Origin of the sequence: Gluconobacter sp. GP1, assembly GCF_032913585.1 — a bacterium.
Classification (GTDB): domain Bacteria; phylum Pseudomonadota; class Alphaproteobacteria; order Acetobacterales; family Acetobacteraceae; genus Gluconobacter; species Gluconobacter cerinus.
Map to the genome: position 1 here is coordinate 631721 of NZ_JASGXC010000001.1, position 57671 is coordinate 689391.

At 52.1% G+C, this 57671-nt stretch carries 44 protein-coding genes (2 of these 44 running past the window's edge); 26 read left to right on the forward strand and 18 right to left on the reverse strand.

The features are described 5' to 3' along the window. From R5H23_RS02920 to R5H23_RS02935, 4 genes are all read right to left on the reverse strand, one after another. Positions 1–1139: the 5' end (the start) of a TonB-dependent receptor plug domain-containing protein gene (locus tag R5H23_RS02920; RefSeq protein WP_317214281.1), read on the reverse strand. Its footprint begins 1228 nt before the window's first position; the window shows 1139 of its 2367 coding nt (coding positions 1–1139); it begins with the start codon at positions 1137–1139; the stop codon falls past the left edge of the window. Between the two features lie 410 nt (positions 1140–1549). Continuing rightward, entirely contained in the window at positions 1550–2164 is a 615-nt protein-coding gene (locus R5H23_RS02925) for a nitroreductase family protein (protein WP_317214282.1), read from the reverse strand. Between the two features lie 26 nt (positions 2165–2190). Then, positions 2191–2916 carry an ABC transporter ATP-binding protein gene (locus R5H23_RS02930; RefSeq protein WP_317214283.1) on the reverse strand — a complete coding sequence of 242 codons (726 nt, stop codon included), beginning with the start codon at positions 2914–2916 and terminating at the stop codon, positions 2191–2193. Then, entirely contained in the window at positions 2913–3752 is an 840-nt protein-coding gene (locus R5H23_RS02935) for an ABC transporter permease (protein ID WP_264649750.1), read from the reverse strand. Before R5H23_RS02935 ends, R5H23_RS02930 begins: the two co-directional genes overlap by 4 nt. Positions 3753–4014: 262 nt before the next feature. On the opposite strand from R5H23_RS02935, the gene R5H23_RS02940 reads away from it, so the two are divergent. After that, complete coding sequence (locus tag R5H23_RS02940) at positions 4015–5181, forward strand: acyl-CoA dehydrogenase family protein (protein WP_317214284.1); 1167 nt, start codon at positions 4015–4017, stop codon at positions 5179–5181. A gap of 25 nt (positions 5182–5206) precedes the next feature. Here the strand turns inward: R5H23_RS02940 and R5H23_RS02945 are convergent, their stop codons facing one another. Then, on the reverse strand, positions 5207–6022 hold the full coding sequence (locus R5H23_RS02945) for a class II aldolase/adducin family protein (RefSeq protein ID WP_317214285.1): 816 nt from the start codon (positions 6020–6022) through the stop codon (positions 5207–5209). Between the two features lie 24 nt (positions 6023–6046). After that, a complete protein-coding gene (locus R5H23_RS02950) occupies positions 6047–7153 on the reverse strand; it encodes an LLM class flavin-dependent oxidoreductase (protein WP_317214286.1) in 1107 nt (368 codons plus the stop codon). Positions 7154–7290: 137 nt separating this feature from the next. On the opposite strand from R5H23_RS02950, the gene R5H23_RS02955 reads away from it, so the two are divergent. The 7 genes from R5H23_RS02955 (at position 7291) to R5H23_RS02985 (ending at position 12881) form a co-directional block, all read left to right on the forward strand. Continuing rightward, positions 7291–8175: a LysR substrate-binding domain-containing protein gene (locus R5H23_RS02955; protein WP_052750087.1), complete on the forward strand. Its 885-nt coding sequence runs from the start codon at positions 7291–7293 to the stop codon at positions 8173–8175. After that, a complete protein-coding gene (locus tag R5H23_RS02960) occupies positions 8172–8297 on the forward strand; it encodes a hypothetical protein (RefSeq protein WP_317214287.1) in 126 nt (41 codons plus the stop codon). The genes R5H23_RS02955 and R5H23_RS02960 overlap by 4 nt, the downstream gene beginning before the upstream one ends. Beyond that, complete coding sequence (locus R5H23_RS02965) at positions 8287–8829, forward strand: flavin reductase (RefSeq protein ID WP_317214288.1); 543 nt, start codon at positions 8287–8289, stop codon at positions 8827–8829. Before R5H23_RS02960 ends, R5H23_RS02965 begins: the two co-directional genes overlap by 11 nt. A 564-nt stretch (positions 8830–9393) precedes the next feature. Beyond that, a complete protein-coding gene (locus tag R5H23_RS02970; RefSeq protein WP_099212967.1) occupies positions 9394–10116 on the forward strand; it encodes a response regulator in 723 nt (240 codons plus the stop codon). Beyond that, complete coding sequence (locus R5H23_RS02975; protein WP_317214289.1) at positions 10113–11522, forward strand: ATP-binding protein; 1410 nt, start codon at positions 10113–10115, stop codon at positions 11520–11522. Before R5H23_RS02970 ends, R5H23_RS02975 begins: the two co-directional genes overlap by 4 nt. A gap of 213 nt (positions 11523–11735) precedes the next feature. Continuing rightward, positions 11736–12098, forward strand: coding sequence for a hypothetical protein (locus R5H23_RS02980; RefSeq protein WP_317214290.1), 363 nt, complete (start codon positions 11736–11738; stop codon positions 12096–12098). Between the two features lie 72 nt (positions 12099–12170). After that, positions 12171–12881: a DUF3313 family protein gene (locus tag R5H23_RS02985; protein ID WP_317214291.1), complete on the forward strand. Its 711-nt coding sequence runs from the start codon at positions 12171–12173 to the stop codon at positions 12879–12881. Between the two features lie 73 nt (positions 12882–12954). Here R5H23_RS02985 and R5H23_RS02990 read toward each other — a convergent pair whose 3' ends face one another. The 6 genes from R5H23_RS02990 to R5H23_RS03015 form a co-directional block, all read right to left on the reverse strand. Further along, entirely contained in the window at positions 12955–13968 is a 1014-nt protein-coding gene (locus R5H23_RS02990; protein WP_317214292.1) for a LacI family DNA-binding transcriptional regulator, read from the reverse strand. Positions 13969–14106: 138 nt separating this feature from the next. Next, positions 14107–15726 carry an ABC transporter ATP-binding protein gene (locus tag R5H23_RS02995; RefSeq protein ID WP_317214293.1) on the reverse strand — a complete coding sequence of 540 codons (1620 nt, stop codon included), beginning with the start codon at positions 15724–15726 and terminating at the stop codon, positions 14107–14109. Positions 15727–15736: 10 nt separating this feature from the next. Continuing rightward, on the reverse strand, positions 15737–16576 hold the full coding sequence (locus R5H23_RS03000; protein ID WP_317214294.1) for an ABC transporter permease: 840 nt from the start codon (positions 16574–16576) through the stop codon (positions 15737–15739). After that, positions 16573–17535, reverse strand: a complete 963-nt coding sequence (locus R5H23_RS03005; RefSeq protein WP_317214295.1) for an ABC transporter permease — start codon at positions 17533–17535, stop codon at positions 16573–16575. The genes R5H23_RS03000 and R5H23_RS03005 overlap by 4 nt, the downstream gene beginning before the upstream one ends. After that, positions 17532–19196, reverse strand: coding sequence for an ABC transporter substrate-binding protein (locus R5H23_RS03010; protein WP_317214296.1), 1665 nt, complete (start codon positions 19194–19196; stop codon positions 17532–17534). Before R5H23_RS03010 ends, R5H23_RS03005 begins: the two co-directional genes overlap by 4 nt. 43 nt (positions 19197–19239) lie before the next feature. Further along, positions 19240–21498, reverse strand: coding sequence for a TonB-dependent receptor domain-containing protein (locus R5H23_RS03015; RefSeq protein ID WP_317214297.1), 2259 nt, complete (start codon positions 21496–21498; stop codon positions 19240–19242). A 311-nt stretch (positions 21499–21809) separates the two neighbouring features. Here R5H23_RS03015 and R5H23_RS03020 point away from each other — a divergent pair, with 311 nt between their 5' ends. The 12 genes from R5H23_RS03020 (at position 21810) to R5H23_RS03075 (ending at position 39707) form a co-directional block, all read left to right on the forward strand. Continuing rightward, positions 21810–23024 (forward strand): acyl-CoA dehydrogenase family protein, encoded by a 1215-nt coding sequence (locus R5H23_RS03020; protein WP_317214298.1) that lies wholly within the window; start codon positions 21810–21812, stop codon positions 23022–23024. Beyond that, positions 23021–24415, forward strand: coding sequence for an NtaA/DmoA family FMN-dependent monooxygenase (locus tag R5H23_RS03025; protein ID WP_317214299.1), 1395 nt, complete (start codon positions 23021–23023; stop codon positions 24413–24415). The genes R5H23_RS03020 and R5H23_RS03025 overlap by 4 nt, the downstream gene beginning before the upstream one ends. Further along, on the forward strand, positions 24412–25593 hold the full coding sequence (gene ssuD, locus R5H23_RS03030; RefSeq protein WP_317214300.1) for an FMNH2-dependent alkanesulfonate monooxygenase: 1182 nt from the start codon (positions 24412–24414) through the stop codon (positions 25591–25593). Before R5H23_RS03025 ends, ssuD begins: the two co-directional genes overlap by 4 nt. Beyond that, the gene (locus R5H23_RS03035) at positions 25590–27023 is read left to right on the forward strand and encodes an FAD/NAD(P)-binding protein (protein ID WP_317214301.1); all 1434 of its coding nucleotides are present in this window, start codon (positions 25590–25592) and stop codon (positions 27021–27023) included. The genes ssuD and R5H23_RS03035 overlap by 4 nt, the downstream gene beginning before the upstream one ends. After that, the gene (locus R5H23_RS03040; RefSeq protein ID WP_211496313.1) at positions 27020–28513 is read left to right on the forward strand and encodes an MFS transporter; all 1494 of its coding nucleotides are present in this window, start codon (positions 27020–27022) and stop codon (positions 28511–28513) included. The genes R5H23_RS03035 and R5H23_RS03040 overlap by 4 nt, the downstream gene beginning before the upstream one ends. A gap of 86 nt (positions 28514–28599) precedes the next feature. Beyond that, a complete protein-coding gene (locus R5H23_RS03045) occupies positions 28600–29913 on the forward strand; it encodes an LLM class flavin-dependent oxidoreductase (protein ID WP_408874329.1) in 1314 nt (437 codons plus the stop codon). Then, on the forward strand, positions 29910–30851 hold the full coding sequence (locus tag R5H23_RS03050) for an aliphatic sulfonate ABC transporter substrate-binding protein (RefSeq protein WP_317214303.1): 942 nt from the start codon (positions 29910–29912) through the stop codon (positions 30849–30851). Before R5H23_RS03045 ends, R5H23_RS03050 begins: the two co-directional genes overlap by 4 nt. Before the next feature lie 431 nt (positions 30852–31282). After that, a complete protein-coding gene (locus tag R5H23_RS03055; protein WP_317214304.1) occupies positions 31283–33559 on the forward strand; it encodes a TonB-dependent receptor domain-containing protein in 2277 nt (758 codons plus the stop codon). A gap of 347 nt (positions 33560–33906) precedes the next feature. Then, complete coding sequence (locus R5H23_RS03060) at positions 33907–34173, forward strand: metal-sensing transcriptional repressor (protein ID WP_064275554.1); 267 nt, start codon at positions 33907–33909, stop codon at positions 34171–34173. A gap of 12 nt (positions 34174–34185) precedes the next feature. Continuing rightward, positions 34186–35457, forward strand: a complete 1272-nt coding sequence (locus R5H23_RS03065) for a TolC family protein (protein WP_317214305.1) — start codon at positions 34186–34188, stop codon at positions 35455–35457. 89 nt (positions 35458–35546) lie between these two features. Beyond that, positions 35547–36611, forward strand: coding sequence for an efflux RND transporter periplasmic adaptor subunit (locus R5H23_RS03070; RefSeq protein WP_317214306.1), 1065 nt, complete (start codon positions 35547–35549; stop codon positions 36609–36611). Positions 36612–36614: 3 nt separating this feature from the next. Then, positions 36615–39707 carry a CusA/CzcA family heavy metal efflux RND transporter gene (locus R5H23_RS03075; RefSeq protein ID WP_317214307.1) on the forward strand — a complete coding sequence of 1031 codons (3093 nt, stop codon included), beginning with the start codon at positions 36615–36617 and terminating at the stop codon, positions 39705–39707. Positions 39708–39884: 177 nt separating this feature from the next. Here R5H23_RS03075 and R5H23_RS03080 read toward each other — a convergent pair whose 3' ends face one another. The 4 genes from R5H23_RS03080 to R5H23_RS03095 all read right to left on the reverse strand — a co-directional run bounded on the left by R5H23_RS03080 (position 39885) and on the right by R5H23_RS03095 (position 45110). Beyond that, positions 39885–41225, reverse strand: a complete 1341-nt coding sequence (locus R5H23_RS03080; protein ID WP_317214308.1) for a glycoside-pentoside-hexuronide (GPH):cation symporter — start codon at positions 41223–41225, stop codon at positions 39885–39887. A 52-nt stretch (positions 41226–41277) separates the two neighbouring features. Next, a complete protein-coding gene (locus R5H23_RS03085) occupies positions 41278–42945 on the reverse strand; it encodes a GMC family oxidoreductase (protein ID WP_317214309.1) in 1668 nt (555 codons plus the stop codon). Further along, positions 42942–43886 (reverse strand): sugar phosphate isomerase/epimerase, encoded by a 945-nt coding sequence (locus R5H23_RS03090; protein WP_317214310.1) that lies wholly within the window; start codon positions 43884–43886, stop codon positions 42942–42944. The genes R5H23_RS03085 and R5H23_RS03090 overlap by 4 nt, the downstream gene beginning before the upstream one ends. 315 nt (positions 43887–44201) lie before the next feature. Next, a complete protein-coding gene (locus R5H23_RS03095) occupies positions 44202–45110 on the reverse strand; it encodes an ROK family protein (RefSeq protein WP_317214311.1) in 909 nt (302 codons plus the stop codon). 216 nt (positions 45111–45326) lie between these two features. On the opposite strand from R5H23_RS03095, the gene R5H23_RS03100 reads away from it, so the two are divergent. The 4 genes from R5H23_RS03100 (at position 45327) to nagB (ending at position 51260) form a co-directional block, all read left to right on the forward strand. After that, on the forward strand, positions 45327–46466 hold the full coding sequence (locus R5H23_RS03100) for an ROK family transcriptional regulator (protein ID WP_046901815.1): 1140 nt from the start codon (positions 45327–45329) through the stop codon (positions 46464–46466). Positions 46467–46672: 206 nt separating this feature from the next. Next, complete coding sequence (locus R5H23_RS03105; protein ID WP_202207830.1) at positions 46673–49093, forward strand: TonB-dependent receptor; 2421 nt, start codon at positions 46673–46675, stop codon at positions 49091–49093. 122 nt (positions 49094–49215) lie between these two features. Further along, positions 49216–50466, forward strand: a complete 1251-nt coding sequence (gluP, locus tag R5H23_RS03110; protein WP_317214312.1) for a glucose/galactose MFS transporter — start codon at positions 49216–49218, stop codon at positions 50464–50466. Beyond that, positions 50463–51260, forward strand: a complete 798-nt coding sequence (gene nagB, locus R5H23_RS03115; RefSeq protein WP_317214313.1) for a glucosamine-6-phosphate deaminase — start codon at positions 50463–50465, stop codon at positions 51258–51260. The genes gluP and nagB overlap by 4 nt, the downstream gene beginning before the upstream one ends. Positions 51261–51385: 125 nt before the next feature. Here the strand turns inward: nagB and R5H23_RS03120 are convergent, their stop codons facing one another. Then, entirely contained in the window at positions 51386–53602 is a 2217-nt protein-coding gene (locus tag R5H23_RS03120; RefSeq protein WP_317214314.1) for a family 20 glycosylhydrolase, read from the reverse strand. 911 nt (positions 53603–54513) lie between these two features. Here R5H23_RS03120 and R5H23_RS03125 point away from each other — a divergent pair. Next, positions 54514–55806: an NAD(P)/FAD-dependent oxidoreductase gene (locus R5H23_RS03125; RefSeq protein WP_317214315.1), complete on the forward strand. Its 1293-nt coding sequence runs from the start codon at positions 54514–54516 to the stop codon at positions 55804–55806. Positions 55807–55815: 9 nt separating this feature from the next. Here R5H23_RS03125 and R5H23_RS03130 read toward each other — a convergent pair whose 3' ends face one another. Next, positions 55816–56757: a CDP-glycerol glycerophosphotransferase family protein gene (locus tag R5H23_RS03130; RefSeq protein WP_317214316.1), complete on the reverse strand. Its 942-nt coding sequence runs from the start codon at positions 56755–56757 to the stop codon at positions 55816–55818. 222 nt (positions 56758–56979) lie between these two features. Between R5H23_RS03130 and R5H23_RS03135 the strand changes: the two genes are divergently transcribed. Then, positions 56980–57671, forward strand: the 5' portion of a protein-coding gene (locus R5H23_RS03135; RefSeq protein ID WP_317214317.1) for an oligosaccharide flippase family protein. It continues 637 nt past the right edge of the window; only the first 692 of its 1329 coding nucleotides appear in the window; it begins with the start codon at positions 56980–56982; its stop codon lies off the right edge, out of view.

The following is a 57671-nucleotide window of genomic DNA, read 5'->3' on the forward strand; positions in this document are numbered from 1 at the left end:
ATCGAAACGGGGAAAGAACCGTTATAGGATGGGGATACGTTCAGGTTCCCGGCTGGAATGTTTCCGTAATAGCTGCCAGTATTGCTCAGACTGCTACCGACGTCTCCATACCCATCGGAATGCATGTAATAAGGATTCAGGTGAGCAGTTAGTTGATGTCCCAAGTCAAAATGCATCGGAGCGCCGATCGTAATGGCGTTTCGGACGTTCTGCTGGAAACGGTAATAATTGGCGCTGCCTGGGATATAGTCCTTTTCCCAGTTAAAATTGGTACCGTACTGCTTCCACTGAGTCAGTGTTGGGAAGCGCGGATAGAAACTGGTCGTGGTGTTGTATGAAACCAGTAGTTCCGCCCCGCTATGTCCCCACTCTTTTACGGTCTTGTTATCCATATGATAGCGGGTTGTGTAGCCTGGACCACGCCAGTCTTCGGCATGTGTATGGGAAAAAGACGCATAGGATCGGATGCCGGTATGTCCGATTTCTCCGGTATCTATCCGAAAAAATTCACGGTCCAGGCTGTAGGACCCGCCGCTGAAGTCTGCATAGCCACCAGCATGATCTGAAGGCGTTCGCAGAGTCTGTGTCAGTTCACCACCGACAGCATTATACAGGGGAGATGTAGGTGAAGCTGAACCTTGCGTCAGGTCTACGCGAGCCAGGTTTTCATTATCTACGTTCTGCGTTGTGTAAAGCTTGTAATTCGACGGGTCCGCAGCAGGAATTCCGTCCATCAGATAGCCAATTTCCGTTTGTGCCATCCCTCGAACCGTAAGATTGATGCGTTGATCATCAAGTCCGAGTGGATCATTTCGCCCAACGGCCACACCCGGCATGCTGGCAATCATGGATGCGGTATTCTGCGTCGGCGGCTGATGCGCAATAAAGTCTCGAGTAAAGGCACTCCGGGCCTTGGGTACAGTCTGAACAGGCATCATACCCGCTCCAGCCGAATGCCCGCTTGCTCCATCGGGAGCATTCTTCGCCGTGACCTTTACTTCTTCAGCGTCACCCGAAGCGGAAATGGATTTTTCCTTTTTATTTTCGGATACAGCCTGCGACGTAGATTTTGCCTCTACGGAAGCTGTTGCCCAAACGGCACACCCTACCCCCAGCATAAGAAACTTACGATAACGCATCGTTCTCTCTCCCAAGCCTCAGCCCGTCATAGGTAAACCATGAATAATACCTTTCTAATACCTATTAATTACGATTGTAAACCGATTCTGCCTTTGGCTCCTTGGTGCTGAATTTTTTTGACATAAGAGGGAATATATTTTCAGGAACACCTCGATAAAACAAATTTATGAAATTGATAAATTATTTTGAAGAGTAATTTTAATTAATTATTATTAGTTATATAAAATAAATACCATACGTAAATTTATATTATTATCTATATTTATTATATATGATAAATTATTATTTGTTTTATCTCTATGATTATGCCTTTCTAATCAATATAGAAAAGCATAATCGATTTTTAAGATATAAGAGACTGATGCGACTTACTAGAGAAATACCGCTCTCGAGAGGTAACCCAACGTGATCAGTCTTCAGATTTTTCCGACGCGTTGAAGCGCCCTTCAAACGCCAGTTCGTTAAGACTGGCCCGGCTGGAGGGCTGCTCACGTTTCCGCAGTTCCTCTGAGAGGTTCTCCCCCTTCGCCTGCTTTCCAATGACCAATGCTGCATGAAGCTCATAGTCTTCCGGCAATTCCAGGCCTGCATGGGCGAGATCATGATCAAAGCCACTGATAGGATGAACAGCCCACCCTGCTTGAGATGCTTGTAACTGAACAAGGACAGAAGCCGCGCCGGCATCAAATGCGTGCGTCGTCAGAGGAGATGGCTCGCCAGTTCGACTTGAAATGGTAATCGTTCTGGATGCGACAAACACGATCGCCGATGCGTTTTCTGCCCATGACCGGTTAAAAGGGATTAACCACGATAGAAAACGGTCCCATTCTGGGGTGTTGCGCCGAGTATAAATGAAACGCCACGGCTGACTATTATATGCTGAAGGTGCCCACCGTCCCGCGTCGAGAAATGCCAGAAGATCCTGAGGATCAATATCTACCGGACTAAAAGACCTTGGAGACCAGCGATTAAGGATGAGCGGTTCGACAGATGAATGAGCGGTGCGCTCAGGAGCGGTCGTCATATATATAGCCTTTTTAGAAGAAATGCTCATGCGCCATGAATGCCCAGCGCATTGAGCAAGGTTGTCCGGAGAGCCTCAAAACCACCATCAGAGTGTTTTCTCGGCCGTGAAAGAGGGATTGGAAGATCGACCCGGATCTGCCCTTGTTCGAGCACAACGGCTCGATCTGCAAGTAACAGCGCCTCATCGACATCATGCGTGACAAGAAGAACAGCGCAGCCATGTTTTTTCCAGAGGTCGGCGACTAATTGCTGCATTTTCAGACGTGTGAGTGCGTCAAGGGCCGCAAAGGGTTCGTCTAGCATGAGAAAGGCAGGTTCCCGCACGAGTGCCCTGGCCAAGGCAGCCCGCTGCGCTTCACCACCGGAAAGGGTCGCAGGCCATGCATTGCTTCGATGTGACAGCCCCACTTCTTCCAAAACGGCTTCTGCACGCTGTCTGGTACCCGCGTCTTCTTGGCCTAGAACAACATTTTTCCAGACCTTTTTCCAAGGTAGCAGCCGGGATTCCTGAAAAACGACTGAAACGCGTTGTGGTCTGGTCACAATGCCTTCTGTCACTGGATCAAGTCCTGCAAGTGTTCTCAGGAGAGTGGATTTTCCTGAGCCACTATGTCCGAGCAACGCTACGAATTCGCCTGGAGCTATGGCCAGATTGAGCCGGTCCAACACGGGAGGGCCGCCGTCGAAGCGTTTTGTCAGTTGTTCGATGCTAACTGCTGCCTCTTGTGGAGCAGTTTTTAAAGCAGTCATGTCTTGCGCTTCTTTTCATTGCTGGGGCGCCAGGCCAGGAATATGGCTTCCAGAAAGCGGATAATTTGATCTGACAGCAGACCGAGGACCCCGTAGACGAGAAGTCCGACCAGAATGATATCCGTGCGCATGAAATCCTGCGCATCCATCATCATATGGCCAATCCCGCTTTCGGCATTTACCTGCTCTGCAACTACAAGCATCATCCAGGAAACCCCTACGGCGTACCGCAAGCCTGTCAGGAAATCTGGTAGCGCTCCCGGTAAAAAAATGTCCCTGATTGTCTGCCAGCGTGACAGGCCTAGTGTGGACCCCATCTCCAGAAGTTTAGGGTCAATGGAGCGAATTCCACTGTGAAGATTCAGATAGATCGGAAATATGGCGCCTAGCGCGACGAGCAGAATTTTAGGTGTTTCACCAATTCCGAACCACAGGATGAATAATGGAACCAGCGCCAGCGCAGGAAGGGTACGTAATATCTGCAGGGGCGCATCGACAATGTCCTCACCTGCTTTGGACAGGCCTGAGATAAGAGCCAGCAAGACGCCTAAGGTGAGAGCTAGTCCTAACCCACTTGCAGCCCGCAGAAGGGAGACACCAAGATTATATGGCAACGTTCCGTCACGGGTGAGCGCCCATCCTGTGACAGCTATCTGAACAGGAGATGAGACAAGTCGCGTTGACAAGAAACCTGAGGAGCACGCTGCCTGCCAGCAACAGACCAAAAAAACGGGGGACGCGTATCTCCGCAAAGACGCAAGGCTTGCAAACGACAATGGCCCTTTTGGAACTTCGGTGGCGCTTTGCGTCTCGGTCAAGACGACGGTGTCTGACATTGGCTTGCTCCACAACCGAAAGAAGCAATGATTGTTTCAACTCTGCGCGGAGATGTCAGATGAATATTCTAAATGTGAAAGTTTTACAGGACTTGACGGTCGTCACGCGACCTTTCCTGTCCGACACACTGGCGTGTGCAGCTTTTGTAACGAGATAATCCAGAAAGAAGAGCGTGTGTTGTCCGGGATATTTTCAGCCCTCGGTTTCCGTGTCCCGTCAAAGATGTTGTAATCTCAGCCAGACTGAGATCGGAGACCCCCCATGGGTGACAAGCTATTTTTAGAGCACTGCCTCCCAGAGGGCATGGACGAGGTTCTCAAAAAGCTCATTCCATTGTTCGAAGAGCGGGCTGCGCGGTATGACCGGAGTGGCAACATTTCCCTCGAGAACCTTCAGGATCTTCAAGATGCGGGTTTTTTATCGCTTGCTCTTCCCAGAAGCGCAGGCGGCCGAGATATTTCACTGAGCGCGATAGTCAGGATTGTCGGACAGATCGCTCAAGGAGACCCTTCAACCGCGCTTATTCTGGCAATGCAGTATCTTCAAACCGCAGCTTTTGCTCATTCGTCCGAGTGGTCGGAAGAAGTCAAACAGGAGTTGTTCGAGAGCGTTCTTCAGGAGGGGGCGCTCATCAATGCTCTACGTGTTGAGCCGGAGTTAGGAACGCCTGCCAGAGGCGGTTTGCCAGCTACGACTGTCAGTCAGCGCGGACAAGCCTGGTGCATCAGCGGCCGCAAAATCTTCTCAACAGGCTCGACTGCCCTGCAATGGGGAATTGTCTGGGCCAAAACGGACGAGACTGACCCCAAGGTTGGTCCTGTCTTGGTCCCGCTGGACCTTCGAGGTGTCCGCATTGAGAAAAGCTGGCACCAGATGGGTATGCGCGCGACCGGAAGCCATACAATCATCTTTGATAATGTGGAAATTCCAGAGCGATACCTTGGTCTGCTTTCAGCGTCTGCGTCAAATGAGGGTCGCCCTACTGTAGCCATTGCCAGTTGGCATGCCATTGTTATTGCTTCGCTGTATAATGGTATTGCTGTGGCGGCCCGTAATTGGCTGATTAACTTCCTGCACCAGCGCATCCCGTCCAATCTAGGGGCGTCTCTAGCGACTTTGCCACGGTTCGAGGTTCTTCTTGGCGAAATTGACGCACTTCTCCTTTCTAATGCCGGGCTCATCGATCAAGCTCTTTACCTCCAAGAGCAAGGCACTGAAGTCACCATACTGGCGGGTTTAACCAAGCACTCGGTCACTGAGAACGCCATCCTTGCCGTGGGCAAGGCGGTGGCAGCCATTGGAAATCCTGGTCTAAGCCAAGATAATCCCTTGGAACGCCACTATCGGAACGTCCTGTGTGGGCGAATTCATACGCCTCAGGGAGATAGCGCTCTTCTGGCGGCTGGCCGCGAAGCACTGAAAAAATAAAACTAGGCTCGTTGGGATCGTCGGATCAGTCAAAAAAGTCAGGCTCAAGGGCCAAAATCCAGTCCCACAGGGGCTGAAACGAGTAATAGGCACCTTCTGCGCTCCCCACCTGCCCGGCAGTCAGTCGTGCAATGTCTGGTGCGATGAGTTTTAGAGGGCCAGCAGCCTGTGCCAGAAGCTGTGTGTGTGCAGCGTTATCCATGGCTAAAAACCACCAGGCCACAGCTTCCACAGTAGGTCCTGCGGTCAGAAGGCCGTGGTTTTGCAGTATGAGGGCTTTTTTGCCGCCCAGAGTTCGCGCAAGGCGATCGCCTTCCTTGTCATCCAGAACGACCCCGCTGAAGGGATTGAAGATTGCATGATCTTCATAAAACGAGCAGGCATCCTGAGTGATCGGAAGGAGTTCGGTTCCCAAGGCGGAAAAGGCCTTCCCGTATGTCGAGTGGGTGTGTGCAGCAGCAATGATGTCGGGTCTGGCACGATGAAGCGCAGAATGAATAGTGAATCCAGCCGTGTTGATAGGTCGCTGTCCAATCAGGATATTGCCGTCGTGGTCTACCAATTGAAGATCCGAAACCCGGATTTGCGAAAAATGGACAGCGAGGGGGTTTATCCAGTATCGATCCGGAAATTCCGGATCTCGCGCGGTAACATGGCCAGCCAGGCCTTGATCAAATCCATATCGACTGAATAATCGAAATGTTGCGGCCAACCGCTGTTTTCGATGAAGACGTTCTTCTTCAAAAGTTTGTGCGGGTATCCGAGGCTGCAAATAGAAAGGTCTTTTCCTGAAGCCATTTTCAGAGCTTCTAACATTTTGTGATTTGGTAGTCATGATCATTTTCCAATATTGAAATAATTTCGTCTATTTTCTTGAAATTTTCATCCCTTCTTTACCGTTGAGGCGATCTTCTTTTTCAATCAAGGCATGTACTCGGGGTAAAAGATCCCGGCCATATTCATAAGCATCCATGATTGGATCAAAACCCCGTATCAAAAATGTGGAGATTCCCAGGCGATAGTAATCAAGAAGCGCATCAGCAACCTGATCTGGCGTTCCGACAAGGGAGGTTGAATTTCCTTTTGCCCCTGTCAAAGCGGCGAGGCCGGTCCAGAGGCGCTTATCTAGCCGCACTCCTTGCTCAGCGGCGGCTAAGAGTCGACGGGACCCTTCATTTGGAATGCATGTGGCCCGGATGTAACCCGTCTCGTTCTGAAGAGACCGGGCTTTGGCAAGAATATGGTCCGCTTTGGCCCAAGCCTTCGCTTCCGTATCGGCCAGGATGGGACGCAACGACAGCGAGAAACGAATGGTCCGTCCAGCCTTATCCGCAATAGCGCTTACGCGAGCGATGGTTTCTCGTACTTGCTCGTACGTTTCTCCCCAAAGTGCATAGACATCTGCCTGCTGTCCGGCGACGGCGATGGCTTCGTCTGAAGAGCCGCCAAAATAGATTGGGATGGTGTGACCCTGATAAGGCAATACGCGTGATTGACCGCCATTCACGCGATAAAATTGGCCCTGATAATCAAAGGGGGAATGACTGGTCCATTCCTGTCGTAGGATTTCTATATATTCGTGCGTCCGGGCGTAACGCTCAGCTTTGGTCGTATGGTCTCCGTCAGCCTGGAGCTCAATATCGCTTCCACCCGTGATGATATGCACGGCAGCACGTCCACGGCTGATGTGATCAAGAGTTGCGAACTGTCGGGCTGCAAGCGTGGGAGTTGTGAAGCCAGGACGATGCGCGACCATGAGTCCAAGACGCTCTGTCGTGGCTGCAATGTGCTGTGAAAGCAGAATGCTGTCAGGAGAATTTGAATGGAAGGCAACCAGAACCCTATCGAAACCAGCAGCTTCATGTGTTTTTGCCGCAGCTTCAACGTGAGCAAGATCAATGACCGGGCCATGAGCCGGAATGATCTCTGAATGATTGCGACTGCCAACAAAGCCGATGAAGTCCACAGACACGTCACAGCCTCCTTAAAAAACGATATTATATTGTTGTATTGACAATATACACTTTTTTGTACGTCATGACTCAAGTGAAAAATATAAATACAACCACATAATATAGTTTTATGTCTTGTTCGCCTTGGAGTGCTGCTATGTCCACCCCTTCTCTGCCCCAGCGCATGGCACGCAATGTTCCGACTGAGCTTTTGCGTTCTTTTGTCGCAATTGTTGAAGCTGGTTCCATGGCTCAGGCGACCGAAACCATTTTCCTGACTCAGTCAGCTTTAAGCCTTCAGATGAAGCGTTTGGAAGACGTGCTTCAACAAAAGCTGTTCAGACGTGATGGACGAAAGCTGGTTCTGACGCCTGCGGGTGAAGAATTGGTGGCATATGCAAGGCAGCTTCTCACCTTAAATGACCGCATCATGCATAAACTTGGGCATGTTTCTGATCCTGAGCCGATAACCGTTGGGATGGTGCAGGACTTTGCCGACACGCTCCTACCAGATGTATTGGCCCGTTTTAGACTGGAACATCCCCGGTGCCGTCTGACAATCCGCGTAGGCGGATCAGTGGAGTTGCTGGAGATGTTTGACCGCTCCCGGCTGGATATTGTCCTGTGCCTTGGCCAACACGGCGATCGACCCAACTCAAGCTGGCGTATTGTCGGGCATGATAAAATGGTTTGGATAGGAGATCCCAGCACTTTGGATCAGCCTGAAATTCCTTTGGTTTTGCTGGAGCCGCCATGCCGTTTCAGGGACGCCGCACTCGGAACCCTTGCGAAGGCCCGCCGTGATTATCGCATAGTTCTCGAAACGCCACACCTTCCTGCCATGCGTGCCGGTGTCCGGAGCGGCTTGGGCGCCAGTTGCCGAACGCGTCGCTTTGCTGCTGCGGAGGGGCTTTCTACTCTTCCTGCCGGGTTACTTCCCGAAGTCCCCGAAATTGAGACGATTTTGATTCAAAGAAACGGCCTGCCCGATGCGGCTCAAGATCTGGCGGAGCTACTTGTGCAGGCAGCTTCTGACCAATGAGTAAAGCCGAAGCGCCACAGGAAGCAGGCTTTTTGGTGCTTCGTGAAGCCCTTACCAATTTCTTCGGCAGATATGCCGTCCTGAACCCTAAAGCTAGTAAAGGTAGTTTTTATGTCACATAACCCTGCCGCCACGTTGCTCCCCGAGCACAGTTCTTTTCAGGTTAGTCAGGAAGAGTTTCGCGAGGCAATGAGCCTACTTGGAGCACCAGTCGTTCTGGTCACGACAGACGGCCCGGGTGGACGCCAAGGACTTACAGTTTCAGCTATTAGTAGCGTCAGCGATACCCCACCAACAGTGCTTGTCTGCCTGAATCGCAGCAATCGATCGCACCAGTCTTTTTTGCAGAACGGTATCGTAGGAATTAGTGTGTTGTCGCCAAATCATAGCGACCTGGCACGCGTATTTGCGAGCCGGTCTCTTGATGCTCAAGAGAAATTTTCTCACGGCACGTGGGAAATTGGTGAAACTGGTGCTGCGCTTTTGTCAGACGCTCTTGTAACGCTTGATTGTGTGATACGAACAATACATAGCGCCGGAACACATGATGTGCTCTTTTGCGAAGTTCAGTCCATATATAATAACCCTGAAGCCGAACATGGCCTCACGTGGTTTTCCCGTGATTTTCATCACCTGCCCATTAAAAAGCAGTAAAAGCTAGGAAGGTCATTTCTAACGCGCTCCCGCACTTGCGACATGCCCATATTGCGGGGATGCGTTGGATAAAATCCCAAGTATAATATTAATTATTAACAGAGTAGATTTCTAAAACGTCTCTCTTAGATTGTTCAATGGTGCGGTAAAATTCAATAAAAAACTTTCCCATAATAGGCCCGATGACTGATATTTTTCCAAAATAAATATAAATATTAAATGGATTATTTATAACATCCATTATGCACAAAATTATGTATGTCATGTATCCAAAATTAAACTTAAAAATCGCAACTCGCCCCAGCATAATAGCACCTTTTTTCTACAAATTTTTCGGGCCCACCTGAAGGAAGGACTACCTTTAGCCGTTGTAGTAGCGATTTTTTTCGATGAGATGTCCGTAATATGTCAGCTTAGAAATGCTATACCTTTTAGATATCAAAACGGCACTTGATGGATTGAAAGGCAAAAGGAAATTGTGGATGAGAGGAATATGTCCGTGCTGAAATAATTTACTCACATAAGAGACATCATCAGGATGATCTCACATGCTATCAAGACCGGATGACTGTGATGCCTCATCTCCTTATCGTTGATGACGACAAGGACATTCTCGCCTTGTTGACAAACTTTCTCGGTAAACATTCCTATACCGTGTCCATAGCTGAGGATGGCGTAGCCATGTTCTCCGCAATATCGGCAGGAAATGTTGATCTGGTCATTCTAGATATCATGCTACGCAATGAAGATGGCTTTAGCCTCTGTCGTCGGCTGAGAACGTCTTCGAATGTACCAGTCATCATGCTCTCTGCTATGGCAGAACATACGGACCGGGTCGTCGGTTTGGAAATCGGAGCGGACGATTATCTGACAAAGCCGTTCGATCAGCGTGAGCTTCTTGCCAGAGTTAAAGCAGTTTTGCGGCGAACATCTGGCAAGCATGAAATTTCATCCGAGAATGAAGCCCGTCCCCTTTTGGCATTCGGGGGCTGGCGCTTGGATGTCGCGCGCCGTGAACTGCGATCCGAAGATAATGCCTTGGTTCTCTTATCAGGTGGAGAATTCGAGCTTTTGTTAGCTTTAGTAGAACACCCTCAGAGAGTTCTTACCAGAGATCAGCTTCTGGATTTCGCCCGGGGACGAAACCACACGGCCTACGACCGCAGCATCGATGTGCAGATCAGTCGTCTACGGCATAAACTTGAAGATGACCCTAAAAACCCGACCGTAATTCGTACTGTTCGGAATGGAGGGTATTTGTTCTCCCCTGCGGTCAAGCGTTTATGAAACGCCGCCTATGGTTTGAAGACACCATTACCCTTCGCCTCGTAACCACTGTTGCGCTTGCAGCCGCTACGACAATTGGTTTTCTCCAGTTATTCTTCATGTTTGGGGGGTATTGGGCAGCACCTAATATTGAACAAACCGGCCTCCTACAAGAAGTCGCTACAGTAAGTCGCGTAATCAGTGCTGCCCCACAGTTTGATCGCGTCAAGCTTTCTAGTGCTGCTTCAACTGAGAGGCTGACGTTTGAGTGGTTTGAAACGGGAAGCAATACCGCAAAGGCCCTTGAAACGGCCCATTACAAGCCGTCCGAAGTCCAGTCCGGGGAACAATTGATTTCGTCATTCATCGGAAATACAGCGCGGCGCCTTGATGCATTCTCGATAGAAAACCCTGTTTCCGCAGCGGAGGGTATTCGTGTTGATAAGCGCAAATACCCGAATGCGACTTTTCTGGCTCTACAACTCCAGGACGGTAGCTGGCTCCTTTGCTCCGCGCTTGTGCGTAGTTGGGGCTTTTACGCCCGCGAACGCCTTCTTTTAGAACTCACAATTCTCGTGTCATGGATCATCGCAGTATCGCTTATTGCCTCCCGTCAACTATCTCAACCAATTGAAAAACTTGCAAAAGATGTGGGACGTTACGGCGCTAAACCATATACTGCCCCCATTCCGGAGACCGGGCCCCGGCAGTTACGGTTGGTTGTAAGAACGATCAACGCCATGCAGGCGCAGATTCAGAAATTCATTGCCGACCGTACAACCATGCTTGCGGCGATTTCTCATGATCTGAGAACGCCCTTGACCCGTATCCGTCTTAGGGGAGAGTTTATCGAAGATCCCGAACAGCAGGCAAAGCTGTTTCGTGATGTTGATGAAATGCAGGCGATGATTGATGGCGCGCTCTCTTTCTTTCGTGACGATGCCATAAGTGAAAATATTACAGTATTTGATCTTCCCGGAATTTTGCATACGATTGTCAATGATTTTGCGGACCAGAATATTTCAATAAACTACATCGGCCCAGTCCGCGCGACATGCCAAGGTCGACCATTTGCTTTCAAGCGTGTTTTTACCAATCTGGTAGAAAATGCGATCAAATACGCTACTCCGCCGACGATAGAGTTAATATGCACCAAAGAGCGATACATCGTCTCCATTCGAGATAAAGGCCCTGGCATTCCTGAAAGTGCAATCGAACGAATATTTGAGCCCTATTTTAGGGTTGATAAATCCCGCAACCGAGAAACTGGTGGCGTGGGTCTGGGGCTTACATCGGCTTTGTCAATTGTTCAGGCTCATGGCGGCTCAATTGATGTTTGCAATCATGTCGAAGGCGGCCTTGAAGTACGTGTCAGTCTGCTTAATCAGAATTCTATTTTCTTATCCACATCAAATAATTTTAAATAAAAACTCTGCGGATATAATTTATTATTATTTTATAAAAATATTATCTTGTGTTTCAATTCTGAAATAATAGAGAGATATTTTAGAAATCCTTGTCTTGTAGATTAACGGCATAGAGGATCCTCGATATTACCTTTGAGGTGATCCTCTCTTGTAGTCTATATTCTGGTGAGGTTTATTCAATGGAATTATCTGTTTCATCCTTTCTTGGTAAAAATGGCTGAGCAGATGCGCTGTGAATTCGCCATGGCGGTCTACTTACGATTTCTCGGCTATCTGTTCTGCATCAACGCGATGAGTTTCGCTTTCACCGTACATGCTAAATCACCAGACAAATGCCCTGAAACAGTAGTTCAGAAATCAGGCTTTGCGTCCTTAGATGCAGATCATGATGGTCGGCTTTCTTGGCCAGAATTTAGAATTGCGCTTGAGACCATCATCCGTTGCAAAAACGGAATACACGCACGCGAATTCAAAGCACTTCCAGAGCCACAACAGGAATCTATTCTACTCTATTTCTTCTTTGCCATGGATCCGCAGCAAAAAGGCTTTGTAAGCGAGGCCAACTGGAAACCTTAAAGAGAAAACAACAATATTTTCTCTTTTTATAAATAGAAACGCAAAACCAAACTTAATAGAAGGAAAATATCCGTGTTAAGAGTAGTGAAAAATACTGTGCAATTAGGAACCTCCATACTCCTGTTTCTGGACATAACGGGTTGCGCTGGACAGAAAGTGACGCATTCAGGTTTTCTACCGGAAGAGACCTACACTGAAATGACACCACAAAAAGGGCATGTGGATGACCATATCTACGTAAAGCCGGGCTTGGAGGCCTCTAAATACAAAATTGCGGTGATTGATCCTGTTGCATGGCACCCGGTTGCCAACGCGCCTCACCTCAAGCCCGAAGTGGCCGCACGTATGACTGATGCGTTCACCACAGAAATTAGAAATCAGGTCGGAACGATCTATAACGTCGTCGATGCATCGACATGCGCACCTTGCACAGACGCAATACATATTCGCGCTGCAATTACAAATATTCGTCGTAGTAAATGGTACTACAACGCTATTCCTGTCGTTGCAGGATTTGCCGCAGGTGCTGCCGGAGGTGGCATGCCTCCCATTCCTCCGCCGTTCCCAGGCGGTGCTAGCGAAGAACTCATTGCGGTAGATGGTTCTAACAACGAAACACTTGTTGCTATCGCTACCTATAATAACGGCATGCCATGGAATATGATGGGGCAATGGCTACCATATGCCCACGCAAAACGTGCATTTCACCTTGCCTCGGCTCTGTTAGTTGAAGAGTTCAAAAAGAGTGGGGTAACGGTTATTCCTACAAAAAAAAGTAAATAACCTGTGGCATCATCAGGACCAATCTTGATGATGCCAACTTTACACAATGCTACGGCTTAATACGGATACCTTTTCAGGTAGACTGCCTCACCAGAAGAGATGGCGCTAACGCTGCAAGGGTAGGAGTCAGTATTTTTTTGTTCCAAATGTCACCTAACATTCGAACAGCAACGCATCCCATCTCAGAAGATGGCTGTGAGGATGTTGTGAGCGAAGGCGTTGTGAAGGCCGTATAATCAAGACCGTCGTAGCCTGCAATTGCTACGTCTGCAGGCACCTTCAGCCCGGCATTTTGGACCTCATGCAGGAAGCCGAAAGCCAATGAATCACTGCAGCAGATGACAGCCGTTGGCCGTGTCTTGAGTTTTAGAAATGCTTGTGCAGCGCTTTTCCCAGATTGTAGATCGAATGGCCCCCCTTCCAGTCTGACGAGGTCCGCTAGAAGGCCTAACGTCTTCAGGTGACTGGTAGTCGCTTGAAATCGTATTTGCTCATGGGTGGTCTCGCGTGGTCCAGAGACGAAAGCAAAATGACGATGACCGCGCGCAGCCAAATGATCCACGATTTCCGAGAATGCCTGCTTTTCCTCGGCTACGACGCTAACAAGGCCATAGGATGTCAAATCGTTCAATACACTGATAACAGGAAGGACGTGTTCTTTCGGTCTGAAAGCATGAGGCGATGTCCATTTCTCTGCTGCGAGAAGTAATACCCCGTCCACCGTTCCAGCTCTTAAAAATTTTGTGGCATCGTCAGACGAGATCGCCTGACTTAGATTTTGTTGCAGCATTACGCTCAATCCATGAGCTTCCGCCTCTTCGCAAATCCCTCGAAGAACTTCGGTAAAAACTGGCGAAATCGGTTGTCCTGGAAAGGTCGGGATCAGCACCATGATGGTGTCCGTTTTTCCAAGGATTAGATTGCGAGCTGCGGCATTGCCGACGTACCCCAGTTGCGCGGCTACCTCTTGAACAAGGTGCCGTGTCTCCTCACTCACGCGCTCCGGATTTGAGAGCGCGCGACTGATTGTGGAAACGTTCAGGCCGGTTTTCTTTGAAATATCAGAAAGCTTAACGCGCCCGTTCAATGCCTTGCCTCATGCCTGCGTCTACCGCGGGGGTTCATACCTTGCATGAGCTCTTATAATAATCCCGTTTAGATTGAAATTATTATTGCTAGAATCACCTTAAGGGCCCTCCAAAAAAAAGCAGAGATCGCCTTTTTACTATACATAATCAGGCAGTTTTGAATTGAGTAAAAGCCGCGTGAAGTTATGCTGTGGCGCTTCAAAGACCTGTTGTGTCGGTCCGGCTTCAACTACGCGACCATTCTGCATTACAAGGACGTCGTCACTGATCTGACGAATGACGCCCAAATCATGAGAAATGAACAAATAAGAGATATTGAGGCGTTCTTGTAGCTCTGTGAGCAGTTCCAGCACCTGTGTCTGCACTGAGACGTCAAGCGCTGAAACAGGTTCATCACAGACGATCAACTTGGGATTTCCCGCGATGGCACGTGCAATTGCGATGCGCTGGCGCTGCCCGCCTGAGAGCTGAAGAGGAAACCGGCGGGATATATCTGGTGTTAACCGCACTAATGTCAAAAGAGCCACAATGCGATCATTATGCTCGGCGCGTGGGATGGCACTGGCTTTTAGAGCATCAGCAAGAATACGCTGAACAGTCCAGCGCGGATCGAAGGAACTGAGTGGATCCTGATAAACGATACCCATTTCATGTCGAAACGGTCGGCGCTCATGTTCTTCAACGCTTCGATTGGTCTTCGCTTGAACTCCGCTCCATAATCTCCCGTCAAACCATACATTACCCCCATCAGGTTCCAGAAACCCGGCGATGATCCGTGCTGTTGTCGTCTTCCCTGAGCCAGATTCACCCAAAATGCCGAGTGTTTTGCCTCTTTGAAGGGTAAAACTGACATGATCTACTGCGAGCCTCGATGCTCCAGTCGTATTAGGATAACTTTTGACGAGATCATTCACGACGAGTAACGGGGTGTCGTCTTTCGCTTGCAGAGTTGAAGGGTCTAGGGACTTGCGGTTTTGCTTCGGAACCGAACTTAGTAGCAAGCGCGTATAATCCTGCGAAGGATGGCGCAAAATTTGCTCAGTCTTGCCCTGCTCTATCATTTCCCCGTTCTTGACGACGATGATCGAGTCAGCGACCTGAGACACCGCTTCGATGTCATGGCTGATCAACAATATTCCGTGACCTGCATTTTTCAGGTCACGAAACAGGCCGAGGACACGGGAGACCGCACTGGCATCCAGCGCAGTCGTTGGCTCATCAGCAATTACTATCCCTGGGTTCAGAGCTATTGCAGAGGCGATGAGCGCTCTTTGCCGAAGTCCTCCAGAGAGTTCATCGGCCCGTTGCCGTGCACGCATTTCAGGTTCTGGCACGGATGTGCTTTTCAAAAGCTCCACCACCTGCTTTCGACGCGCTGCACGATGACGCAAGCCGCGCCACTTACCATCTGCCGTCAGGGATTCTTCTATTTCCTGCCCGACTGTTCGTAACGGATCGAGTGATGTCAGTGCATCCTGAAGGACAAACCCTATCTTCCGCCCACGAATCACGCCCCAGCTGGCCTCATCCAGTCTAAGGAGATCATCATCACCAAGGCGAAGGCTCCCTGCTGTAACCTGAGCCCGGTCGCCCGCTAATCCGACGAGACTGCGCGCGGTTACGCTTTTGCCCGATCCGGATTCACCCACCATGGCTAGAATTTTGCCAGGCGTTATCTGAAAAGAGAGGTCGTGTACGACCTGCTTTCCACCAAATGATATGGAAAGCTTTTCAACCGTCAGGTCCTGCCCGGTCATAGTGAGTACCTCATGAGGGTCTGCCTTCGAGGCGACTTTGTAAAAAGCGCCCGACAATTGTTGTGGACAGCACAGTCAGCACGATGAAAAGGCCGGGAAAGAGAGTGAGCCACCAGGCATCAGCGATGAAGTCGCGACCCATGGACATCATGGTTCCCCATTCCGGAGTGGGTGGCGGTGCTCCGAGCCCCAGAAAAGATAATCCTGACGCCCAGACAATTGTCTGGCCTACGCCCATGGTGGCGGTCACAATGAGCGGGCGAAGTGCATTGGGGAGAATATGCCGCTGAACGATGGAGAACGGCGTGTGACCTAGGGCGCGAGCGGCCTCAACGTATCCGGAGTATCGGACCGATAAAACCTGACTGAAAACCATCTTGCCATAGCCGGGCGTCGCAGCGATCCCGATGGCCAAGGCTAGCGGCCCTGCTCCTGTCCCAAGACTTGCAGAGAAGAGAAGCGCCAGTATCAAGGCAGGAAACGAAAACAGCACATCTATGATGGCGCCAATACTTTTCTGGAGCCATCTAGGGCCAAGCCCGCCTGCCAATCCTAGGATAATCCCACCGGAAAAACTGATTGCGACAGCCCCTGCCCCCACAAGCAGAGATTGGCGTGTACCGTGGATGACACGTGTCAAAATATCCCGGCCAGACTGGTCTGTTCCGAAAGGGTGGCTCCAGTCTGGGGATAAGAAAGCGTGCCGTGGTGCGATGGCATAGGGATCAGTTGCGCTGATCGCATTGGGAATGATGGCTGACACCAAAAGGAACACCAGAAAGCCAGATGCAGGAAGGACCGTAATGGGAATCTGCTTCCATGCCATGAGCCTCTTTTCGGTTATGGTCATGGCGAGACTCTCCGCCCACGAGATGTAGCGAGCCGCGGATCAACCAGTTCATGGATGAGCTCGATACCCAGGCTGGCAAATATGTATGCGACCGTGACAAACAAAACGATGCCCGTTGTTAGAGGCATATCCTGCGCGGAAACGGCATAGACCAATGTGCGTCCAAGCCCCTTACGTGAAAATATGGCTTCAATGACCGCAGTCTCACCAAGAAGAGCGCCCAGAGCCCACGCTGAGAGCGCGATACCCGGAAGAAGCGCGTGACGCAGGGCATGACGACGCAAAACCTGCCCCAGACTGAGCCCTCGCATTCTTGCGCTGAGAATGAACGGCTGATCGAGGGCAATTTCCAAAGACTCACGCGTGACCTGTGCCAGAAATCCCCCCAAGGGAATGGCAAGAGAAAGTGCTGGCATGATGAGTGAGGCGAACGACGAGCTTCCAGCAGGTGGTAGCAGGTGTAATCTGAACGCGAATACCCAGAGCAGCACAATTCCAAGCCAGAATGGTGGAAGCGCCGCAGCGGAGATGTCGAAAGAGGCTCCAATGGTCGAGAGTACTCTTCCGCGCCGCACTGTGCAGAACACTGACAGCAGTGCGAGCGTCCATGCGAGGAGCAGCGAAATGGATGCCAGTGCCAGCGTGGGTAGCATCTGCTGGCGTAAAACTTCCGCAACACGCAGATGCTGGCTGAAGGAGACGCCCAAATCTCCATGCAGAAGACGCCATATATAGAAACCATATTGCACGATGAGGGGGCGATCGAGGCCGTACTCCTTTGTAATCGCTGCGACCGCACCCGGTGTGGGGTTGGCCAGCGCTCCGCCGAGAATGATCGTTGCCGGGTCACCCGGCATCATACGTACCGCGAGAAATGTCAGCGTGGCAGATGCGAACAGCATGCCGAGACTCAAACCAATCCGACCGATGAGGCGCTGGGAAGCCAAGTGTTTCATCATGGCGTCATCCAGGCATCATGAAAATTGATGACACGTAATGATGGCTCGATGCGTACACCGTGGACATTGCTGAACACCCCTAGACGCGTGGTCTGCGAATACGTCGTGATCTGAAGCTGTGCCTTGGCGACGATCTCTTGCGCATGTTGGTAGAACGCTTTTCGTTGCTGCTGGTCCTGCGTGGCCAATGCCTGTTCCACGACACCGTCGAAAAGCGGGTTGCTATAGCCTGAAGCATTTTGATGGATGCCGTGCCGGAAATGGTTGGTAAAAGCAGATCCGAAGACGATGCGAAGGACATCCGGGGTATTTGTATTCCAATACCCAATCCGCACGTCATAATCCCAGGCGTCACTCCGCGCGATATTCGCAGTCTCACTTAAGGGCTCTAGGCGGACATCAAAGCCTGTCTGGCGTGCTGTGGCCTGTACCTGCTCCCAAAGAGTGCGATCTGCAGGTGCAAGAACCGTGGAGATCGGGATATGTACGATCAGTCTCTTGCCGTCCCGGATCCGGTATCCATCGGGATCGCGCTTTTTCCAGCCCGCGTCATCCAGAAGTGTATTGGCGCGTCTCGGATCGTAGTTCTTGGTATGCTCGAAATCCGGACTATAATCTGGTGTGGAAGGACTTAGCGGCCCACCAGCCCGCGCATAATGATGGAAAAATATACTGGCTAACGCCCCATCAATATCTGCGGACCGAATAAACGCTTCACGGACACGAATATCGTTAAATGGCGGACGAAGCGTGTTCAAGGTCCCGTTAGTGGGATTTCCCGGTCGATCTGCCATCAGTAATGATACGTCCGGGTTAGCCTTTGCCGGCGTTTCGCCCTCAGGGGGTACGCTATCAATCACACCAACCTCACCTGCCTGAAGCATGGCAAAACGGACTGACGGTTCGGAAACGAAACGCCAGACGATACCCTCAAGCCACGCTGGTCCCTGATGGAGTGCGGTAGGAGGAGCCCATGCATAGGCTGGATTTCTCCTGAGAACGACCTCGCTCTGATGATCCCAGTGGCTGATAATGAAGGGACCAGACCCCACAGGATTTTGGCAGTTCACGTCCCGAGGCCGTGCCAACGCTGTGGGGGATTCAATTCCAAGAAAACCCTGCGCCAGAACGTTCAGGAACGCTGAGTATGGCGAAGACAGGTGTACCGCTGCCGTATAAGGATCGAGAATATCGGTTCGGGTGTATTGGCGGATGTATCCCCCCGCAGTCCCCGATTGGGTCGTGGGGTCCACCATATGGTCCAGATTACGCTTTACGGCCGCCGCATCGAACCTGGTCCCATCAGTGAAGGTCACGTCATGACGGAGGTGAAAGATGTATGTAAGTCCGTCGTCCGTAATCTCCCATGATGTTGCCAGCCACGGATGAATAGCGCCCTGTTCGTCCATTGAAACGAGCCGGTCCAGATACTGTTCGGCAATATAAACCTGCGGCATGTCCCCATAGACATGGGGATCAAGGCACAAAGGCTCGCGTTCCGTCGCAAAGACAAGCGTCCCACCTTTTTGAGGCACTGAACTCTGCTGCCGGCTCATATGTCGCGGTCTACTGTCTGTATCATGCCGATACAACAGGACAGCTAAAGACACCACGATCGGAGCGAGTATCAAAGCCCGTGGGCGGTTATGACGTTTGCTCATGTGTCTGACCAATGCGTCGCGTCAGGAAAGGACCGGCGCATCATCAGAGGTGCTTCCCCAGGTCACTGAGGTGGACGGTCACGCCGCCAAACACACTGAACCCGTCACCCGGGTAAAACATTGCGGAATCCGTATGGTTCAGGTTGTAGGCGGTATAAGCGGCTGTGGCGTAATGCTTGTTTCCGAGATTACGGAAATCAAGAAAAGTGCTCCAGATTTTGCTTTTCGCCTCGTAACCCAGCTTCAGACCAAAGATCCCGTATCTGGGCGCCTTTAATGTGTTGGCATAATCAACATAATAGCTTGAAGACGATCTGAAATCGAAGTTCGCATAGAACCCCAACGGATTATTATACTGAAGTGCAGCCTGATATTGCCATGTTGGGATAGACGGGAGTTTATTCTGTCCGAGAAGTGGGTCATGTCTGTAATAGAAGTCATTAACCGTGAGAGCCTGCCGGAATGACAAAGCACCATATTGATGCAGATTAAAGAGCTTCGTTGACAGGCCCGCTTCAATGCCCTGATGAATAGTCGGACTGGCGTTAGATGTTGTGGTGATCTCTGCTGTTGTACTGGTTGCGCGCGTGACTACAACGGACAGCAGTTCATCTTTGACCCAGCTCCGATAAAGAGTCAGGTTTCCATCGAATATGCCGACATGGCCTCTGATGCCGATCTCAGCTGAATTAGCCCGCTGGGCTTTTAGTGGCCCTACAGTTCCTGTGTCATTGTAGGGGCTGCCCCCTTTGACATCATGGTAGTTCCACGTCACAGGCGGGTCGATCAAACGGCTGAAATTGGCGAAAACGTCAACGTCAGGATTAATTTCGTAACGCAAGCCTACGCGTGGCGTAATGAAAACATTATTATAGTGTTCACGGCTCTGAAGAGCTGAGTTGGGTATTAGACGGTCAACAACGCGAATATTGCGGTCAATCCAGATGACTGAAAAACCGCTGGTCAGCCAAAGCCGGTTGAAAATGTTGAAATTATTCCCAGCTGCAAAAACCAGATCATGTGATCCGCCATATTTGACACGCTGATGAAGGGTCCAGTCTTCACTATTAGACTGTGTAGAGCGGACGGACGATGTGTAATATCTGGAATCTCCAGAGACCATATGCACGTCACTCAGAATGAAGTTGCTTTCGATCCTCCGTCCGAGAAGGCGATCGCTCCGGTTATATTTGATAGAATTGTTGATATCCGTGGAGCGCCACAGATTAAACTGCTGCGTATTCGTCCCATTAAAGAGCGGATAATCATTCCAGGTAATGCCGTATTCCAGCCTGGAATCATCATCGAAAATATAATTGGTTTTAAATCCCAGCATTGTGCTTCTGGTCGGGCGCCCTCCCCAGTCATTTGGGTTGATGCTCGGGCTTTTGCGAAGCTGGGCAAGCGTGAGCAAACCACCGTAGTGGCCGAACCCTTCATCCCACTTGAAAATAAGGCGAGCAGATAATTTGTCGGTGAAACGGTAGCCAAGATTTGCGACGACATCTGTGCGATGCATTGCCGTATAGCTCTGAAATCCCTGGCGATTGGTTCGCGCAACGGTGACGTAGTAATCACCTTTCTTGTTGCTGAATGTTCCACCCTGACTGACTTGTTCTTTCAGGGTGCCGTAGCTGCCAGCTTCAAAGCGTGCCATAAACCCAGGGGCAGATACGCCTGTATGCGTTACGAAATTGATGCCACCACCGAGAGCAGTGGCAGCGTAGTCAAATGCGTTGGCGCCATAAAGAACTTCAGTACGCTGATAGCCGGTATTATTGAGGCGATCTTCCTGAAATCCTCCCACACCGCTGACAGTCAATCCGTCAACGAGGTACTTCATTCCCAGGCTGTAACCTCCGTAGAAGACGCCTGCGCCCGACCCTCTTATGGAAATCTTGTTTCCGGTACTTCCACTGGTCGCCTGCGCAAAAATGCCGGGCTGGAATGCCAGAGTGTCCTCGAGTGTGGCTGATCGCCCCTTCTCGACCTCCTTGCTGCTGATAACAGTAAAGTTTCCCGGCACCTTTCTCAGGCGCTTTTCAGCGGTACGGACACCATTTGACCCGGTGACACTGATATCCTCGCTCTTTGACGGAGGCACAACGCTGTTTTTAGGGTGTGAAGATGCAACATGAGTGTTCGTGGACCTGACACCAGGGCGGGCATGAGGGGCGCGCGGGCTCGGATTTTTGTTGCGTTCAATATCCTGAGCAAAAGCAGCCGGCATTAGGGTGCACGTTGAAAGAACGGTCATGCCAAGGAGGAGGATGCGTGTGCGCTGCTCGTAAAAGGCTTTCATGACTCGTTTCTCAACATTTGGGTGACATCTCGGAACATAAAATCAGCCGCCGTAGGAGGAATTTTCCCCGAGCGATTCCTTTATTCACATATCCAAATGGATAAACGTTAATAACAACGTATTTTTAATGTTGTATTTTACAGGTGCATTTTTCCCTTATTAACCCTAGGAAAAGAGCCATTCCAGGGGTTCACATTGAAATAATTAATGTGAGAGATGACGAATTAAAAATTACGCTCCTGACGGTTTGGTGCGCATCATGAACTACGAATTCTAGTTGATTTTGCCTTATATCCGTTAGGTGTCGTTGTATGTCCTCTTCCGACAATTTCGTCTCTGCCAGAGAACGCTTGCAGCCGATCATTGAAACGATAACGCGTGCATCGCAGGAATTCGAACGCGACCCTGCGCTTGTCCGAAATGTCGTTCAGGACTTGAAGACTGCAGGCTTGGGTCGCGTACGTCTGCCCAATAGATTTGGCGGGTATGGAGCATCTCTCAAGCAGAGTTTCAGTCTGCTGCGAGATCTGGCGACAGCAGATTCAAACCTCCCGCAAATATTTCGCGCTCATTTTGCATTTATTGAAGGTAGGCTCCGCCACGCTCACAAATCTGCCGAATGGTTTGACCGTGTTCGTGAAGGCGCACTTTTTGGCGCTGCCATGGCGGAACGCTCGGACGAAACAGGCGTGTCTACACAGTTAAGTTCTGACGGGAATGAGTTTCGCCTGAATGGGACGAAATACTATTCCACCGGCACGCTCTATGCTGACTGGATCATTGTCTGGGCCGCAGAGGGAGAGCAACGGGCACACGTCCTGGTCCCTTCAGAAGCCCCCGGTGTCACACGTATTGATGATTGGGATGGCTTTGGCCAGCGCCTCACGGGCAGCGGAACAACTGTTTTTGACAACGTCTTAATTGGCCCCACACAAGTTCTGGATCGCTCTCAGCCCGGAAATATTCCGGCTCATTCTTATCTCGCCGCCTACTATCAGCAATTTCATCTTGCAGCACTGGCAGGAATTTCAGCTGCCGTATTGCGCGATGCGGTTGAGTTTGTACGGCCTAGAACACGAACTTTCGGGGTCCCCGGCAAAGTTGTTCAACGAGAAGATTCCGTTGTTCAGGGTGTTGTTGGGCGTTTGTCGGCCCTTGCGTTCTCGACGTCTGCTTTGGTCGATCGTGTTTCGGATGCGTTGACTGAGGCAGAACCGGCCTGGCTGCGGGGCGACACCGAGAGCGTGACGTTTAACGAAGCAGAAGAAGCTGCCTTTAAAGCGCAGCAAATCGTTATTGATCAAACGCTTGAAGCTGCAAATCTGCTTTTTGAAGTTGGCGGCGCATCGGCCACCAGTCAGACCAGAAATCTGGATCGCCATTGGCGCAATGCTCGCGTTCTGTCCTCACACAACCCTGCGGCCCAGCGCCGTCGGGAACTCGGGGATCTGGCTTTGAACGATACCCCTCTTTGGACGCCGTACCGTGAAGGCCTGAAGAAAAGTCTCTCCAAGGAGCCGGCATGAGTAAGGCACCGCCCCCTAAGCAGTTAAAAGTCAATCTCTTTGAGATGGCCTGCGTGAGTCACATTGTTCACGGAATGTGGACGGCGCCTGACAACAATCGCCACCGTTTCGGAGAAATGGCATTCTGGCTGGAACAGGCGCGCCTCGCGGAAGACGCAGGTTTCGACGCAATTTTTCTTGCCGATGTTATCGGGGTTTATGACCGTTTTAACGGACTTGACCCCGCCCTTCGGCTTGGCGTGCAAATCCCGAACCTCGATCCACTTTCGCTGATTCCGGCTATGGCCGCTGTCACTACTCGGCTGGGGTTCGCCGCAACGTTTTCAACGACTTATGAGCCACCGTTTGCCTTTGCCCGACGTATGAGCACGCTGGATCTTTTGACCGAAGGACGTGTTGGCTGGAACATTGTGACCTCCTACCTGCCAAACGCTGCCAGAAACTTCGGTCTTGCGGACGAAATCGAGCACGATGAGCGCTACGAGCGAGCTGAGGAATATCTTGAGGTTCTCTACAAGCTCTGGGAGCAGAGCTGGGACGAAGACGCACTGGTCATTGATCGTGAGAAGGACGTTTTCACACACCCTGATCGTGTTCACTACATCAACCACAAGGGTCGGCATCATCAAGTTGAGGGGCCGCATCTTGTGCAGCCCACGCGTCAGCGCACGCCGGTCCTTTTTCAGGCAACCGGGTCCAAGCGTGGCCTGGAATTTGCAGCCCGTCATGCGGAGGCCGTTTTCATTGGGGGCCGTACGCGCGAGGAAATTCGCCATAACATCGCCCAGACACGCGAACAGGCGGCTCTAAACGGTCGAGACCCCAACGACCTGAAGTTTTATGTCATGGCCGGCCTTATCGCTGGGAATACGGAAGTCGAAGCTCACGAAAAGCTAAGCCGTTACCGGGCGCGCTATAGCGTCGAAGCTGCGCATGTCCATGCGCAAGCCGAGATTGATCTGCGGAATTTTGATCGCTCTCTGACTATTGGTGAGGCGCTTGAACAGTCGGGGCGTCCGTTTGGAAACATGGGACGCCGATTTGGCACCGATCAAACAGTTGGTAGCGCGCTGGACCAGATTGCCAGTTTTGAACAGGGCCGCTTTTTCGTCTCTGGCACACCGTCCCAGATTGCGGATGCTGTTGAAGACTGGCTCGACGAAGATGGCATCGACGGGATTAACCTCCGCCAATACCACACGTTTGAGACGGCCAGAGATTTTGGAGAACTGATCGCTCCTGAGCTTCGCAAGCGTGGCCGCCTGCCAGAGCGCAATACCCCTCCAGAGACATTCCGTCATCGCCTGTTCGGTTTTGACCGCCTTCCAACAAGCCATCCCGCCCATCAAGCCTCCCTACCCGTTCACGCCCAGACAGCGAGTTTTTCATGAGCACAAATGCCGCCATCGGGGGTGTCCCCGAGAAAATCAACGTTCTTTGGTTCCTTCCAACTCATGGAGACAGCCGATATCTGGGAACGCAGGAAGGTGGCCGCAGCGTTGATCTGCCATACCTCCAACAGGTCGCACGGGCTGCGGACAGTTTGGGATATTATGGCGTCCTCCTCCCCACAGGGCGGAGTTGCGAAGACTCCTGGATCGTCGCGTCCTCCCTTATTACGTCCACTGAACGGCTGAAATTTCTGGTAGCCGTGCGCCCCGGCTTGCAATCTCCAACCTTTGCAGCACGCATGACGGCGACACTGGATCGTCTATCTGGCGGCCGTCTTCTGATTAATGTTGTAACGGGCGGAGATCCCAAGGAAAATGAAGGAGACGGTCTCTTTTTCGACCATGCCACCCGGTACGAAATTACTGACGAATTCCTATCGATCTACTCTCGTCTTCTGAAGGGCGACACCGTCAATCACGAGGGCAAGCACTTTCATATTGCGGACGGCCAGATCCTTTATCCTTCTCATCAGGCTGGTGGGCCGCCTCTGTATTTCGGCGGATCTTCTGAGGCGGGAATTCAGGTCGCGGCCAAGCGGATCGACAAGTATCTGACGTGGGGAGAGCCACCGGAACTTGTTAAGGAAAAAATTTCCCGTGTTCGCGAGGCCGCTGCGCGTGAAGGACGCGAAGTCAGTTTCGGGATCAGGTTTCATGTCATCGCCCGTGAGACAACTGAAGAAGCCTGGGCCGCGGCAAACCGTCTGATCTCCCGCCTTGATGATGCGACCATCGCGCAGGCCCAGTCTGTATTTTCAAGGCTGGACTCAGTGGGACAATCCCGCATGAGCGCCCTGCATGGCGGACGACGGGACAAGCTGGAAGTCAGCCCTAACCTCTGGGCTGGCGTCGGGCTGGTCAGAGGTGGGGCTGGCACGGCTCTTGTCGGTGATCCAGCCACCATTGCCGAGCGAATTGATGAGTACAGACGCGCTGGTTGCGACAGCTTTATCCTCTCCGGATACCCTCATCTGGAAGAAGCTTACAGCTTCGGCGAACTGGTCCTTCCGCTGCTTCCGACAGCTCATCCGACACGCGCAGCCGGCGGTCAGAACAATATGGGGCCGTTTGGTGAGACGATTGCCAACTCTTATCGCCCGGCCCAAGCCTCTTCATGAACGTGGAAGTCCAGATCAGCCGCCCTCCCGTTTCTGCCACCCTGGCAATTATTGGTGGCGGAGCGACAGGGACGATGATTGCGTATCATCTTCTTCGCAAGCGCCGAGATCTGGGTGTCGGTAGCGTTGTAATCTTCGAGCCTCGCACCCGGCTGGGTGCGGGCGTCGCGTATGGCAGCACAGATCCACAGCATCGCATCAATGTTCCAGCGTCAAGGATGAGCATTGATACGGATAAGCCTGATGACTTTGCGCAGTGGTTCAAATGGCACAGTCACGAAACCTGTGATCCGGAGGCCTTTTTGCCGTCTGGAGACGTTTACCCGACGAGGTCAGAGTTTGGCCGCTATCTCTTTGAGAGAATAACGCCATCTCTCGTCAACGAGACACTCAGGCACGTTCAGGATGCCGTAGTAGCCGTGCAGCATGATGGTCAGCACTGGCTGATCCATACCGCTCAAGACACGGTATTTACAGTATCGGATGTCGTCATTGCGACATCTCATCCGGCTCCCGCCCTGCCGTATCCCCTCAAAGATATCGCGCATGACCCACGCGTGATTTCTGACCCATGGGTGAAGAATGCCTTCAAAACCATAGATCCTCAGGCACGGATTGCCATTGTAGGTACCGGGCTCACAATGGCAGATGTTGTAGCAACGCTCACCGCACGGGGGCATTTGGGCCCTATCACCGCGGTTTCCCGACGCGGCCTGCGCTCCCGGGGGCATTCTCCTCAGCCTACCAGTCTCTTCGGGGATTTTTCCACCAACCCTGAACAGACGGCGTTAGGTCTGCTCACACGCATTCGTAAGACACTTACTTTAGCCCCGGACCGCCCGTGGCAAGACGTTCTTGATGCTGTGCGGCGACAGGGCAAAGCTATCTGGACGGCACTTCCCACGACGGAACAGCGTCGTCTTGTCCGCCATCTTCGACCGTTCTGGGATGTTCATCGTTTTCGGATCGCACCACAGGTCGAACGCGCTCTGAACCTAAGATCAGAAACTGGATCACTTACGGTTCTTGCCGCGAGGATAGAACGCGCGGAAGCCACACCTGAGGGCATTATTCTGCATCTCCGGGAACGTGGGGGACGAACCCGCGCGATACGGACAGACATTCTGATCAATACCACTGGCCCGGACCATGCCGGAATTCTGACAACGCCCGGTTTTCTCTCTCGTCTGTCTCAGGATGGTTTTGTGCAGAAAGATCCCGTTGGTCTCGGGCTCTGGACCGGTGAAGACCACGCGGCCCTTGTTGGCGGACGTCCGGTATCGGGCCTGTTTATTGCCGGACCACTCTCCCGTGGGACCTTTGGCGAGCTTATGGGTTTTCCGGAAGTAACAGCGAACGCTCAATCTGTCGCCGCCCGACTGGCCGATATTCTTCAGATCTCGATACATTCTGAACAGGTGCGTTCATGACGTCTGCTCAAACTGCCACATCCGGCACGCCTCGCCCTGTCATCCGTCATGCTGATGATGTTTCCGCCATCGTCAATGCAGGCCCTCAAGGGGGCGGGCACGCAAACATTATCGTTGCCCTCGCTCTCGGTGGCGTCTTTCTTGACGCCTACGACCTGACAACGCTCTCATACGGCATTGGTGACGTACAGAAGCACTTCGGTCTTTCAACATCCGCTACAGGGATGGTCGCAGCTGCGATGAGTGCAGGCACGATCGTCGGGAGTATCGCGGGGGGATGGCTGACCGACCGGATCGGTCGATACGCCGTTTTCATGGCGGACATGATCTGCTTCGTCATTGCAGCCCTCGTGGCAGGTATGGCCCCCACTGCCACCATCCTGATCCTTGCCCGTTTCGCAATGGGTTTTGGTGTCGGAATGGATCTGCCTGTGGCCATGGCATTCCTGTCAGAGTTTTCAAAGCTGAGTGGAAAAGGAAGCAAAGCGAGCCGGGCTGCGGCATGGTGCCCGACCTGGTATGCGGCTTCCTCGCTCTGCTTTTTCCTTGTCTTTGCCCTTGATGCGGTCGTTCCAGCCACTCATCCGGACTGGCTGTGGCGCGCGTCATTGGCCTTCGGAGCACTGCCCGCGCTTCTGATCATCCTTGTCCGTAACAGGTACATGAGTGAGTCCCCTATCTGGATCGCTCGGAACGGAGATCTGGAAAAAGCAGCGGAAATTTTAAGGGCGTCTCATGGCATTGACCCGGTTCTTCAGATCGAAGCGCCTCCTATCCGACCGCAACCTCACGGGATTGCCCCCCTCTTCCGTCAGCCCCTGCTGAAGCGTGGAATTCTTGTCAGTATCATTTCCATCGTCAGTGCCTACTCCTACGCCGCAATCGCTTTCGGGGCGCCGAGTTTGCTCGCAGGAATGCTGCACCTCGACCGTAAGCAGGTTCTGATTACATCAATCATTCTGAACCTCGTCTTCGCATTTACGGGTGGTTTGATTGGGGTTCGTCTGGCGCGATACGTGTCGTCCCGTAAGGTCAATATCGCTGGATATATCCTGCAGGCGATCTCCATCGGAACACTGGCGATTGTGGGCACGCCACATTCCACGGCAGGCGTCATAGCGGTACTCGCAGGTTTTGCAGGGTATCTTTTCGGTCAAGGTTTCGGACCCGGCTGCCAGCAGATGATCTACGCCACACTGACCTACCCAACCGAAATCCGCGGCGTTGGTATTGGCATGAACCGGCTCATTTCTGGCTTGGGCGCCACCATGGCTATGTGGGCTCTGCCAAGCCTCTATGCGAATTTCGGGACGAACCTTTTCTGGTTCATTCTGAGCGCGCCTCTGATCGGTCTGACATTGCATCAGGTGATCCGCTGGGATGTCTTCAATTATGACCCAGATGGCGACGACACATTAAAGTCCGTGCTGAGACCAACACCCCGGCAAGACGCATCTCCTCAACACTCAGCCCTCGTAAATCAGGGCTGAGTACAGCCGAGCCCACTCCCTCGCCGTTTCATCCTGATCGTTTTCAAGGAGCGCCTGTGTCTCTTATCCCCGTAAACGCATTTGATATGAATTGCGTCTCCCATCAGGCGAGCGGTCTATGGCGTCATCCAGACGATCAATCATGGCATTACAACACCCTCAGATACTGGACGAACCTCGCAAAAACGCTTGAACGCGGCCTGTTCGACGGTCTTTTTATCGCAGATGTTCTTGGCATTTACGACGTCTATGGGGGCGGACCGGAAGCAGCATTGCGCAATGCATCTCAGGTGCCCGTTAATGACCCGGCCATGCTGATTTCTGCCATGGCCGCTGTGACCAAGAACCTGGGTTTCGGGCTAACAGCAACACTTTCCTTTGAACATCCCTACCCTTTTGCTCGCCGTATCAGCACATTGGATCACCTGACCAACGGACGAATGGGGTGGAACATTGTAACGGGCTATCTGAACAGCGCGGCAAAAGGCGTGGGTCAGCAGCAGCAGACGTCTCATGATGAGCGCTATGACGTCGCGCGCGACTACATGCAGGTTTTGAGGGGCCTGTGGGAAAGAAGCTGGGAGGACGGTGCTGCCGTTCGAGACAGGAAACTTGGAATTTTTACAGACCCCTCAAAGGTTCATCGTCTTCAGCACAAAGGCAAGTATTTTGAGGTCGATGCAATCCATCTTTGTGAACCCTCGCCGCAACGAACGCCAGTTCTCTATCAAGCTGGCACGTCCAGTAAAGGGCGGGCTTTTGCGGGCGACTACGCTGAATGCGTCTTTATTGCCGGTCCATCCAAAGAGGTGGCACGACATGCTGTTTCCGGGCTGGAAGCAGAGCTTCAACGCACGGGACGTTCCCGAAAATCACTCAAGATTTTCTCACTCATAACCATCGTCACTGCCGAAAACGATGCGGCTGCTTTGGAAAAATGGGCGGAGTATAGAAAATATGTCAGCCATGAAGGGGCTCTGACGCTCATGTCAGGATGGACAGGGATCGATTTTTCGACCTTCGATCTCGATGATCCAGTCCGTCATATCCGCAACGACGCCATTCACTCCGCCATCGATGCCTTGACCGTTGTAGACCCCAAACGGGTCTGGACTGTCAGGGAACTCGCAGAACATGCGGCGATCGGGGGAATGGGCGTAACGTTCGTTGGTGGCCCTCAGAAAGTCGCGGATCAGATCGAAACCTGGATTGAAGACACAGGTATTGACGGCCTCAATCTCGCATATGCCATCACCCCCGGAAGCTTCGAGGATTTCGTGACATATATCGTGCCAGAGCTTCAAAAGCGTGGCCGTTACAAGACGGAATATCAGCCCGGAACTCTGCGGGAAAAGCTCTTCGGAACATCTGAACCACAATACAACACGGCGGCTCCATGACTGATCCACTTACCGTTCTCACCCGTCGCAGTCTGCTGGCAGGGGGGCTTGCACTCACTCTTGCCTCCTCGGCACATGCGGCCACGCCTGTCATCCGTATTGGCTACCAGCGCTACAGCACTCTCGTTATTCTCAAGGCCTCGGGTGCCTTGGAAAAAGCATTGGCGGGCCGTGCGAATGTCGTGTGGTCAGAATTTGTCGCTGGTCCACAACTCCTGCAAGCCCTCGTAGCGGGAGCCCTCGATTTGGGGCAGACCGGTGATGCTCCTCCAGTGTTTGCATCGGCTGCAAGTCCTGATGCGCTTGTGTATGTAGGGCACGAGCCTCCTGCTCCATTGGCTGAAGCCATTCTCGTCCCTAAAGACAGTTCGATTCGAACCCTCGCGGATCTAAAGGGCAAACGGATTGCTCTCAATCGCGCGTCCAACGTCCACTGGTTCCTTCTTCAGGTTCTCCATAAAGCCGGTTTGTCTTTTCATGACATCAAACCAGCCTATCTGACCCCTCCCTCTGCTCGTTCCGCTTTTGAAAGCGGCCAGATTGATGCATGGGCAATATGGGACCCCTACCTTTCCAGTGCGCTCTCTAACAGTCCGCGCATTCTGACGACCGCTCAGGATATCGTCGCCAATCGAGAATTTTTCCTTGCTCGTCGTGGATTTGCAGAAAGTCAGCCAGACCTTCTTCGGGAGGCACTTCACCAGATCGCTCAAACAGATGATTGGGCCCAGGTCCATAAGCCTGAAGTGTCCCAGCTTCTCGCAACACAAACGGGATTGCCATACGACACGGTTTATTCTGCAATCAAAACACGTGATTTCGGTTATGCGGCTATGAGTGCAGATATTCTCCGGGAACAACAACAGGTTGCTGACGGATTTCTAAAGGAAGGGCTTTTACCGTCACACGTTGATATTGGTTCAACAGTCTGGAAGTGATCAAAACTCTTGATGAAGGAGCCTTTGGAGGAAGATTCACATTTCATTGCCGCCCCAACACTCAGGGATTTGTCATATAAGACGTGAATCAAACTCATATTTGCCTCTATATAAATCAAAATTGAAAAGTAATATAATATTATTAACCATCGTATTTGGTGATATATGTTCGAACAAGGAATACTTGGATGCGATGTAAGTGTTGTGATGCCTGAGAGGCATTAAGCCTTGTTGTGAAGTCGCGTCGGGCGCATTACAGGTAAAGACGTTGTGTATCTGTATCTTGCGTCAAACAACGCGAGAATGGAGAGGCACATAAATCGTCAATACAGGTGCGATCGCAGTCTTCACACATAAAATACAGAGCTCCCCAAGCGAGCTAAAGCATCAATAAACATGAGGCAAAACTTCGCCTCAGAATGAGCTTGAAAATGAAGAGCATGAAAAATCGGGTGTATTTTCACACAGGTTTTCGCCTCGGTGTGTCTCGCGCACGACTGTCTTCCGTCCTGTTAAGTGCGGTTGCAATGACACCGCTTGTGAGCGAGGCTGCGGAACACAAAATTCACACGAACCATCATCGTACAGGCGCTTTAAGTAAAAAACCGGCGAATTCCTCTACCGTAAATGGGGCGCAGTCTCCTGATACGCTCCATCGTCCTGCGCCTCCCAAACCCTTTGTTGCTCCGAGCAGTGAGACAATCAAGGTTTCTACTCGGCGGCGTTCTGTTGTGGACCAATCGAAGGCAGCGTTAAGCACTATTCCTGGCGGTGTTAGTGTGATTGACGCGCATGAAGTTCTGAAAGGTCGGAACTTCACGAATGCTGACGTTCTTGCATTTCAGCCTGGTGTTTTTGCCCAGAGTTCGGGCGGCGGTGATGGACTGCGCCTCTCTATCCGTGGATCAGGGATTCAAACGGGTACGAACTATTTTCGCTCCGGCATCCTGATGATGTTCGATGGACTGCCTGTCACGACCCCTGCCGGTACGCCATACGAACTCTTTGAAGCACTTGGGGTACGCTATACCGAAGTACTCCGTGGAGCCAATGCATTTGATTATGGAGGACTGCAATTAGGGGGCGCCATCAACTACGTGACCCCGACGGGTTACGATGCAGACCTGTTTCAGATTCGGGCAGAGGCCGGAAGCTTCAACTACAACAAGCAACAGATCAGCTCAGGGAAAGTCATCGGGAAGTCTGACTACTATGTCAGTATCACCAAATCCTATCGAGGCGGATACCAGCAGCAGACGGCGGCAAGCAGTTTTGGTGTGAACGCAAACTATGGATACCGCTTCAATGACAAGGTTTCCACACGGTTCTTCTTCCGGTATCGGCAGACTCAAAATGGCTATCCTGGCTTCCTGACACGCGATCAGATCATTGATAATCCAAAACAGGCACAATCAACTTACGTTGCGCTGCATTCCAAACGCATTCAGCCGGGCTCAAAATGGTATGGAAACATGACCACCATCCGGATTGACGATCATTCCAAGCTTGAGTTGGGAGTTGATTATCAGGATGCTCCGATTGATATTGAAAACGGTACGACCGCTGGCGTTTGGGGATACAAGACGATCGCTGGCGTAATCCGCTACAGCCGCAAAGACAAGCTGTGGGGACATAGCAACGACACACTGTTCGGGATTGACACCTATAGTGACCTGGATGCCTGGCAAACCACCCGTACACGAACATATACGGGCACGTATGCCGGGATTCCTCTTGGAACAAAGCTCCGACATGCCACCTACGGCGGAACGGACAACTATTTCCATATCAGAGATAACTTCGAACTCTTTCATAATTTCTGGCTAACAGCCGCTGGAGCACTGGATTTCGTACAGCGCTCTACGGCCGTGACGTATCCAACGCAAAGCTCTCTCGGCACCTCGGCCGTGGGCTTTACCCCGCGCGGAGGGTTTCGGTATGTCATCAGTCCGCATGTCTCTGTGTATGGAAACGTCAGCCGCAGTTTTCAGCCCCCTAATGACTGGCAGCTTCTGTCTGGTGCCAACTACACGACCGGACCTGCCGCAGGCTTGACGGCAACGGGGGCCAGTCTCGAAAACCAGACGGCAACAACATACGAAATCGGCACGACAGGTGACTGGCTACACAATAAATGGAGCCTGACGTACTACTATTCCTCCGTCAGGAACGAACTTCTGTCAGTTATGACTCCGCTGTCACAGCTTTACGGAAATGCGACCTACTCAAACGCCTCTCCAACTGTGCATCAAGGGGTAGAAGCTTCATTGGAGACAGACCTGTATAAATGGTCCGGTGGAACATTAGGTCTGCGACAGTCCTATACCTACCAGGATTTTCATTTCAAAAATGATGCTGTGTTCGGGCGCAACAAACTTCCGGGAATTCCAGCGCATTTTTATCAGGGAGAAGTCCGCCTCGATCTGAAAAATGGTTTCTATGCGGGGTTCAATGCACAGGTTTCATCAAAGGTTTCCGGCTCTTATGACGATACCTATTTCGCGCCGTCCTATCATATCTACAATGCCAATGTTGGCTATGAATGGCCCGGAAAGCATCGTCAGGTATTCCTGTCATTCAACAATCTGACCAACAAGCATTATGCCTCCATCGTAGTGCCTGGATACATTGCGGGGGGTAAGCAGTTGTCGGTCATGCAGCCGGGAGATGGTTTCGGCCTCTTTGGCGGCGTCTCAGTCGGCTTCTAAACCGTGTTGGGGCAGGACGGAGACCGTCTGCCCCACTCCGAGCCGATTGGAGAATAAAAACCAATCTGACGCAAAGCGATAGCGGCCTTCACAAGAGCGAGATCTTGAGCACCTTAGGATGATTGATCCTGCTCATATTTGGCGCCATCCTTGTGTATGCCCCCCCTGCTGCGTGGCCCCTAACTTCCGACGGAAAGTCGCTAAAACGATGGCTTACCCATGTTTTTGGAGAGCTATCCGCAGGCATAGAGGCGGCAAGAACATGGAGAGCCACGCTTAATAAATTTTGTGCCCACAAGCGAAAGTTGGACTTTACTACCCCCTCCCCCTCAGGGTAGGGAATAGACATGGCACACGAAACACACACTTTCATCAAACCTCGCCTCAAGCAGGCTCACGGCCATATCGCCAAAGTTATAGAGATGATGGAGGAAGGTCGCTCCTGCTCTGAGCTTGCTCAACAGCTTGCGGCTATCGAAAGCACCATCCGTGGTGCCAAGCGCCTGCTCGTGCAGGATCATCTTGAACGATGCATCGTTGATGCCGTCGCCGATGGCAAGATGAGCCGCGAGGACGCTATTCAGGAATTTTCTTTCCTTGTGAAATACTTTTAAGGAACGAGACAGGTGCGGTTTCCAGCACATCTCTGCTTCGTAGCGCCGCGCAGGATGGCCCTAGCCTGCCTGCTTTCAGTTGGCTGGTTTCCAACGCTTGCCCTCAGTGCAGACGACACGGTTATTCCACTCCATACGGCTCTGGGCGCTGCCTGGGACAACGATCCGGTCCGTCAGGAGCTTGCCACTAACGCTCAATCTGCCGATGCCCGCGCAGATGCAGCCAAATCCTGGTTTGCGGGAGGGCCCATCCTGACGGCAAGCTACAGCGACGATCGGGCCTCCGGGACAAATCTGGGATACATCACGTGGCAAGGGGGCGTGTCAGTGCCGCTTTGGCTTCCTGGCCAGGGAAGTGCAACCGAGCACCTGGCTCAGGCTGATGCCAAAGCCGCTCTTGCTCGCGTTGAAGTGGAGCGAATGGCAATTGCTGTACGCGTGCTGGAACAGAGTGGTGCGGCCATTTTGGCTGATCGTCGCGTCATAGCAGCGCATATGCTCGTGCGGTCGATGGAACATATTGCGTCTTTGACATCTCAGTCTAAGGCGCAAGGCGAAACGACCGGCGTTGAGATGCAAGCAGTCAATGCTCAGCTCGCGGATATTCGCTCGGAGCTCGCTGAAGCGGAAGAAAATCAAACCCGAACCCGCGCCGAGTTACTGTCTCTTCTGGGTATTCCAGGTCTCCCTGATATTCTGTCTGCACAGGCGCCTTGGCTTGCCCGGATCCCGACTGGCAATCTTCAGGCTCTGGAAAACCTTGATCCTCGCCTACAGTCAGCTCACCGCGCTGTCGTGGCCGCTGAGGAAGACATGCATCTGGCCCGGTCCAGCTTCATGCCCAATCCTGAAATAGGGATCGATGCAATTGATGAGGGGCAATACGGCAGCCCGTGGGCGACACAGGTTGGCGTGAATGTGCGCGTCCCTCTTCCCAGCGATGTTACACATACGCCCCTTCTCTCTGCTGCTCGGGACCGTCTCGCCGCAGCGACGCGTGCTGAAGTTCAGGCACGCCGTGCCGTTCATACGGAACTTGTTCAAGTTATGGCGCGGGTGAAAGCGGCTCATGAAATGCTGTTGCAATCGCAGACAAGTGCATCCCAGACCATGAAGCGTGCAGATGCCATGGAACATTCATGGCGCCTTGGTGAGACACCACTTATTGAAGCACTACGCGCCAGAACGGATGCGTGGCGTGCTCTCCTAACCTTGAATCAGGCCGAGGTTGCCTGGCATAGCGCCATCGTGCGTATCTGTATTTCCACAGGGACACTGCCTTGAAAACCATACGCTTTTTGCCGCTTTGTATGTTCGGCATCATGTCCGTGCCCTGTCAGGCGGAAACTCCTTCGTGGCTCAAGCCTGTCCATATGAGCGCCTTAGCGCAGCAAAGTGAAAGCGTCTCCGTCTCGCCGGTCAGATACGGCGAACTTCACGCGCTCCTGCCTGCAATGGCCAGTGTCATGGCCAATTCAACGCATTCGGTGATGATCAGACCTGCAGGAAGCGGCAAGGTCACTGAAGTTCTCGTCACGCCAGGCGCACGCGTCCAGAAAGGGCAAGTGCTGATGACATACACTGATCATTCCCTGCATGAACTCTATCTCGAACAGGGGCAGACAAATGCGGCATTAAGTTCAGCCCGGGCGGCAGTCTCAGAGGCTGAAAAAGCTTATCAACGAGGGCGCTCCCTGAGCGGCACCACCGTCTCATCCGGGGAAGTCCTGCGCCGTCTGGCTATGCTCCAGCAGGCACAGGCTACATTGGCCGCAAAGCGCGCTGATAGTGAAACCATCAAGCATCGTCTTGAGGAAGAATTCACCTCTGCAACAGAGACGATCGGGCATGGTGAAGACTCCCGGCTGATTTCCCCCGTAGATGGCGTCGTTCAGAACGTTGGTGTTGCCGTTGCTGATGATGTTACAAGCGGCGATGTTGTCGCAAATGTAACAGACCTCTCATCAGTCTGGATCGTTGCGAGCATTCGACCGGAGGATGCGCAGGATCTCGTTATTGGTGGACGCTTTTCTGTTCGTCCGTCAGGTCATATGAAACATCCGCCCGTCTTTGCGAAGATCAGCACTATTAACGATGTTGCAGATGCTGACACAGGGTTGCTTCGGGTTATTGGTACGTTTGATAAACCTGCCGTTAATCTCAGACCTGGCACAATGCTTGATGCGACACTCGAGACTGCCCAAGCCGCCAAAGGAATTATTGTACCGGCCACCGCCATACAGCAGTTCAATGGCCACGACGTGGTCTACACCCCTTCTGGAGGCACCCTCTTCCAGCCTCATGACGTGCACATACTCCTCTCAACGGACGACGAAGCAGTCGTACAGAGCGATCTGCCTCCCGACAGTAAAGTCGTAAGTAGCGGCAGCTTTGCCCTCAAGAGCGCGGCCATTTTTTCAGCTTCGAGCGGCGACTGAAATATGCTGGCGTTCATTCAGAAAAATACATTTCTCCTATTCGGCCTTGTCGCCGCACTGCTGGTCGGTGGTCTTCTCACTATTCCCGGTTTGCCCGTGGAACCAGTGCCCGACATCTCTCCCCGTCAGGTCATGGTTTCTGTCACGGCACCGGGTCTTGCAACGGAGGAAGTTGAAAAACTTATCACCTTCCCGCTTGAGACAAACCTCACGGGGATACCCGGGGTCACTGATCTTCGGTCTGTGTCTCGTACGGGTGTGTCCGCTGTCTATCTGCAGTTCTCGGATGCAACAGACATTGATCTGGATCGGACACGCGTCAGTCAGCGTCTGCAGCAGGCGCGGGATACGATCTCGGTTCCCGGAATATCCATCACGATGGGCCCTCTTGCCACCGGTATGGGCGAGATCATGCAGATTCAGATCATGGGAGCAGGCTATTCCCTCACCGATCTCAATCGGATCATGACGTGGACCGTTGTGCCCCAGCTGAAGCTCGTTCCGGGCGTCGTTGACGTCAATGTCAATGGTGGTGCGGAAGAAACCTTCGAACTGACGCTCGCCCCGTCCAGAATGGTTGCATACGGCGTATCTATCCAGGACATCGATCAGGCTATTGAGACCAATAACGCATCGTCCGGCGGAGGCTGGATTGCTCATCATGATGAGCAGCAGGTGATCGTCGCTCGTGCGCGGGTGACGGGCCTCGACGCATTCGGCCTGATACCCGTCAAAACGGGCCCCCGTGGCCATGTCATTCGGATCCGCGATATGGGGAAAGTTGCTCTCGGCTCCCGTACGCGTCTGGGTGCCGTGACGCGTGACGGTAAGGGCGAGATCGTCAATGGCGTCGTTCTGATGCAGAATGGGGCCAGCTCAAATGCCACTCTGGACGCGATCAATGCAGCCCTTCCAGAAATTCGGCAGTCTCTTCCACCCGGCATCAAGCTTGACCCGTTTTATACGCGGGCCAGCCTGACCTCTGAAACAATCGGAACGGTCAAGGAAAACCTGGTGATCGGCGCCATTCTGGTAATTGGCGTTCTGATTGTTGTCCTGGGCGACTGGCGAGCTGCTTTTGTCATTGCGTCTGTTATCCCGGCAGCCCTGATATTCGCCATGGCGGGTATGCGGTGGTTTGGCGTCTCTGCCAATCTACTAAGTCTCGGGGCCATAGATTTCGGCATGATCGTCGACAGTTCGCTCGTTGTCGTGGAGCATCTTCTGGCCACCCGGGACAAAGCCACCAACAAGAACGACTTCAAAACACTCGCTCATCATGCACTCCTGAGCGTTATCCGCCCTGTCAGCTTTGCAATTTTCATCATCATTATCGTCTATCTTCCCATCCTCACCCTTCAGGGAATTGAGGGGAAGATGTTCAGGCCGATGGCCCAGACGGTCATTATGGCGCTGGTTGCGTCCCTTCTTTACTGCGTCATCTGCATCCCGACACTCGCGGCATTGGTCATGCGGTTTGGTCTGGTCGATCGGGAAACACGCTTTGTGCGATTTGTACGCCGCTACTACGAACCCGCACTTGCCTGGAGCGAACACCACGCGAAACTCCTGACTGGCATTACACTCACAACATTCGCCATAGCCGTACTTGTTGCGTCGCGCCTTGGCGGTGAGTTTGTTCCCCAGCTTGATGAAGGGTCTCTTCTCGTCACATCACTACGGCTTCCGAGCGCCTCGCTGGATACAGTTTTACGGGGCGTGACTGAGGAAGAGCGTATTCTCAAGAGCTTCCCTGACGTTGCAACTGTGGTCAGCAACACGGGAACCTCAGCCATCCCCACAGATCCTATGGGTACCGCTGAAACAGATACGTTCGTGTTTCTCAAGCCCAGATCGGAATGGACAACGGCCGGGACTGAAGCTGGGCTTGTCAAAAAGATGAGCGCCGCCCTGAATGAGCGCCTGCCAGACGCAGATTACTCCTGGACGCAGCCTATCCAGATGCGAATGGACGACCTCCTCTCCGGCGTCAGAACGCAGCTCGCAATTTCAATCTACGGAGATGATCTGGAGACACTGTCACGGCTGGCCAATACAACGATCAAGGCAATCAACAGCGTCCCGGGTGCAGCGGATGTGAACTCCGCCAGTGAGGGCACGATGTCCTACATGCATGTTGACGTAGATCGGGACTCAGCGGCTCGTCTTGGGGTGAATGTCTCGGACATTCTTCAAACCATAGAGGCCATTGGCGGCCATACAGGCACGTTCATTACGCTGGAAAACGCCATTATTCCGGCTCAGGTCCAGTTTGCGAGCGACGCTGTAAAATCCATGGATCGCGTGGGCCGGCTCCAAGTACGACGCGCAGATGGAGCCGGCTGGGTTCTGCTCAACGAAGTTGCCCATATTTCGCTAGTTGATGGGACGTCCCGCATAGATCGTGACAGCCTGCGCAGACGTATCATTGTACAGGCTAACGTCCGTGGGCGAGATGTCGCGAGCTTTGTGAAGGCCGCACAGGCAGCAGTTGAAAAGCAGGTTGTCCTGCCCCCGGGATACCGGATGTCCTGGGCGGGTCAGTTCCGGAACCTTGAATCTGCCAGCCGACGGCTCGCTATCGTCGTGCCAATCGCGCTTGCCCTTATTTTTATCCTTTTGGTGGCCGCACTTTCTTCTTTGGGTACGGCAGCTCTGGTGTTCGTGAACCTTCCTGTGGCCGCAACGGGCGGCATTCTGGCGCTCGCTATACGAGGTATGCCTTTCAGTATTGCAGCCGGTATTGGTTTCATTGCCCTGTTTGGCGTTGCCATCCTTAATGGTGTGGTCCTGGTGTCCCAGATCCGGACCTATCGGGACGAAGGCATGGAGGCCGCTCAAGCAGCATTCGAGGCTGCTCGGGTTCGGTTGCGCCCCGTTATCGCAACCGCGTCCGTGGCGAGCCTGGGCTTTTTTCCCATGGCATTTTCCGGGAGTGCCGGAGCCGAAGTAGAACGGCCGCTGGCAACCGTCGTGATTGGTGGACTGGTGTCGTCAACGCTGCTCACGCTTCTGGTCCTCCCGTCCCTCTATGCGTTCTTTTTCAGCCGTCGGTCAGATTTGAAAAGCACGAAACCTACGTCTTCCGCAGGTTAAGTTGCGTCGGAGGTCAGTATCAGAAGCCATGTGTCAGTGGCAGCGAAGATGCAGAATTAACCTTTTGCATCTTTGCTGCGTCGCTATCTGATTATTCCATACATATGCCATTAATCACCGCTGACAGAAGATTCGTAATTTTTGACACAAACTTTATTTTTTGCAGTGAAGGCATAGTCAATGAGAAGTAACAGGAAACTCTTTTTCTGTTCCTCGAACTGATTTCCAGAGCAATAAAAGGCCATACTGTATGATGACGGACACCAGAGGTAGAATAACAAATCCCGCGGTGACCCACGCAGCGGTGCTCTGGTTTAGCACTAGAGATGTAGCGTCATAATGACCATAGGACAGGCAGAGTGCCAGAACGAAGCCAGTGACGCCCATAGACACTTTTGAAATCAATGTATTGATCGAATACGCCAGGCCTGCGGCACCGGTCCCGTCAACCGTACGGCCATTATCAATTGCGGCTGCAAGGAAAACATACGATATGGGGGACATCAGCCCCTGCCCTAAAGCCAACGCCACAAAAGCTATCAAAAATCCCGGCAACCATGCTCCGCAAAGGAGCATGGTTACATAAGCTATGCCCTGGACCACTGTTGCCGCGAAAGCTGTCTTCATGATCCCGAAACGGCGCGAGCTTATTGGACAGAAGAATGCTCCTGTAAAGCTGCAGACACTTGCAAGCGTGAGGACCGCTCCGCCCAAGGCATCAGTTCCACCGAGCACACATTTCACATAGTAAATTGCAAACCCGTACAGTGTGGCAATGACAATAAACTGTTGAAATACGATAGTGTTGCAAATGAGCCAGAGTCTGTTTTTAAACAGTAATCTCAAGGTTTTACGGACGTCATGGCGCGCAGGAGTTGTTGGATAACGCGCAACACAATTTGTGGATACCATCCGCCATAGAACAATACCTACGCAGGAAAGTAGCAGGACGAATATCGTAATTCCCCGCTGCCGATGAGCTATGCTGCTCCCCCCACCTAGCCACGTAATGGCAGGAATGGTTAACGCGGCAATACAAAACTGCCCAACCTGACAGCCCATCATTCTGAACGAATTCAGATCAACCCGTTCGCGCGCTGACTTGGTCATCATGGGAGCGAGAGCACCGTAAGGCGTGTTGATACAGGAATATACTGCGCCGAATATAATATACGTTCCCCCTGCCCACAGTATTTTTCCCGTGGGCGAAAGCGGTAACGGCAGGAAACAAAAAAAATCAGCAATACCGAGCGGAATTGCCAAATTCCGGATCAACGGCCGAATAAAGAGTCCACCTTTTCGATCCACCACCCAGCCGATTGCTGGATCGCAGAATGCATCGAACACGCGTGCAATGAGTAGGATCCAGGCAACAGAGGCTGCCGGAATACCGTAGATATCGGTGTAGTAAAACATCAGATATGCTGACGTCAGACCCCACATCAGATTGGAAGACAGGTCTCCACAACCATAGGCCACTTTTTCACGGCGAGAGATCTCGTTTGGCTGGCCTGTCATCACGACTCTCCAATGGCAGAAGGAAGCTCTGAATGTGTTGCAGAACTCTGTTTTAGAGGCGCCCCGCTTTTAATTCTGCAGCCAGATGCTCACACGCCCGAATACTGAGCGCCATAACTGTTAATGTGGTGCCGAGTGATCCGCCTGTCGGGAAGCTGGATGCATCCGTGACATACAGGTTGGGAACTTCCCAGCATTGCCCATACGGATTCAGATATGAAGTCGCTGGGTCGCTTCCCATTCTAGCACCCCCACTTTCATGTATGGCGGCGCCCACTACCAGACTTTTCGGAAACATTTTGCGCATGAACCACCGGATTGGCCAGACTTGTGCGGGATACATCCCAGCGCCTTTCTGCCCTAAACCTAAGGGGGAAGCCCAGAAATCAACCAGCCCGCCGCCACTTTCTATCATGTCAGCACTATCCTGGATTTGGCGCTTTAACATCGCCCGCTCGTTGGAATGGATGCCGCAACTGATGTGAGGAAGGGGAATACCCCATCGATCCTTTCTGGAATAATTCAGCGTAATCCGATTGTCTTCATAAGGAAGCATTTCACCGAAGCACATCATGGTGACAGGCAGATATCCCTGCGCATCCGGTCCATCATAACGCCCAATCGACCCCTGATAGGTATAGCCACCGGTGAAAGAGGCATCGTGATGATCGGCAGTATTTTCATATCGAGGCACATACATTCCCCCGGTCGCGCCAAATAAAGGATGTTCTGGAAGAGTTTCCGGCTGGCCTTCACGTACGATCGCAGGCCAGCGCCCAAACATCAGGCTGGCACATTGATCCATAAAATATCTACCCAGGACGCCTGAACTGTTTCCGAGCCCGGAAGGATGTCTTGCACTACGGGAATTCAGAAGCAGCCGGACACTTTCAATGGGGGAAGCGCAAACAACGACGGCTTTTGCGGAGATCGTGTGCCGTTTGCGAGTGCGGCGATGGACAAATGTTACGCCTCTCGCTCTTCCGCTGTCTGAATCGCTTTCAATCTTCTCCACAATCGCTTCAGACTGAAGTGTCGTGCGGCCACTCGCGAGAGCCGCTTCCAAGCCAGCAGGCAAAGGGGAGCTTTTGTAACGGTTGAACCGCCACGCCACTGTGTGTCGATCTGCCCACCGTGCCTTCAGAGCAGCTCGAAATCCTTTTTCTTCCGGCGTCAGGATCGCAGGCTCTGCCATGATTCCGTCGGGCGCGGTCTCTACACCGTCATCATTCCCGCAAATTCCAAGGAAACGCTCTACTTTCTCGTAGAACGGCGCAATGTCAGCGTAGGACAATGGCCAGTCTTCAGGTCCTGTTCCAAGACTTCGACCTTTGAAGTCTGTATCGGACCAACGAAATAAAACGCGCCCAAAGACGTGTAATCGCCCCCCTGTCTGCCTGCCGCGGATCCAGAGAAACGGCCTGTCTTTTGGTGTCGTGTAGCCATGTGCCCAATCATTGACGAAAAGATGCCGGAGTTGCTCTTTGAAAAATGCGACGCGGGCCTGAATAGGCTGCCCCAAGAGCGTTGCCTTCACACGAGGAAAAAGGGCTGTATGAGACCAGTTTCGACCAGAACGTGGCTCGACATCAGATTGCCTAAGCCGCTGGCCAGCCTCCAGAACCAACACCGATAGACCCTGTTCGGCGAGCTCTTTCGCAGCGAAACTGCCAGCAGCACCGGATCCCACAACGATCACATCATACACGGTGCGGTTCATGCAGACGCCCCTTCAAGGCTGTCATAAATCGTGTTGATGAATTGAACGCCGTCTTTCAGCGCCTCTTCTGGATTAGCGCAAGAATCCATCTCCAGAATTGGGCCACATTTTAGGGGAGATTTTTTTAATCGAGTGGCCAACTCCGCAAAATTGACGCTTCCCTGTCCTATCGGACGGAAATACGGTCGATGCTGGGCATAAATGGTCTCATTGATTTCAACTGAGATCGGCATCACACCTGACGCATCTTTCCAATGCATCGCCACCACACGCTCAAGATGTCGCTCCAGGAGTTTAACCGGATCTCCACCCTCAATGGTAATGTGCGCAGGATCCAGACAGAGAGAAACATAGCGTGGGTCAGTTAGAAGCATAAACAGATCCACATCTCGTGGAACGCAAAAAACGGAATTTGCTTCGGTGTGCAATGCGAGAGCTACGCCTGCACGAGCAGTCACAGCCCCCATACGATTCAACAGATCCGCCATAGGTTGGGCAAGCGCCATATCGACAAACTGAACCGGCTCAGAAAGCCATGTCGTACGGCAAGGAAGGCCGACAACCAGCACTTTTCCGCCAACGGAAGACAGGAATGCTGCTGCTTCGGCAACCGATGTGAGAATTTGCTTTTCTGCAGCGCGGTGCTCGGACAGTGGAATACGGTCGAGGTCTGCGAAAAAGCTGGACCATATAGAAAGGTCTCTATTTTTCAGTTCCTGTACCAGATTCTCTTTGGAACCAAAGGCTTCCATCGCATTTTTCCAGTCAAATGGAGGAAATGTCAGCTCTATCCCGCTTACACCCGTTCCTGCCTGAGTATCCAGAATTTTTGTCCAGAAGAAGGAAGGGTCTTTTTCTGCGAGACGTGCGATTTCGTCTTCGGAAGTTACCCCCCAGAACTCGGGATTATAAAACGTGATCAGATCAGTCCCGGTTTTCATACAGGCTCTTTCTGTTGCCGCTCTCTAAAGCTGAGGATCGGAATAGACGCACTTGAGATGAATTTTATTATGAAGAAGGAACGGATTGTGTGCAATCGTTTGCCATGAGGTACGTCACTGTAATTTTGCGAACACAATGAGCTGAAAGTCAGGGCGGGTCTAACTGGGTTAAGTGCTTTGGAGGCGCGCAATAGCGTCTTTTGTCTATAGCAAAAACTCAACTGGTCTGCCGCCGCGTATAATCAGGCGAGAAGGAACCATGATGAGATTCCTCCAATACGAGAGACAAGCCCTTATTAAGTAATGCGCGTTTGCCTACACTTCAGTGAGGCAGGCTGCCCCCAGCAATCCGGCTTCCGTCCCGAGTGTTGCCTGAATGAGAAGTGGCGCTTCAGTCGGGTAAAGAATTTTCTCTCTCACGGCACGATCGATCGCCGCTATAAGGCTCTTGGAGTTGCCCAAGCCGCCTCCCACCGGAATGATCGTGCATCCCGTAATGTTAACGACATGCGCGAGAGCAGCAGAAACGTAAGACAGGTAAACCGTCATCGTCCTTTCAGCTTGAAGGTCTCCTCCTTCCCACGCGGTCAGAATGCTGCGGCTATCGGAAACGTCTCCTCCAGCCCAGAGGTGCAGGCGCTCAAGCGCGCGGGCTCCTGCTATTGTGTCCAGGCACCCTGCCTGCCCACATCCACACTTAAAGAGTGGAACAATATTTGAATGATCAGGCTCACAATTCATGAATGGCGGTGGCAGCACAGTAGGAGAATGCCCCCATTCACCTGTGATTCCGCCCAGGCCAGTTACGATTTTCCCGCTGAGTATATGGCCGCCACCAATACCCGTTCCCAGAATAATGCCGAATACGTTTTGATGCCCCTTCGCGACGCCAAATCTTGCTTCCGCCAGAGCGAAACAATCTGCATCATTGGCAATCAGAACTCGCCTATTGGCCTTGGCTTGTAAGAACTCCCCTAAGGACGCTTGCTTAAGGCAGGGAATATTGGCGGCATGAACAATGCCAGTTTCAGGATTTTCAACACCTGCAATAGCGATATGCAGGGGAACTTCCGGCCATGGCCGACACAGTTCGACGAGAGCGTCTACAAACGCGGTCAGGTCATTAACTGGCGTCGGCACAGCGGTTCTGTGTTCCAGTTTGCCTCCTGGCCTCACAGCGGCAAAATCGATGAATGAACCACCTATGTCTGCACAGAGAATCATATATGCGTCCGCTTAAGAATGAGGCAGCCCCGTCTGAAACGTGCAGTAGCAGTCTCGTCGGCGAAGCAATTTTAGTGAGGCAGATTCACCACGTTCGTTATCCGGTTAAAGAGCGAGACGTTCTTTGTAAATATGTTGATGTAATTCTACGGTTTATAATTTAGATAAAAAATTATCTCACACCTAGCGTCTCCTGCGAGACGAGCAGGAAAACCAATGCTTTCAGCTGGCCACTACCAGATCCTCAGCACTCTCAGTCGTGAAGGCTCAAAAAGTCGAACCGAGCTGGCTCAATTCCTGGGGCTCAGCAAAGCGACTATTTCCGGATTGGTCCGAGATCTCCTCGACAAAGACATCCTCTCCGAACGGGAACTCGTTTTCGGAGTAGGTCGGCCGTCTGTCTCCCTCGCCGTCAGAGCGGATGCTGCCTGGTTTATAGGCATTTCCATGCAGGACGATCCGATGGTGCTCGTGCTGACCGATCTACACGGCACAGTACATGCACGTGTAGAGCTGCCTCGCCCAACCGATCCAGATGAGTGCATCAGTGCCCTTGCCAGAGCAACTGAGCAACTACGGCAGACCATGGGAGAAGCCGGAGACAAGCTTTCAGGGATTGGAATTGCGCTTCCCGGGTTCGTCTCTCGAGACAGACATACCTGCGTCGCTTGCACTGCCCTGGGGTGGAGGGACGTCAACATCGGCACAGCCATGGCAGAGAAGACCGGGCTACCGACATGGGTTGAAAACGATGCCAAAGCCCTGATCCTCGGTGAGGAACTCTTTGGGCCTCTCAGAGGGAGCCCCGATTTCAGCATGGTTTTCGTCAGCCACGGCATCGGCTGTGCGCATATCGTCAACGGGAAACTACTCTGGGGCAACTCGGGCGGAGCCGGAGAAATCTCACACGCCCCGGTAACGCTGGAAAATTCCGATGCCCTTCCCTGTCGATGCGGTAACAAAGGGTGCCTGGAGACAGTTGCGTCACTGCTCGCCATATCCAATTCAGCACGAAAGATTGGGCTTCCAACCAGCGCTCAGGAGCTCACAACTTTGGCTACAAGCGGCAACCCTGAAGCACTGACAATTCTGCATCGCGCAGGATCAGCCATGGGTATCGCGACAGCGCAACTCATCCAGATGCTGGATCCAAGCCACGTTGTAGTCATGCTCGACACAGCACTGAGAAACGGGGTCTATGGGCATGCACTTCTCCATGAAGCAGAATCCCACATTCTGAACCGCGTTGGCGCTCGGACCATGATCCACTTCCGCGATTTTGAGCCAGATAGCTTTGCGAGAGGGGCGGCAAGTTTGGCCGCACGATATTTCATTTTTGGCCAAGACGACGTTTGAAGCCACCCTAGACAAAAGAAACCACCAAAATTCGTGCTTTTTTAGCAACAGTTTTGAATGCAGATCGAAAATTGTTTTGTTCGCATTATGAATTAAGTTTCGCTTCTTTGAGACCTATTGCGTACTAAAACACGGCTCTGCATGATGATTGCCATAAAGAAACGAAAGATCGGCGCTGAGACGGGCCGTAGAGTGGAGTTGTCACAATGCGCATAACATTCCGTCAGCTTTTGGTTTCCTGTGTCACGATGGCTAGCCTCGTGAGCGTGAGTGCTAACGCACAGGATAACAAAGCTGCCCCCGCCTCATCCAAAGGCTCCTCAACCACCAAGGCTTCTGCCACGTCGCGACATTCCAACTCTTCAAGCCCAGGCCCCTCCGTTCTGGGGCAATTCACCCCGTCGGTAGAAGAGATTTCCGTTACAACCCATTCCCTATCGGCAACGGGCGTTACGAACCGCACCCCTGGCGGCGGTCTCATGCCGCATCAGACGGCTCCACGATCCCAGAGTGGAATCACGCGTGACTTTATCGCCAAGCAGTCACCCTCTTCCAATATCACGTCACTGGTTGCGGACCTTCCTGGCGTTACCGTTTCGAGTCAGGATCCCTACGGCATTACTGGCGATCATATTCAGATGCGGGGCTTGAACCAGACGCAGATTGGCTACCTGTTCGAAGGCGCTCCCCTCGCCGATCCGATCAACTATGCGCCTTATACCAGCACGCTGGTTGATACAGAGAACCTTGGGGCTGTCACGGTTTCTCAGGGATCGCCTGATCTAAATGCACCATTCTACAATGCTGTCGGTGGGCAGATCACAGCGTCTGCTCTCAATCCATCGAAGAAAGCTGGTGGCTTTATCGATGTTGCTGGCGGGTCATACAGCTTTAACAAAGAATTTCTTCGCCTCGAAACGGGCAATATTGGAAACTCGGGCATCCGTGGGTTCGTGTCATTCTCGCACACGAGTTATAACAACGGCGCCCGTGGACCAGGTGGCCTATTCCGTTATCACGTCGATTCAAAGTTCGTAAAAGAGTGGGGCGACGGAAACAGCATCTCAGCAATGTTCTCCTATAACCGTCAGCAGGCAACATCATGGCGGTCGCCAACGATGGCGCAGTGGAAGCAATACGGCGTCGGCTTTGCCTACTCCCCGACTTTCTCTCCGGGAAATGCCTCTTATTACAAGCTGAACCAGCAGAACCTGAATCAGCAGCTCGTCGTCGTGCCAATGCACTTTACACTCTCAGATCACCTGCATCTCCAGGTAACACCATACTATGTGCACCAGTTCGGTCCCTCTCTTGGTGGCGAGAACATTCCTGCGAGTGGCGGATATTACGGAACACAGCAATACGGTAATCTTGACCGTGGAACGGTTGTCAATGGCAACATCCTGACGTCCAGCCGTGACCCGTGGAATCAAAAGACTGGTGGCCTCAATACTTCTGCAGATTGGAACATCAGCAGAAGCAATACCTTCTCGTTCGGCTGGTGGTATGCGTATACAACACATGAAGAGCTTTCAGATTTCACGCCTGTCAACGCAAACGGTGTGGGGCTCTCAGGTGGCGTGATTCGACTAAACGGCAAGATCTTGTCCGGTTACGACCTGAATTTCATGCAGCAGGTCAACACGCTGTTTATTGCTGACACCCAGAAGCTGCTGAACGATAAGCTCACGCTTAGCGCGGGCTTCCGGGTTGCCATGGTGTCACGTCAGGGTACCAACCTAATCCCAGGCGCTGATCCTTACAAGATGCAGGGTAACTATTTCGAGCCGCTGCCGCAGTTCTCTGCCAGCTATCAGATCACCAAGCAGGATCAGATCTATATCAACGGCACCACGTCTTTCCGTGCACCAGAGTCTGTTGAAGCCTATTCCCAAATTTTCGATCCGAACTCCGCCCATGCTGTGATGCAGCCGCAGAGCCTGAAACCTGAATATTCGATCAGCGAAGAAATTGGCTATCGTCACCAGGACAAACTCTACAACTTTGCGATGTCACTGTTTAACATCAACATCACGAACCATCAGGTTACATCAACGGGCTACATCCCGGGTACGAACATGATGGTTGCGTCCCCGATCAATATTGGTGGCCAGACGTCTCGTGGTGTTCAGGCCGAATTTGGACTGGCGCGCTGGCACCACTTCAGCCCCTATGTGTCTGGTCAGTTCCTGCACTCCACGTTTGATAATGACTTCAACACAGGCAGCGGTCTCCTGCCGACGGCCGGCAAGATTGCGGTTGGCGCCCCGAAGTTCACTGCTGCAGTCGGCCTGAACTATGATGACGGGCACTTCTTCGGCAACTTTGATCTGCGATATGTGGACTCCCAGTACACGACGTTCATGAACGACCAGAAGATGCCGTCGTACATTACGTCAAACATCGCACTTGGTTACCGTATGAACTCTTATGGGCGTATCAAGCACCCACAGATTCAGTTGAACCTCACCAACCTTGGCGACAACCATTATCTATCCGGTTCGAGCTACACCTCCAATGCCAAGGCCCACCTGACTTCCACAGGTGCGACCGCAAATGCCAGCGCACCAGTTTATTATGTTGGTGGCGTGTTCGCGGCGATGGTCTCGCTTTCCACAGGCTTCTAATTCCCACGACAGGCTGCTGATCACATCAATACTGGTCAGCAGCCTATTGAGAGGGCGATCTTTTGTTCAAGTTTCCCATATCGAGCCCTGCCGGGGCTTATGGATGGCGGCCTGTTCTTATCATGGCCGCCCTTTTTTTCAGCATAGGGTTTGTTACCTGGCTGAATGGACCCCTCATCACTTTTGTACAGGTTGCCTTCAACCTTAGTGACGTGGCATCCTTTCTTGTTCCCGTGTGTTTTTATCTTGCATATTTTGTCTTTCCCCTTCCCGCGACCTTGCTATCCAAGCGGATTGGCTTGCGACATGGCCTGGTTGTATCGCTGGCCATTATGGCTCTTGGCACCGGCCTGTTCGGGGAGTGTGTTAACGCACGTTGGTATGCAGGGGCGCTCAGCGGATTGACTGTGATTGGCGCAGGTCTCTCGCTCCTTCAAATCACAATCAATCCCTATGTCAGCTTCCTTGGCGATCACGACCGTGCGGCTCAGCGAATTGCCATTATGGGGGTGGCGAACAAGTTTGCAGGCATTGTAGCCCCTGCCCTGTTCGCAATTATCGTCATGCCGCACGTCGGAGACGTTGCGGCCAGCATCCATAACACACCTGCCGGACCGGAACGTGACGCTATTCTCACAGGCTTTACCAATGCCGTACATACGCCGTACCGCGTGATGGCTGGCCTGCTCGGGCTGTTGGCATTTCTTGTTGCGCGATCTTCTCTCCCTGAAATTACAATGGAGCAAGACGTTCCAGCACAAAGTTCAGGGCGCCGCAGGAATTCGCTGAGACTAGCCACTGGGGTACTTGCCATGTTCCTCTACGTGGGCATTGAGGTTTTGGCAGGGGATGCGATTGGGCTTTTTGGGCGCTCTCACGGCCTCTCTCTCGATGTAACCAAGTATCTGACGGCTATGACGCTCGCATCAATGATGGCTGGATATCTTGTTGGTATGGTCGTCGTTCCGCAATTTATTAGCCAGGAACGCTACATGATTGTGTCTTGCATTGTTGGGATCCTCATCTGCCTGATAGCGCTAACGACACATGGGATCGCACCTGTGTTGTGTGTAGCATTACTGGGCTTCACCAATGCCATGATCCTACCTGCCCTCTTTCCCATTGTACTCGCAGAAGCCGGTGCTGACGGCGCAAAGGCAACAGCCTTTCTGGTCATGGCCTTTTCCGGAGGCGCTGTGCTCCCTCAGATCTTTGTTCATCTGATCCCAGAGCTTGGAACAACTTCGGCCTTTATGGGACTAGTAATCCCATCCTACCTCTTCATCGGGCTTTGGATGACTGTTATCCTGATAAAAACTCAACCAACGCTCGCTAACCTTGTCAAAACGCCTGCAGGAGCTCCCGAGGCATGAAAATCTTGATTTGCCCGGATGCGGCATCCGCTCGAACTGTCGCCGCCCATGTTTTGAAGCGTCAGATAGTGAAGAAACCCGCATCCGTCCTTGGGCTCGCAACCGGGCGCACAATGGAAGCAATCTATAAGCTTCTTGTTACGGAACACCGTAAAAGCAATTTGGATTTTTCGTCCGTAACAACATTCAATCTGGATGAATATATTGGGCTAGATGCTGCGAACGAGCAGTCTTACCATTATTACATGCAGGAGCATTTGTTTTCGAAAGTTAATGTTTCGCCGAACAGCACGCACGTTCCTAATGGTGCGGCAAGTGACGTAGACGCAGAAGCCAAAAATTACGAAGCCGCTATTGCTCAGGCTGGAGGTATCGACCTTCAACTTCTCGGGTTAGGCCAAAATGGACATATTGGGTTCAATGAACCACTTTCTTCACTAAACTGCCGAACACGCGCCATCACTCTTGCTCAGACCACACTTGAGCAGAACGCGGAGATGTTTGGGGGCAACCCAGACAGCGTTCCCTCTCGGGCCATCACGATGGGAACAGCAACAATCCTTGAGTCACATATGGCTCTCATGGTCGTCACGGGCCCAGCTAAGGCGCAAATTGCCGCACAGATGATTGAAGGGCCGGTTACTGCAGCTGTCCCAGGATCAGCATTGCAATACCATCCATCGTGCTTGGTCATTTTAGATGAAGACGCAGCATCCGCGTTAGTCGCGCGCGAAGCCATCGATTGGCAAATGAAGCACGATCCTGAACTGATGGCTTTGACGGATTGTCTGTAAGGCGTAGCGGGGCAAGATTTTTATTCTCTGCCCCGTCAATTTTCATCAGGTTCTCGACCATAATAGAAACAGAAGACTTAATCCGGCGCTGGGTATGAACCCCGTTGCGCCGGAAATAGCAAACCTTACCTGGCGCTTTGAACCAGTGCGTGAATTCCTGGAACGATAGCAATCAGCAAACCGCTCGGCGGAATAACGCGCTCCTTTCCTGCAAAGCTTGTTGGGTCGATCAACGTCAAATCCTGTTCCGCCAGCAAGTGCTGAGCCTTTTTGTGCCAGGCACGATTATGAGCTCCAGGTTCCATTGCCTCCAGCCCGATCAACGCCAATTGAGAGAGCTGCTTGGAGACAGGCTCAGCCAACTGGAGCTGAGGCGTCGTCGCAACTTGTGTATAAGCTGCATCATTAGCTGCCCAGACACTTAAGGAGGCTCGAAGCTCAGCGGCGGCACTCTTGTCCCCTGCGGCATAGCGCTTCGCCAGAGCGTTGAATTCTATGGCGCTGAAGCTATCCGGCGAAGCAATAGCGGCTGGACTTTTGAGCATCGCATCCCCTGTGGGGCCTGCCAAATGGTTCAACGCATAGTTCTGCACCGGCACGGTTACGGACGTTAGCACCGTAAGTGGAGTAATGTTGCTCGGTGTGAGTTCTGCAATCATCCGGTCCGTATGCTCGCGTGCGAGAAGGCCCGTGCTCTCGAGTTCATTCATGACAACGGGAAGCCTACGATACAGATCGTCAACATCCTGAACTGTTTCCGGCGACCAGAAGCGTTCAGCAATCGCTGCCGAACGCGGCCATAGCCGTGCATCCAGCATCTCATCAGATACAATTTCCGCCCACAACGGCGCTTCCCCGCCCAGGACCAGCTTGCGTTGGGCTTCGTCCAGAGGCGCCATATCCGGATCTGGAGCAAAAGCACGTTCCAGGCGATCCAACGTTTGATGACGCAGCCGCTCGGCGTCTTCAGCGCTTATATTAGCCGGGCGCGTCGCATCCGGATCAACGGCATAGTGGTTGGCTGAGGAGTACAGAAGATCCAGATAGTATCCGGCAGACACTACTACCGGATGGCCGGCCTTCGTGGCAGACCCAGTCCATTTCGCGTTTCGCCAGACTTCAACCACAACATCTTTCGGAATGGGCGCTTCGCTAACTTCGTCCCACCCCATCATGATCTTGCCTTGCGCGGCCAAAGCCTTTTCAATCTTGGCCGTGAAGGCTGCCTGAAGCGCTGGGACATCCTTATAGCCATTGGCCTTCATGTAAGAGACGATCGCCGGGTTATCCAGCCACTGCTGATCCTGAACCTCGTCCCCACCCGAATGGATGTAGCGATCCGGAAAAAGCCTTCCGATTTCGGCATAGAGATTTGCCGCAAAATCAATGACCTGAGGACTGACCGGGTTCAGTGCCGCGTTATTCAGATTGGGTCTGCGGCTACAGTTCGTCGTTGTCTGCCCATCCGCTGAACTCGTCGTACATGCTCTGCCCGCGGCATCAGTCACCAACACGGGTTGTTGCGCTGCCAGCTCTGGGTAGGCTTGCAAGAGAGAGAGAGTATGGCCGGGAATGTCGATCTCCGGAACCACCCTGATCCCACGATCGGCAGCATATTGGACAATGCTTCGGACCTGGGATTGCGTATAATACTGGTGATGGGCGCCAATATCCTGAAGCTTCGGGTAACGAAGGCTCTGGATCCGGAAGCCCGTCCCATCACTCAGATGCCAGTGTAGAACGTTGAGCTTTGTGAGTTCCATCGCATCAAGCTGGCGCTCCATAGTTTCGACAGACATGAAATGTCGGGAGACATCAATCATGAGGCCACGCCAGGAAAACCGCGGGGCATCCTGAATATCGCCCTCAGCAATCTGGCGACCTGACGGACCTGGCTGCACAAGCTGCAGAAGAGTAGCGAGGCCGTGGATCACGCCGGCCGGTCCACCTGCCTCAAGTTGAATATTCTGCCCCTTTACGGACAGACTGTATCCTTCCCGTTCATTTACCGTCAGATAAGCAGGGTCCTGCCCGGCTCGAATATGCAGGACGGTTTTGGGTTCGGTGTTATCTGAACCGCCATGTAATTTTTCCAGTCGGCCGAGAAACCGGGCCACGGCTCGCTGTTCAAGAGCTGTGGCTTTTCCGTCCCAAACGACCTTCACGCCTTGGAAGGGAACGGATCGACTGCTCAAACTCACGTGGGCGGGAACAGGCAGCAAAACCGGGCTGGAAGACAATGCCTCCTGGGATTGCGCATGCGCTTGAGACAAGGAAAATGCGCAGACACTACTGAGCAAGACCCCAGAAAGTGCGAGAGCGTGCTGAAGGCGTTTTTTCACAAACTGTTATCCTGATCAGTTAGGAGAGATTTTCGCGGTTCACATAAAACTTCATGAGACAGGGTCTCGGGGCGGTGATCCGAAGACGTCATAACTGCATCAATGCGTCAGGCTCATCGATGCAGTCGGGGGGGCTTAAAAAGGGAAAAACTTCGGCCATAATTCAGAGCAAAGTCTCTCATTCGACGTCATCTCTTCACTACTCCCCCGAAAGATTTTTTGTATTCTTATTACGGGATAGGAATTAAATCTCTGTCAATAGATTTTCATGTTGCATTAACAATGCCAAGATTGTTTAGGCGAAAAACTTAATCAAGAGCGGATAAAGCCCCTCTCAAAGCCCTATTTGGGTTCACACACACCACAATTTTGAAGCTCATGGATGACTTAGAAAACGATGCATCCATCGTTTTTCATTAGTCGTTTGCTCCACTCAAAAGATAATCCTCCTCGCTTCAGCATGAGAGCGCTGCCTGTAGAAAAACGAAGATGTATGATTTTTGAATCAGGGAAATCATTCTCGCGACATGTTTCCTTTGGAAGGAAAGACAGGCAACCCTTTGCACAGTCAAAGACGGAAAAGAATGCTGTCTTTTATCGATAAAACAATCACCCACGATGAATTTGCACAAAAATAATCGCAAATAATAGAAATATATATTCTAATTTCACATATATTTTATCAAAAAAAATAGGTTTGTATTTCGATTTAATCAAAGTAAATAATTGTGTGTCCGCAATAAGCCTCACGCCATAAATATGAAATCACCAGAATATTACTTTCTAGAATTTCAAAAAATTCTAATGTCCACCACAACGTTTGTGGCCAGTTCATCCGGCTTCTACTCTCCCCGGAAATGTTCTGTATCACTTCCTTGTGCCTGACTCCTATAAAGGGGGCGAGAAAATCAATGGCGTCTAAATCTGAAATTCTGATTGTTGGTGGTGGTGTTGCAGGCTTGGCCCTCGCGACGCGGCTTGGAAAAACCATGGGAAAACCGGGAAAGGCCCGCATCACGCTGATCGACAAAAGCTTTTCCCATGTTTGGAAACCAATGCTCCACTGCTTTGCGTCAGGCACAGTGGGAAACGAAAACGACCGTATCAATTTCATCACTCAGGCCAGCGGCCATCATTTCGAGTTCTGGCCTGGAGAAGTTGTATCACTTGATCGAGAAAAGCATGAAGTTGTCCTCAGCCCTCTTCATGCTTCCGATGGGACGGTGGTATTGGAAAGCCGAACTATTAAGTATGACACCATAGTCATCGCTATTGGCAGTTGCGCCAATGATTTCGGCACACCAGGCGTCAAGGAACACTGTCTTTCCATTGATAATCTGGTCGAAGCAAATGCTTTCAATGAAAAATTTCGAATGGAGCTTCTACGATCATTCGCGAATAATTCGGAACTGGATATCGCTATTGTTGGCGGCGGAGCAACGGGCACCCAACTCGCCGCAGAGTTACACAAAGCACTCGAAATAGTCGGGCCTTATAACCTCCATGCTTTTGGCAAACCGCCACCAAAACTGCGTGTCACACTCCTCCAGTCAGGGCCACGTATTCTTCCAGCCTTTCCGGAATCAGTGTCCGCAGCCGCCCAACAGGAACTGGAACGGATTGGGGTAACGGTTCGAACATCAGCTCGCGTTGCGGGAGCAAACTCAACAGGATTTATTCTGAAGGATGGCTCTCAAGTCTCGGCAAAACTTCGGGTCTGGGCTGCAGGTGTAAAGGCTCCCGAAGTTACGACAACTTATGGCGGACTTGCTCTGAACAAAACTGGGCAAATTCTGGTCAATCCAAACCTGTCTTCAATTGCAGATGACAGGATCTTTGCCATGGGAGACTGCTCATTCATCGAGAATGATCCCCTTCCCGCAACCGCACAGGTTGCCCGACAGCAGGCTCGGCATCTCGCACGTTACCTACCTGCCTGGATCGAAAAGGGTCAGAAGGTTCCAGCCTGTATTTTCCATAACAAGGGCGCCATTGTCGCCTTGGGCAAATACAACGGCTGGGCAGCGCTCCCTGGAGGCACCGTGTGGGGTGGCGGTGTGTCTCATGGTTTGTCAGCAAGGCTCGGACATTTGATGCTTTACAGAAAGCATCAAGTCGAAATTTTTGGCCTCTATCGCGGTCTGATCTCTTGTTATTCGGATTGGGTGGAGGGTTTCGTACGGCCTTCTGTGCGACTGGACTAAACGCAGCCATTAGCGGTTCAAGAGACCTCGGATAACATTTGCACCACGACGCGCTGCCCCCGGAGAACGATCGCCGAGCGACTTGTCAGCCATTTCTTTCTGTCGGTCACGGTACAGTCTATGGCGTTCGGGCGCGGCGCGGATGACATTTAGAAGATCCTTGGGGTCATCCACGACATCTCCGAAGTGCCAGTGCGCAAAATCAGGGTTGTTTCGCCAATCAATCTGATGAGCATTCAGGAAAACGCACGGCCGAGGCGTCTCCAGAAATTCGTAAACCTGACTACTCACATCTCCTACGTAAATATCAGCAGCAGACGTGTACGTCATATCGACACAGCGCTCAGATCCAGTGTCGATCAGTATTTGAGAATTGCTTCGCCCGTTCCAGCTATCTCGAACTAATTGTCTGCGCCGCCTGAACATCTTTGTGTGGGGCGCAACAATCAAATTAAAATCAGACTGCTCGGAAAACTGCTCAAGCAGAGGCTCAATAAACCGTTTCCAGGATGACAGCCCCCTCGCCTTATGAGCATTGTAAAGCACCGTAGGGCGTTGAATGGAAAAGAACCGTGTTACATCGGGAAAGAGCTTGCAGGTCTCAAGCTTGACTGATCCGATCACTGAATGATTTTCAGGCTTGATCAGCGCGTTTTCCAGCATTCTTTGAGCCGATTTTTGGCCCGACAGAAGAACATGATCAAATGCTTTGACTTCGCTGGTGAAGCCACGCGCGCGATCACCGCAGCCATGTGGAATATAGATCAATTGAGGAGAGGAAATACCAAGTCGCCTTGCGGATGCAACAGTATCTTCAACCGTCACAATGGCATCGTATCGATCCAGCTCCGCAGCATTATCGCGCAGCACCATATCCTTGAACATTCCCAGAATACGGATGGACTGCATCGCAGCGGTCGGTAACGATCGACGTAGTGGCCGATATTCCATTTCAGGAGCTCCAGCCGCGTAACGAACTCTTTCTAGGTGATAAGGTGTTTCCGGATCGTTGTAAAAGTTTGTAATATTGACTTTGTCAGATTGAGCTAATTCCAGCGCAATTGCCGCAGCGTGATAACACTGATAAGATTCAGCAATGTACAGAAATGCAACGTTCTTCATGTCTAAATATATAGTTTTCTCTCATTTGGTAAGCAAGCACCATTGAATACCATGTCACGAGAAAACGGATTACTGAAACGTACGCTGTCAAATCTTGCATGGCTCCTGGCAGGCAAAGGCGTTGGCGCAGTTCTGAGTCTGATTTATCTGGGACTGGCCGTTCGAACGCTGAAGAGCGAAGGTTTTGGCCAGTTCACCCTTGTGTTCAGCACAGCCCAGGCCATCGCTGCGTTCGTCAGTTTTCAGACGTGGCAAATTATTATCCGGTATGGCGTGCGTCACGTAACGGCACAGGATGAAAGCGCCCTTTCACGCCTTACAGGATTCTGTATCGGCCTTGATGTATCCGGGGGCATCGCCGGATGCCTCATTTCATGGGGCGGGGTTACTCTTCTGGGCCCACTGCTTGGTTGGTCCAACGCCCTGTCCAATGCCGCACTTGCGTTCTGCTTTGTTATCCTACTGTCAGTCCGGTCCACCGCTGTTGGTCTGTTGCGGCTGCACGACCGTTTCGGTGTAGGAGCCATGGCTGATGCTGTTACCCCGATCGCACGGTTTATTGGTGCGATTGCCGCAACCTTGTGGAATCCAACAGTCACTGGCTTTCTTATCGCCTGGGCTATCGCCGATATTATAACAGCAGTCGCTTACTGGGTGTGCGTCCTGTGGACCATGCCACGATCTCTTCGCATGAGTGATCTCCGGCAAGGGTGGCAAGCCCCGCGAGAGAACCCGGGGATTTG

What these genes read in the sequence shown, in the direction of transcription:
- R5H23_RS03070 (WP_317214306.1), top strand. Translation starts at nt 35,547, where the DNA reads ATGAGCGCCTTAGCGCAGCAAAGTGAAAGCGTCTCCGTCTCGCCGGTC.
- R5H23_RS03025 (WP_317214299.1), top strand. Translation starts at nt 23,021, where the DNA reads ATGAGTAAGGCACCGCCCCCTAAGCAGTTAAAAGTCAATCTCTTTGAG.
- R5H23_RS03050 (WP_317214303.1), top strand. Translation starts at nt 29,910, where the DNA reads ATGACTGATCCACTTACCGTTCTCACCCGTCGCAGTCTGCTGGCAGGG.
- R5H23_RS02925 (WP_317214282.1), bottom strand. Translation starts at nt 2,164, where the DNA reads ATGACGACCGCTCCTGAGCGCACCGCTCATTCATCTGTCGAACCGCTC.
- R5H23_RS03035 (WP_317214301.1), top strand. Translation starts at nt 25,590, where the DNA reads ATGAACGTGGAAGTCCAGATCAGCCGCCCTCCCGTTTCTGCCACCCTG.
- R5H23_RS02940 (WP_317214284.1), top strand. Translation starts at nt 4,015, where the DNA reads ATGGGTGACAAGCTATTTTTAGAGCACTGCCTCCCAGAGGGCATGGAC.
- nagB (WP_317214313.1), top strand. Translation starts at nt 50,463, where the DNA reads ATGAAAATCTTGATTTGCCCGGATGCGGCATCCGCTCGAACTGTCGCC.
- R5H23_RS03075 (WP_317214307.1), top strand. Translation starts at nt 36,615, where the DNA reads ATGCTGGCGTTCATTCAGAAAAATACATTTCTCCTATTCGGCCTTGTC.
- R5H23_RS03010 (WP_317214296.1), bottom strand. Translation starts at nt 19,196, where the DNA reads ATGAGCAAACGTCATAACCGCCCACGGGCTTTGATACTCGCTCCGATC.
- R5H23_RS02935 (WP_264649750.1), bottom strand. Translation starts at nt 3,752, where the DNA reads ATGTCAGACACCGTCGTCTTGACCGAGACGCAAAGCGCCACCGAAGTT.
- R5H23_RS03060 (WP_064275554.1), top strand. Translation starts at nt 33,907, where the DNA reads ATGGCACACGAAACACACACTTTCATCAAACCTCGCCTCAAGCAGGCT.
- R5H23_RS02965 (WP_317214288.1), top strand. Translation starts at nt 8,287, where the DNA reads ATGTCACATAACCCTGCCGCCACGTTGCTCCCCGAGCACAGTTCTTTT.
- R5H23_RS02980 (WP_317214290.1), top strand. Translation starts at nt 11,736, where the DNA reads ATGGCTGAGCAGATGCGCTGTGAATTCGCCATGGCGGTCTACTTACGA.
- R5H23_RS02955 (WP_052750087.1), top strand. Translation starts at nt 7,291, where the DNA reads ATGTCCACCCCTTCTCTGCCCCAGCGCATGGCACGCAATGTTCCGACT.
- R5H23_RS03020 (WP_317214298.1), top strand. Translation starts at nt 21,810, where the DNA reads ATGTCCTCTTCCGACAATTTCGTCTCTGCCAGAGAACGCTTGCAGCCG.
- R5H23_RS03095 (WP_317214311.1), bottom strand. Translation starts at nt 45,110, where the DNA reads ATGATTCTCTGTGCAGACATAGGTGGTTCATTCATCGATTTTGCCGCT.
- R5H23_RS02975 (WP_317214289.1), top strand. Translation starts at nt 10,113, where the DNA reads ATGAAACGCCGCCTATGGTTTGAAGACACCATTACCCTTCGCCTCGTA.
- R5H23_RS03005 (WP_317214295.1), bottom strand. Translation starts at nt 17,535, where the DNA reads ATGATGAAACACTTGGCTTCCCAGCGCCTCATCGGTCGGATTGGTTTG.
- ssuD (WP_317214300.1), top strand. Translation starts at nt 24,412, where the DNA reads ATGAGCACAAATGCCGCCATCGGGGGTGTCCCCGAGAAAATCAACGTT.
- R5H23_RS03055 (WP_317214304.1), top strand. Translation starts at nt 31,283, where the DNA reads ATGAAGAGCATGAAAAATCGGGTGTATTTTCACACAGGTTTTCGCCTC.
- R5H23_RS02945 (WP_317214285.1), bottom strand. Translation starts at nt 6,022, where the DNA reads ATGATCATGACTACCAAATCACAAAATGTTAGAAGCTCTGAAAATGGC.
- R5H23_RS02970 (WP_099212967.1), top strand. Translation starts at nt 9,394, where the DNA reads ATGACTGTGATGCCTCATCTCCTTATCGTTGATGACGACAAGGACATT.
- R5H23_RS02930 (WP_317214283.1), bottom strand. Translation starts at nt 2,916, where the DNA reads ATGACTGCTTTAAAAACTGCTCCACAAGAGGCAGCAGTTAGCATCGAA.
- R5H23_RS03040 (WP_211496313.1), top strand. Translation starts at nt 27,020, where the DNA reads ATGACGTCTGCTCAAACTGCCACATCCGGCACGCCTCGCCCTGTCATC.
- R5H23_RS03090 (WP_317214310.1), bottom strand. Translation starts at nt 43,886, where the DNA reads ATGAAAACCGGGACTGATCTGATCACGTTTTATAATCCCGAGTTCTGG.
- gluP (WP_317214312.1), top strand. Translation starts at nt 49,216, where the DNA reads ATGGCCGCCCTTTTTTTCAGCATAGGGTTTGTTACCTGGCTGAATGGA.
- R5H23_RS03015 (WP_317214297.1), bottom strand. Translation starts at nt 21,498, where the DNA reads ATGAAAGCCTTTTACGAGCAGCGCACACGCATCCTCCTCCTTGGCATG.
- R5H23_RS02995 (WP_317214293.1), bottom strand. Translation starts at nt 15,726, where the DNA reads ATGACCGGGCAGGACCTGACGGTTGAAAAGCTTTCCATATCATTTGGT.
- R5H23_RS03125 (WP_317214315.1), top strand. Translation starts at nt 54,514, where the DNA reads ATGGCGTCTAAATCTGAAATTCTGATTGTTGGTGGTGGTGTTGCAGGC.
- R5H23_RS03105 (WP_202207830.1), top strand. Translation starts at nt 46,673, where the DNA reads ATGCGCATAACATTCCGTCAGCTTTTGGTTTCCTGTGTCACGATGGCT.
- R5H23_RS03000 (WP_317214294.1), bottom strand. Translation starts at nt 16,576, where the DNA reads ATGACCATAACCGAAAAGAGGCTCATGGCATGGAAGCAGATTCCCATT.
- R5H23_RS03130 (WP_317214316.1), bottom strand. Translation starts at nt 56,757, where the DNA reads ATGGAATATCGGCCACTACGTCGATCGTTACCGACCGCTGCGATGCAG.
- R5H23_RS03045 (WP_408874329.1), top strand. Translation starts at nt 28,600, where the DNA reads ATGAATTGCGTCTCCCATCAGGCGAGCGGTCTATGGCGTCATCCAGAC.
- R5H23_RS03085 (WP_317214309.1), bottom strand. Translation starts at nt 42,945, where the DNA reads ATGAACCGCACCGTGTATGATGTGATCGTTGTGGGATCCGGTGCTGCT.
- R5H23_RS02960 (WP_317214287.1), top strand. Translation starts at nt 8,172, where the DNA reads ATGAGTAAAGCCGAAGCGCCACAGGAAGCAGGCTTTTTGGTGCTTCGT.
- R5H23_RS03100 (WP_046901815.1), top strand. Translation starts at nt 45,327, where the DNA reads ATGCTTTCAGCTGGCCACTACCAGATCCTCAGCACTCTCAGTCGTGAA.
- R5H23_RS03080 (WP_317214308.1), bottom strand. Translation starts at nt 41,225, where the DNA reads ATGACAGGCCAGCCAAACGAGATCTCTCGCCGTGAAAAAGTGGCCTAT.